The organism is Streptomyces sp. NPDC056738, assembly GCF_042790435.1.
In the GTDB taxonomy this organism is placed as follows: domain Bacteria; phylum Actinomycetota; class Actinomycetes; order Streptomycetales; family Streptomycetaceae; genus Streptomyces.
Window position 1 is genome coordinate 273,577 of the sequence record NZ_JBHTZF010000003.1, and the last position, 53,893, is coordinate 327,469.

A 53,893-nucleotide genomic window follows, 5' to 3' on the forward strand; every position below is an offset into this window, starting at 1 on the left:
CCCACGGCGGTCCAGGTTGCGATGGCCCGCGCCCGTGCGGGGCCCTCGGGGACGGCGGACGTCAGGATCGTCAGGGTCGAGGGCGCGAGCACCGCCGCCCCCAGGCCCTGCGCGGCGCGCGCGACGAGCAGTTGGGTGCCCTCCTGGGCGAGGCCTCCGGCGGCCGAGGCCAGCGTGAACAGCGCCAGACCCACCAGGAACATCCGCTTGCGCCCGTACAGGTCACCGGCCCGCCCGCCCAGGAGCATGAATCCGGCGAAGGCGATGGAGTAGGCGTTCACCACCCACTGGAGTCCGGGGGCGCTCAGCCCCAGGTCGGCGCGCATGGAGGGCAGGGCCACGTTGACGACGGACACGTCCAGGACGACCAGGAACTGTCCGGCGCACGCGAGCGCGATCACCACCCAGGTGGGCGGGGCGGTACGGGCGGTCGTCCTGGTGTCTTCAGCGGCTCGGAGCATGACTGTCATGCTCTCAACCCGCTGACGCTCCTTGCATCGGTATTTCGGCGCAGCCGGACGTGGGACACCGGACCTAGGCCCTGTCCGCGAGGTCGCCCCCGTGACTCCCCCTGTGACTCCCGGTGCCCTAGGACCTGCGCAGCAGGGTGACCACCGCAGCGCCGCCCAGTCCGATGTTGTGCGCGAGCCCGACGCGTGCGCCCTGGACCTGCCGGGCCTCGGCCTGTCCCCGCAACTGCCAGACCAGTTCGGCCACTTGCGCGATCCCGGTGGCCCCCAGGGGGTGCCCCTTGGAGATGAGCCCGCCGGAGGGGTTGACCACCCAGCGTCCGCCGTACGTCGTCGCCCCGGACTCCACGAGTGCGCCCGACTCTCCTTCCGCGCACATGCCGAGGGCCTCGTAGGTCAGCAGTTCGTTGACGGAGAAGCAGTCGTGGAGCTCCACGACGTCCACGTCCTCGATGCCGAGCCCGGAGCGCTCGTACACCCGGCGCGCGGCATCCCGCGACATCGGCCGGCCGACGACGTCGATGCAGGAGCCGGAGGCGAAGGACTCCTCGGTGTCGGTGGCCATCGCCTGCGCGACGATCTCGACCGCCCTGTCCTCCAGCGCGTGCCGCTCGGCGAACCGTTCGGACACGACGACGGCCGCGGCGGCTCCGTCGGAGGTGGGCGAGCACTGGAGTCGGGTGAGCGGCCGGTGCACGGCCTTGGCGGCGAGGATCTCGTCGACGGAGTACACGTCCTGGAACTGGGCGTAGGGGTTGTGCGCCGAGTGGCGGTGGTTCTTGGCGCCGACGGCGGCGAGCTGGGCCTCGGTCGTGCCGTACCGCTCCATGTGCTCACGGGCCGCGTCGCCGAAGATCTGCGCGGTGGGCGGTGACATCTCGAAACCGTGCCGGGCGGCCATGATCCCGTAGTGGCGGGCGACCGGTGACGTGGCGAAGTCCCCGCCGTCGGCTCCCGACCCGAGCGATCCCCGCTTCATCTTCTCGAAGCCCAGCGCGAGGACGCAGTCGCTGACGCCGCCCTCCACGAACTGCCGGGCCAGCATCAACGCGCTCGCCCCGGTGGCGCAGTTGTTGTTCACGTTGTAGACGGGCACGCCGGTCAGGCCCAGTTCGTAGGCGGCGCGCTGACCGGCGGTGGACGGCTGGAAGCAGTGGCCGACGGGGACCTGTTCCACGTCCGTGTAGGAGATCCCCGCGTCGGCCAGGGCGTTGGTGCCGGCCTCGCGGACCATGTCCCAGTACTGCCACTCCCGGGTCTCGGGCTTCTCGAACCTGGTCATGCCGACACCGACGACGTACGTCCTCATGGCGCGCTCCTAGTCCCGTGGCAGGCCGAGCAGGCGCTCGGCGACGACGTTGAGCTGGACCTGGGTGGTGCCGCCCGCGATGGTCAGGCACCGGGAGAGCAGGAATCCGTGCACCGCCCGTTTGCCGGGGCCCTCGCACGACGCGCCTTCGGGGCCGAGGAGTTCGAGCGCGAGTTCGGCGACCTTCTGCTGGTGCGCGGTCTGCACCAGTTTGCGGACGGAGGCGCCCGCGCCGGGCTCCACGCCGGAGACCCGGCGCAGGGTGGTGCGCAGCGTGACGCAGGCCAGGGCGTGGGCCTCGGCCAGCAGCGCCCCCAGCCGTGGGGCGTCGACGTCGGCCGGTATCAGCGCCTCCAGGCCGGTGTCGAAGGTCAACTGGTCGGCCATGTGGACGCGTTCGTTGCCGAGCGTGTTGCGGGCGACCCGCCAGCCGTCGTCGACCTCGCCGACGACCGCGTCCGCGGGCAGCAGCACGTCGTCGAACCAGACCTCGTTGAAGAGGGAGTCCCCGGTGATCTCCTTCAGGGGGCGGATGTCGATGCCGTCCGTGGTCTTCATGTCGACGACGAAATAGGTGAGCCCCTTGTGCTTGGGCGCGGCCGGGTTCGTCCGGGCGAGGAGGATCCCGTGGTCGGCCCACTGCGCCGCGCTCGTCCACACCTTCTGGCCGTTGATCCGCCAGCGTCCGTCGGCGGTGCGCTCGGCGCTGGTGCGCAGCGAGGCGAGGTCGGATCCGGCGCCGGGCTCGGAGAAGAGCTGGCACCACAGGACGTCGCCGCGCAGGGTGGGCAGCAGATAGCGCTCCTGCTGCCGCGGGGTCCCGTGCGCGATGAGGGACGGCACGACCCAGGTCGCGATCCCCAGGTCGCTGATCCGCACTCCGGCCGCGGTCAGCTCCTGCTGCACGGCGAGCTGCTGGACCGGGCCCGCGCCGAGGCCGTGGGGCGGGGGCAGGTGCGGGGCGGCGTAGCCGGTGGGCGCCAGCGTCCGGCGGGCCTCCGCGGGGCCGAGCCCGCGCACCCGGTCGGCCACCGCACGGGCCTCGGCCCGGTACGCGGACGCCTCCGGGGGCAGCTCCAGGCGCAGTTCCCGCCGTACGCCGGCGCGCGCGAGCCGTACGGCCCGCCGCAGGTGTCCGCTCCCGGCGCCGAGCAACTGCCGTGCCACCAGGGCCCGGCGCAGATACAGATGGGCGTCGTGCTCCCAGGTGAACCCGATGCCGCCGAGGATCTGGACGCAGTCCTTGGCGCAGGAGGCGGCGGCGTCGAGGGCGGTGCCGGCGGCGAGCGCGGCCACCAGCCCCCGCACACCGGGCGGCTCCTGGGCCGCGCGGGCCGCGTCCCAGGTGAGCGCTCTCGCCTGTTCCAGCCGCAGGAGCATGTCGGCGCACAGGTGCTTGACGCCCTGGAAGTGCCCGATGGGGCGGCCGAACTGCTCGCGGACCCTGGCGTGCGCGGCGGCCGTCTCCAGCGACCAGGCCGCGGTGCCGCAGGCGTCGGCGGCGAGGACGACGGCGGCGAGGTCCGTGACCAGCGACGGGTCGACCGCGAGGACGCGGCCGGCGGGGACCCGTACCCGTTCGGCCCGGACCTCGGCGGTCCCCCGGGTCGGATCGGCGCTCTCGTGCGGCCGGACGACCAGGTCGGCGGCGTCCACCACCAGCCGGATCACGCCGTCGGCCGCGGCGCCCGTCCCGGCGGCGGCATCCGTGCCGGAGCCGCGTTCGGGCCCGGCGAGTGTCGCCGCCAGCACGAGCACGTCCGCGTCGGCGCCCGACAGCACGGGCGGCGCCGTCCCGTCCAGCACGTATCCGCCGTCCACCGCCAGAGCCGTCAGGGAGCCGGCGCCGAACGCGACGGCACCGATGCGCTCCCCGCACCCCAGGGCCCGTACGAGATCGGCGCGCCCCGAAGCCCGTACGGAATCATCCGATAAGCCCGGTTCACCCGCGAGTTCCGCCGCCAGCACCGCCGACGCCAGGACGTTCGCGACGAAGGGCCCCGGCAGTGCCGCCCGAGCGGCCTCCTCCACGACGACGGCCAGGTCGGCCAGGTCACCGCCGCCACCCCCGTACGCCTCGGGCAGGTGCACGGCGAGCAGCCCCTGCCCGGCCAGCGCGTCCCAGAACGAGGGCCTGCCGCCACCGGGCGCGTCCAGGAGTTTGCGGACCTCCTCGGGCGGCACGGCGCGGGCGATCCAGCCGCGCACGGCCTCGGCCAGCTCCCCCTGCTCCGGCGTCACCGCGATGCCCATGCATGCCTCCCCGAAGGCCCAAGGTGCGTGGATCCGCGCCAGACTAGAACACGTTTCATTCTGACGATAGGTCAGATACCCATGGATCGGTCAAGAATTCGTTAGTACGCCGAAGCATCGGAATAGTTGCCCGGGCACACCGGGTTCCCCCTGCACGTACCTCGCGTGGACCACCCGACCGACGCCCCCGCATCCCCCTGGATCACCCGGCCGACCGTCTCCCCGGCATCCGCACGGAACCCCTCGCTCCGCTCCCGAGAGCTCCCTTCGCTATGGCCTGGAGGCCCCCCTCAATGACGCACACGACGACCGACCGACCCGCGCGGAGGCCCGGCGGCGCGACCGTGCCGGTGCTCGCCTTCGCGGGCATCGTTGTCGCGGTGATGCAGACCCTGCTCGTCCCGGTCATCAAGGACCTGCCGACGCTGCTGGACACCGCGCCCAGCAACGCCACCTGGGTCCTGACCTCGACCCTGCTCGCGGGTGCCGTGGCCACCCCGATCATGGGCCGCCTCGGCGACCTCTTCGGCAAGCGGCGCATGCTGCTGACCAGCCTGTCCATCATGGTGATCGGCGCCCTGATCAGCGCGCTGACCAGCACCCTGCTGCCGATGATCGTGGGCCGCTCGCTCCAGGGCTTCGCGATGGGCGCGATCCCGCTCGGCATCGGCCTGATGCGCGACCTGCTCCCCCGCGAGAAGCTCGGCTCCGCCATGGCCCTGATGAGCTCCTCGATCGGCGTCGGCGGCGGACTCGCGCTGCCCGCCGCGGCCCTCGTCGCCCAGCACGCCGACTGGCACGCCCTCTTCTACGGCGCCGCCGGACTCGGCGTCGTCTCGATCGTCCTCACCCTCCTCGTCGTGCCGGAGTCCCCGATGCGGGCCAAGGGCACCTTCGACGTGCTCGGCGCGATCGGCCTGTCCATCGGACTCGTTCTCTTCCTGCTGCCGATCACCAAGGGCAGCGACTGGGGCTGGACCGCGCCCACCACGCTCGGCCTGTTCGGCGCGTCCGTCGCCGTCCTGCTGCTGTGGGGCGTCATGGAGCTGCGCCTGAAGGCCCCCCTGGTCGACCTGCGCACCACGGCCCGCCCCGCGGTCCTCTTCACCAACCTCGCCTCGATCATGGTCGGCGTCTCCTTCTACGTCGTCTCCCTCGTCCTGCCGCAACTGCTCCAGCTCCCGAAGTCCACCGGCTACGGCCTCGGCCAGTCGATGGTGAGCGCGGGCCTGCTCGTCATGCCGCTGGGCCTGACGATGATGGTCACGGCGCCCGTGTACGCGCGGCTGTCGGCGAAGTACGGCCCCAAGGTCACCCTGATCATCGGCATGGTGATCATCGGCATCGGCTACGGCGCCGGCCTCGGCCTGATGAGCGCCGCCTGGCAGTCCCTGGTCATCGCCGTGATCCTCGGCGCGGGCATCGGCCTCGCCTACTCCTCGCTCCCCGCCCTGATCATCGGTTCCGTCCCGGCCTCGGAGACCGGCGCGGCCAACGGTCTGAACACCCTCATGCGTTCCATCGGCACGTCGGTGTCGAGCGCCGTCATCGGCATGGTGCTCGCCAACACCGCGCACCACGTCGGCGGGGTCGCGATCCCCACCATGCACGGCTTCCGCGTGTCCTTCCTGATCGCGACGGGCGCGGTCGCGGTCGGCCTGCTGATGGCCCTGTTCCTGCCCGGCCGACGCCCGGCGACCAAGCCCTCGCTGCTGGCGAGCAGCGAGGAGGAGGCGGCCCTGGAGCGGGCGCACGAGATCCTCGGCGGCTTCCGCGGCCGGGTGCTGGACGCCGAGGGCGGCCCCGTCGCCCGCGCCAAGGTCACCCTGATCGACCGGCGCGGCCGCCAGGCGGGCGCCACCCTCTCCGCCGAGGACGGCAGCTACGCGCTCGCCGTGCCGGCCCAGGGCGCGTACGTGCTCGCCGCGCGGGCGGCCGGCCACGGCCCGCTCGCCTCCTCGGCCACCCACGCGGGCGACGACTCCCCGGTCGCCCTCGACCTCTCGCTGCCGGGCGAGAACGCCGACGTCACGGCCTGACGCACCGGCCCTCGCGAGTGATCATCGCCACCCCCGCCGCCCACGCGGCGGGGGTGTGGTGCACGATGCTGCGCGTACCCGTTGTCCGCACCGCTGGAGTTCGCACCGATGGAGGAAAACCCCATGTCCTCGGCACCCAAGCCCGAGATCCTCGCCGCCTTCGAGGCCGCGAAGGGGTTCATGCCGCGCGGTGAGGGACTCGCGCTCCACGCCGCCGCGGTCGAGGCCGGACGGCTCGGGCTGCCGCTCCTGGAGGTCGGCACCTACTGCGGCCGTTCCACGATCCTGCTCGCGGACGCGGCCCGCGAGGCCGGGGTGACCGCCATCACGGTCGACCACCACCGGGGCAGCGAGGAGCAGCAGCCGGGCTGGGAGTACCACGACCCGACCACGGTCGACCCTGAGCTCGGCCTGATGGACACGCTCCCCACCTTCCGCCGCACCCTGCACCGGGCGGGCCTGGAGGAGCACGTGGTCGCGCTGGTCGGCCGCTCGCCGCAGATCGCCGCGTTCTGGGGCACGCCCCTCGGTCTCGTCTTCATCGACGGCGGCCACACCGACGAGCACGCGAGCGGCGACTACGAGGGCTGGGCGCCGCACGTCGCCGAGGGCGGCCTCCTCGTCATCCACGACGTGTTCCCCGACCCCGTCGACGAGTTCACCGGCCAGGCCCCCTACCGCGTCTACCTCAGGGCCCTGGAATCGGGCGCGTTCACCGAGACCGCGGTGAGCGGCTCCCTGCGCGTACTGCGGCGAACCGGAGCGGGGATCTGAGCACCCGGTTAGAGTCGCTGACGTGCTCTACCGATGCCTATTCCCCTGCTGGTCAGAGGCAGTTTCGGGCGCTGCCGGATCACGGGTATCTCACTTTCTCTCACATCGCGGGCTCTGACGGGCCCTCGGAGATGCCGAGAAGGTCGTTCAGGTGAGTTACGGCCGCGCCCATGTCTGCGGCCGTCGGGTGGACGTACTTCCGCTTGGTGAAGGCGGCGTTCGTGTGGCCGGCCCACGCGGCGAGGACGACGTCCGGGACGCCGTTCACTGCGAGGAACGTCAGGCAGGAGTGCCGAGCGTCGTAGAGGCGGACGCGCCGTAGGTCGAGGTCCGCCATGAGTCGGTACGCGGCCTCGCGCAGGTGCCTGGTCGTGAGCGGCTGACCGATCTCGTCCACGAACACGTAGCCCGAGTCGACGTAGTCCTCGCCCATCGTGGCGCGCTCCGCCTCCTGGAGGACTCGGAAGTTCATCAGGGCGAGACGCACCGGTTCGGGAAGCGGGAGTGTCCGCTCCCCCGCCTCGCTCTTGGTGTCCTTCTCGATGACCTTGGCGTTCCGCAGCATGGTCCGCGTGTTGGCGACGTCCAGCGTGGCCGCGTCGAAGTCGACGTCCTCGGCCCACCGGAGGCCAGCCACCTCGGCGGGGCGCATGCCCATGAGGCTGAGCAGGTGCGGAGCGAAGAGCCTGTCCTCGCGGGCGCCCACGACGAACTCCTTGACCTCCACGACGTTCCACGGGTCGGCGCGCCGGTTGTCCCTGCGGTCTGCCTTGCGAGCCTTGCGGGGGACGTCGATGTATTCGGCGACGTTCCGGGCCACGTACCGCTTGCGCACGGCATAACGCAGGGCCGCCCGAAAGCGACCGAGCACGCCGTCCACGGTCGGCGTCCGCAGGCCTGTCCCTTTCGGTCCGCCGCGGCGCCGTGCGGACACCAGGAGCCACGCGACCCACCGTTCGACGTCGTCCTCGGTGAGCGCCTGGAGGCGGACCTCGCCGAGGTAGTCGCGGGCATGCAGGAGGCGGTTGCGGTAGCCGTCGAGCGTGGTCTCCTCGAGGTCCTCAACCTTGCTCGCGAGGTACGCCTCGATCAGTTCGGCCACGGTCATCTTGCTGGGCAGGATGAGCTGGCCGGTGCGGCGTTCGTTGCGGAGGCGGGCGTACTCGTCGCCCGCCTCCTTCTTGGTGTCGCACGTGACGGTGAGCTGCTTTCGCTTCCCGTCGGCATCGCGGCCGGCGTCGATGACGAAACGCCATCGGGTCTTACCGTTGGCCAGCGTGATCTTCTTGATCTCGGCCATGTCCTCCCCTATTCAAATCGCGCAGCAGTTTCGGGAGCCCTGGCGGCGTGAGCGCGGCATGGCTTGCACTGCTTCACTCCTGTCCGTCTCCCTTTCCGTCCGCATCGTCACCGGTCGAACCCTCCGCATCCCCGTCGGACGTCTCTTCCTGCTGCCTGCGCTCCCATTCGAGAGACGCGCGGTTGTGCTCGATCTGCCGCTCGCGCGTGAACCACGCGGCCGAGGCTGCCTTCTGACGTTCCGGCGACATTGAGCTGAAGCCTGCCGCGAGTTCGGCAAGGTTTCCTGGGGGGCTGTCGTATCCCTCGGTGAAGATCCGGCCGAACTCCTCCGGAGTCAGGTCACGCAGCAACGGGCCGGGTTCGGCGCCGGCACGACCCTTGACGCTCGGGCCGAGCCATCCCGCCTTCCTGGCGCGCGAAATCCATGAGCGCACGGTCTCTTCTGGCCGATCGAACTCCTGGGCCATCCGCTTCACGGCACCCGATGGGCGTCCGGGCGCGGTCTCGGCCAGGTAGGAGACAGCCACGCTGCGCAGGAGTTCGTCGCTCAGGGCGCCACGCCCGCCAGGACGTGGCCGGTTCGGTGGGTAGCCGATCAACTTCGACGGCTCGGAAGACTGCGCGGCGCGGGCTGTAGTGGCGCGGGCCAGGTGCAGGATGTCGCCGACTTGGATGCGCCGCAGGAGACTGCCCGTGATGCCGCTGCCTGTCGGGTCAACGGCCTGCAGCTCCACCCGGGAGATCACCAGGCCCTGAGAGCCTCGGGTGATGTCGCCCTTGGCGAGCCACTCGCCCGAGGCGGGGCGTGCCTCGAACGTGGCCACGACCTTCCCTTCGGCCTGGTCGGCGGCGGCTTCACGGTCGGCGATGGCGCTGATGTAGACCTCGTCGGGCCCATCGGCGGTGGGGGGCGTGGGTGTAGTCACCTCACGAGCATGGCAAGAAACGCAACGATAGGTCAACACACCAGCCCGGCAGACGTGGCTCACCATGTCGGCAGACATGGTTGACCTGAAGCCACCAGGTCTGCCAAGCTGGCCACATGACAGCCACAGCGCTACGCGTTAGGGCTCGCCTGCTCCTGCACCAGGACCTTCCGGCCCCGGAGGAGCGGCGGGCGATCCGCCTGGCAGCGGGACTCTCGCAGGGGGAACTGGCCGAGGCCATCGGCGTAACCCGGCAGGCCATCAGCAACTGGGAGAGCGGGATCCGCACGCCGAAGGGCGGGCACCTCGAGCGGTACGTCACCGCGATCCGCACGCTCCGGAGCGCCGCCTGATGGCCGCTACAAAGGCCGAGTCGCCGACGCTCGCCGAGGTGAAGAAGTGGCCCGCGACGGTCAACGTCCCGCGTGCTGCGCTCGCTCTCGGCTGTAGCCGGTCGCAGCTCTACGAACTGATCAAGCGTGGCGAGGCACCTGTCCGAACCCTCTCGTTCGGTAGCCGCCACGTGGTGATCACCAATTCTCTGGTGGCCCTTCTCGAAGCCACCTGAGACGCAAGACGGCCCGACCGTCGGTGTCATCACCACCAACGACCGGGCCTCAGCAACAGACCCACACAGCGAAGCCCCGGGCTCATTGCTTGGACAGCCGGGCCAGGGGCTACGCGGAACAGAACGGATCCATCGCCATGGACCAGCTTACGACCAGCCCGGCCGCACCCGCCATCAACACGGAGCCGCGCGTCAGCCTCATTGCTGCCGGCCTCTACGTCGCCGCCGCCGCATACGACGAGGCGCTCCGGATGCCGAACCCGGTAACCACGCTCGACCGGATGCTCGCCACCCTCGACGAGATCATGCCGAGCCTGGCCGCAGTCATCACCAGCACGGAAGCGGCCGACTTCGCCGAAGCCCTCCGCGACGCCACGGCCGGTCCCCTCCAGGCGTTCGCCGCCATCGAGCACGCCCGCGCGGAGATCGAGCCCGACTACTACTACCTCCTCGACTACCTCGTCGAGAACCTGCGCGCAGGGGGCGACCCGGACGCCGTCCGACAGGCGGCCGAGGACGCGCCCCAGCGGCTCCGCGACCAGCGGGCTGCCGCGCTGGCCTACGAGCAGGCGCAGGCATGACCACCCGCACCGGCTACGGCCGTCCTCGCCTGGTCGCTTCGGCGGCCGGGCGGGGCCCCGCCGTAAGCGCGCGCTTCCGGGTCCGGCCCCGCGTTGAGAAGGACGGACGCGTCCTGGCCCGAGACCTCAACGGCTACGGGCTGCCCACCTACCCGGCAGGCAGCGAAGTCGAGATCGATCTCCGCCACGGCACATGGCTCATCGACTACGACGCGGCGCTCATCGCCGAGTCCGTGCGTGCCTGTTCCGTCGTGCTCTTGGTCAGCGACAAGGCGGACGGCAGTAGCGCGCGCTGCGAGCAGGGGACCGCTTACAACGCGGACGGCGTGCTCGTGGTGCTGAGAGCCGCCATCGAACGGTGCGCCGCCCGAGCGAGTGCGGCTACGTGCTGAGCAACTTCCCTCGCCGCAGCGCCCGCCATCGCGCGGGCGCCACGGCATGCACCATGGAGAGCAGCGAGTGAACGACGAGCAGCAGCCGCTCACCGCAGACCCTCAGGTCGTGCGGGACTGGCTGACGCACCTGTACGGCGGATGCCCCGGGTTCATCAGCATCTGCTCGGACAAGGACGGGTGGGTCGGCCGACGCTTCACCACCGACGACACCGGCATCGAGGCGGCGGTCCAGTACGCCCTGGAGCTGGACCGGCGGAAAGCGAAGGGCGTGTACGCGCAGAGCACCACCCTGCGCGAGCGCCCCGCAGAAGGGCGCGGCGGCGAGGAACTCGCCTACGGCCTCACCCATCTGTGGGCAGACGGGGACTACGGCACCTTCGGCCACAGCCCCAGCCCCGACGATCTCCCCGCTCCGCCCGACCCGGACGCCGTCGCGAAGGTCGTCACCGAGTCGGGACTGCCCACGCCTTCAGGCTGGGCGTACTCCGGCGGCGGCTACAACCCCGTGTGGCTGCTCGCCGACAACCACCTGATCGAGGACGCCGACGGCCACGCCCGCGTGAAGGAGATCACCACCGGAGTTCAGGCGATCCTCGCAGCCCAGGCCTACCGGCACGGCTGGTCATGGGACGTCGGGGTCGGCAACCTCGACCGGCTCATGAAGATCCCCGGAACGGTCAACAGAAAGAAGGGCCTTGACCGGCCGACATCGATCGGCCCCGGTACGGGCGAAGTGTTCGAGCTGGCCGGTCTCGCCACGCTCGTGGCCGGCCTCGCCCCTGCAGCGAGGGAGCTTCTCGAGCAGGCTGCCGTGGAGAGGCAGGCGCGCAAGGCTCAGCGCACGGGCGCGGCCGTCCCGCCCCCGCGGCGTGAGCGCCCCACCGGGCTGGCAAGTGGCAACGGGCCGCTCGACGTCCTTGCTGACGTGCTGACGTTCCGGGATCTCCTCGAACCTGAGGGCTGGAAGTACGTTGGGCAGGCCGGAGGACGCGAGAAGTGGCTGCGCCCCACCGCCGGGGGCGAGGGACCGAGCAGCGAGCACAGCCTCGTCTGCGACGACCACGTCGCCGTCAACTGGTCCGAGCGCTCAGACCTCCCCGTCGGTGCGCTCCCGGCCGGGCAGAAGCTCACCATCGGCACCCTGTACGCGCACCTGCACTACGCGGGGGACACGTCCGGCGCGGCCTCGGACATCATGCGCGCGGCGGCCGGGCGGCCAACTCGCGGTGCCGCGGGCCGACTGCCCGCACCGGTCCTGGCCGAGGTGATGCGGCGATGCATGCCGGACGGTCCGCTCGGCCGCGACGACGAGACGAGCCTCCGCGCGCTGATCGCTGATGATCCGTGGGACGGGCCGCAGGACGAACCTCCCGAGCCTCCTGAGGACGACAGCGCGCCCGCCAGGATCCCGGGCCTGATCCCCGAAGCATTCTGGGCGGCCCGGCCTGAGCTGCGGCACATCCGTCAGGCTGGCCACTCCCGCAGCCGCTCCGGCGATGTCGCCCTGCTCGCGGTACTCACCCGGCTTTCGGCCCTGGTCTCACACCGGATCCGGGCGGACACCGGCATCGCAGACCTCGCTTCCCTGAACCTGTTCGGTGCCATCGTCGGCCCGTCCGGCGTCGGCAAGTCGTCCGGAGTCGGCGTGGCCAGCCGGCTCCTGGTTGCCCCGCCCGGGCTGGACATCCGTGACGGCCTTCCGATCGGCTCCGGCGAGGGCCTGGCCGAGGTGTTCATGGGCATGGTCGAAGAGGCCACCGGAGAGATCCGCAAGGGGCGCGGCGGAACCGAGACACCCGTCACGATCCAGGTTCGTAAGCAAGTCAGGCACCATGCGTTCTTCTACGTCGACGAGGGCGCATCGCTCACGCGCCTGATGAAGGAACGGTCGGGCTCCACTCTCGGAGAGACCCTCCGCAGCGCGGCCGTTGGCCAGACTCTCGGGCAGACCAACGCCAGCAAGGACACCAGCCGGTACATCCCCAGTGGTTCGTACAGCATGGGCATGCTCGTCGGGTTCCAGCCGGAGACCGCGGCTCCACTGTTCGAGGAGGTCGCGGAAGGGACTCCGCAGCGGTTCGTGTGGTTCCAGGTCCTCGACCCGGCCGTGCCAGACATCCAGCCCGGGTGGCCTGGAGAACTGGGGTTGTGGCGGAACGCGGCGATCGTGGCGCCCGGCGACGAGGCGAGCGGATCCGTCCTGATCACGTTCGACGAGGCGATCAAAGCCGAGATGCGCGCGGCAGACCTGGCGAAGCAGCGCGGCCAGGTGAGCCCTGCTCTTGAGAATCCTTACGACTCTCAGGCGCCCGTGATGAAGGTGAAGCTGGCCTCTCTCCTGGCGATTCTCGCCGGGCGGCGGCACGTGACCGCGGATGACTGGCGGCTCGCCAACACGCTCTGGACTGCCTCTTGCGAGACCCGAGACGCGGTCATTGCCTCCGCCGAAGCCAAGAGGCGCGCCGAGCAGGAGAAGCGCACGATCGCCCGCATCGAGGAAGAGGTGCGCGTCGACGGCGCGAAGCAGGCCGCGGAGCAGGCGCGGGCCGAACGGGCCGTAGAGCGGCTCGCGAGGCGGCTCGCTCTGCTGACGCGGGAGAACGGACCCCAGACCCGCAAGGAAGTGCGGGGCCACACGGCCGGCCGGGACAAGCGGCATCTGCCCGATGCCTTCGCCTACGCGGTGCTTCGCCAGTGGGTCGTAGAGGAGGACGGCAAGTTCGCCCCCGGTCCTGTCCCCCCGTCATGAGGGGGGACACCAGGGGGGGGACAGGGGGGACGGGGGGACAGCGTTTGTCCCCCTCCTCTCCCTCTCGGAGACAAAAACAAGTTCCGAACCGAAACTATTGCATGCGCAACCAAGCCCCTGACCTGCATAAATAAAAATCAAGATCAAAAACTATTCGACTCGCGTACCGCGCGAGGGAAGGGGGGACAACCGGCGTCCCCCCTGTCCCCCCCAGTCCCCCCGAACGGAGTGTCATGACCCGCAAGCAACGACTGTCCCCTCGGCAGCACACCGACATGGGCCGCTCCCTCGCTGCCATCCGCGACGAACTCGCCCACCGCTTCACCCAACTCGCCAACGCCTACCCCCAGGCCGGCGCCGAGGCGCTTCCCGCCCGAAAGCTCCGCATCGCGGCTCGCGCGGTTGACGACGCCCGCAGCGCCCTCGACAGCACCCTGTTCCGCGAGCACCCGGACCAGGCCGAGACCGCGACCTACTACCCGTACCCCGAAGACCGCGAAGCCTCGGCCATCGCGTTCCACCCCCGCGGCAGCATGCGGGCGACCGTGGCCGCGACCGTGCCGTGCCCGGTCTGCTCGGGGGACTCCTCGTACTTCCGTGAGCTGGACCGGTACGTGCACCGCGACGGCAGCGGCAACTCCCGGTGCTGGCTGGTCATCGGGCGGGGGGAGCCCTCGTGACCGAGTCCCACGTCGAGCAGCAGGTACAGGCCCGCATTGCCGCGGCCCGCGTCCGCATCCAGGCAGCGAAGGAACGCCGTGACTCCCTCGCCCAAGCCCGTCAGCGCGGCCTCGCCCACCGGCACGCCCGCAAGCTCCGCAACCTCGCCGAAGCCGAGCAGCGCCGCCAGGCCGCCGAGGTCGACGACCAGTAGCACGAGAGGAGTTCGGCCCCATGTCCCAGCAGTCGTCGCCGCCGGAGTCTGGCGATTCACGTTTCACCTTCTCCGTGTGTCGGGTGCCTGGCCCACGTGGTCCTCGGCGGGGTGGTCCGTATCCGCGGCTTCGGCTGGATTTCGGGGTGAAGGCGAGAGAGGGGTTGGCGGTGGCGGAGCTGGTGTTGGGGCGGGGGTTCACGTTCCGGGCGGCGGGGGCGGAGTTGGGGTTGTCGGCGACGACGGCGTGGCGCCGGTACTGGTGGCTGATGGATTACACGCTGCCGGAGCGGTGGGGGGTGACGGCGGGGCGGTTGCCGCCGATGCGGGGGACGCGGGCGTGTCCGCGGGGGCGGCCGTTCATCAAGGAGCTGGATGGCCCGAGTGGGCCGCTGCATCGAGGAGGCGACGTATGACGAGGCGTGATCCGCGGAAGAGGGTGGCGGCGCTGTGGCCGTTGGCTGCGGGTAAGTCGCAGCGGGCGGCGGCGGATGAGGTGGGTGTGCATCCGGGCACGGTGCGTTCGTGGTTGAGGGATCCGGTGTTCGTGGCGGAGTTGGAGCGGGTGCGTGCTGCGGTGGCGGTGAAGCCGCTGGATGTCGAGCGGGTGATGGCGGCGGTGGATGAGGCGGAGGCTCGGCTGGGTGGTCGGGGTCCGGTGACGGTGGTGATTCCGGTGGGTGCGTCTGCTCGGCAGCGTCGGCGGTTGCTGGCGGATGGGATTGCTCGGGTGCTGGAGCGGAGCGAGGAGGGCCGGCGGTGACGGGCGAGGGTGAGGCGGCGTCGTGGGCGCGCGAGGAGATCGCTGGGCTGTTGACGGTTCCGGAGTACGGGTCGGAGGCGTGGCATGGGTTGGAGCCCGGGGATCCGCGGCGGCAGGCGGCGTTGGTGTTGGCGGCTGAGCGGTGGCGGGAGGCGCAGCGGTGAGCGGGCGTGTGGAGCGGCTGGTGCGGTCGGTGCGGGCGGCTCGGTCGGTTCTGTTGGACGCGGTGGGGCTCGGGCTGCTGTCGGCGTCGGCGTTCTTGTGGTCGTCGATCGCGGGGTTCGCGGCGGCCGGGCTCGCCACGCTGGCACTGAACTGGCACATCGAGAGCCGCGGGTGAGTGGGGCGCCAGGGGCCCGTCCGGCTGTGCGGCTGGGGGTGCCGGAGTTCGTGGCGGCGGGCGGGCCGGAGGCCCCGTGTCGGGTGGATCCGGAGGCGTACTTCGCGGATGGGGTGCGGCCGGTGGGGGCGCGTGCTCTGTGTGCGGGGTGCGGCTACCTCGAGGCCTGCCGCTCATACGCGCTCGACCGGCCGGCGTTGTGGGGGGTGTGGGGCGGTACGACGCGGTTGGAGCGGGCGTCGTTGCGGCGCCGAGCTGCTGCCGCAGCGCCCGGGTAGCGGCGGGCCCCCGGGTGGTGGAGGACTTCCGGGCGGACGTATGTCCACCCGGTTACTGGTAGATCGAGGCAGAAGGTAACGGAGGCGTCATGAAGATCACGGCACGGCAGGTGGAGAAGGCGGAGGAGCGGGCGGCCGAGCAGGAGCAGGCGCGTGAGGCAGCGGCGACCCGGTTGGAGTCGGCGCCCTACAGCGAGGTGGCGGCGCTGGAGTTGACGGAGGCTTCCCAGCTAGCGGCCCGGCTGCGGGCCAGCGCACGGGAGCTGCGCGAGAAGTACGAGGAGCAGGTCGCGGCGGATAAGGCGGCGGCGACGCGGGAGGAGCGGGAGAAGGCGGCGGCGAAGGAGATCACGGCGGCGGGGAAGGAGATGGCCGCAGCCCGGAAGGAGTTGGAGCAGTCGGCCGAGGTGGCACAGCGGGCGCTCGTGGCTCTGATGACGGCCGCGGAGGCGTATGACGGGCTCGTTGGCCGGCACGCGGACGCGCTGGCGGCGGCCGGGCTCGGGTTGGACGGAACGACGGGCGGGGGCCGCGGGCTGTTCACCACCGCGGTCCGGGTGCGGGGCACGTCGTATGAGGGTCTCGCGCCGGCGGGGGCTTTGCTGTGGGTGGCGGACCGGGTGGCGGAGGCGAGGCTGCCGCATACGAGTCCGGTGCGGGCGTCGCTGGCGGGTCTGCTCGGCTATCGGGCGTGGGAGCAGCGGGGGGACGGCCTGATGTCGGGGGTGCCCGCGGTGCCGGTCGTGAAGCACCCCGAGCTGCCGCGTGTGGTCAACGCGTATCAGGCACTGCAGGCGTCGAAGTGACCAGTCGGGCAGACGAACTGATGAGGAGGAGCGCCGTGATCGCGGTGACGACGGAGCAGTTGGAGCAGGCCGAGCGGGATGCCTTGCAGCCGCGGCATCCGCTGGCCCGGTTCTCTGCGCCTCCCTGCGGGGGTGTGACGGCGGCGCGGGGCCGGGATGAGGTGCTCGCGCTGGTGCGGGCGGAGAGGGGCCGCTGAGCGGCTTCGCGCGGGTGCGGCGCCCGGTCTTCCTGAAGGGGAGGGCCGGGCGCCGCCGTTTTGTGAGAACCCGCCAATGTCGAGCGCTGACTTACGCATGAAGAGATGCATTCAGCCGTACTCTCCTTGTAGGAGGTGGACAACAATGGACGCTGTTGGACAGATGGAGTTGCCCCCGCGGCTGCGGGCGGCGGTGCTGCTGGCGATGGGCCGGCCGACGGAGGAGATCGGGCCGGAGATCGGGGTGTCCGGGCGGACGGTGCGCCGTTGGAGCGCGCGGCCGGAGATGCGGGCGGACGTAACCCGGGTGCGGATGCGGCTCCTTGACGGTGCGACGGACGTGCTCACGAGCGGGGGACGTTCGTGAGCCGGCGGAAGGCGAGGCGGCAGAAGCGGCCTCGGGGTGCCGCTCCCGTGGAGGCGACGCCGAGCACGATCATCGAGGTCAACGGGCTGCCCGACGTTCACATGACCCTGGAGATCCTCGGCATGACCGACGAGGACGTGGCCGAGGCGCGGCGGCAGGCCGCGGTGTGCAACGTCGAGCATCCGCTGGTGATGCGGATGTTCTCCGCCTTCACTGAGGGGTTCGGGCTGGAGCCGGACGGGCCGGAGTGGTCAGTGGGCGAGGTGGCCACGCTGCTGCAGGCGTTGCGCCTGCTCCCCTCGTGGGCGGCGCCTGACGACATCGAGCTGGCCCACCTGCTGATGTCGGCCCCCGAGTCGCAAGGGGGTGGAGGTCGTGTCGGATGACGTGACGATCACAGTCCGGGTCAACAACCAGACGGCGCAGGGCTTCCGGGATGTGAACGGGAACCTGCGGGATATGCAGGGCCGGTTCGCGTCGGCGAGCAACGACGTGCAGCGGTCGGGCTCGCTGATGTCGAAGTCGATGGTGGACATCCGGGCGTCCATGCTGAGCCTGGCTCCGGCCGCGGTCCCGGTCGCGGCGTCGCTCGCCCCGATTGCCGTGCAGGCGGGTGCGGCGGGGCTGGCGGTGGCCGCGTTCGGGGCGGCGTTGAAGCCGCAGATCGGCAACCTGTCCGACGCGGCGAAGGCGCAGGACACGTACAGCAGCGCAGTCCAGAAGGCTGGGCGAGGGTCGAAGCAGGCGGCGGATGCGCAGCTTGAAGTAGCGAGGACGCTGGCCGGGATGCCGGCGGCGACGCAGCGGGCCTCGATGGCGTGGCAAGGGCTGCGCGAGCAGACCTCGGCCTGGTCGGACTCGATGGCGAAGTTCACGATGGCACCGGTAGAGAAGAGCTTCGCCGTTCTCGGGCAGGTGCTCCCGAAGCTCTCGCCTATGGTCAAGGGCGCTTCCACCCAGTTGGATCGGCTCGTCACCGTGGCAGGTGGCGCGGTCAACACGGCCGCGTTCGACGGGTTGTCGAAGCGGGTCAACGACTTCGCGAATCAGACGCTCAAGGGTGCGACCGACCGGGCGATCCACTTCATGCGGGTCCTCTCCGAGGGCGACGCGTCGGGGCCGATGGCGAGCTTCTTCGAGTACGCGCGGGCGCAGGGCCCGGCGGTGAAGGAACTCCTCTCCAATGTCAGCCAGGCAGTGGCGACGCTCGCGGAGGGCGCGGCGCAGGCCGGGCCGGGAATGCTGACGCTCGTCAACGCTCTGGCCAAGATCGCTGCTGCGGTCCCCCCGGAATTGGTCGGCACGCTGATGTCGGTGTACGCCGCGTTCAAGCTGATCAAGCTGGGCGGGGCGGGGATCGCGGCAGTGAGCGGCGGCGTGCAGACGCTGGCCACCCGGATCGGCACGCTGTCGGCTGTGTCGACCGCTGCGGGTGGCGGGCTGGCCGGGTTGCGTGCTGCGTTCATGTCCCTGGGCACGGCGGCGAAGGCGTCCATTGTCGTGGCGGGTATCGCTGCGCTGGCTGTCGTCTTGACGAAGCTGTCGAACATTGGCAGGGAGGCCCCGCCGGACGTCGACAAGATGTCCACAGCGATCGGGCGGCTCGGCCAGTCCGGCAAGGTATCCGGTGAGGCGCTGCGCGTCTACGGCAAGGATCTTGGCGGTCTCAGCGACGCAATCCACAACCTGTCCCACATGGGCAACGTCGACAAGGTCCAGAACTTCCTGACCAATCTGATCGGCATGGATTCCACGCCGGTCAAGAAATGGAAGGAAGACCTCGACGCCGCCGACAAGGGGCTGGCGGATCTGGTCAAGGGCGGGAATTCCGAGCTGGCTGCGGCTGCGCTCAAGAAGATTTCGGCTGAGTACAAGGCGCAGGGCCACGATGTCTCGGACATCAAGCCGAAGCTCGACGACTACAGGAAGGCGCTCGCGGATCAGAAGTTCGAGCAGGAACTTGCGGCAGCGGCCATGGGTTCCTTCGGTCAGGCTGCGCAGCTTGCCCAGGCGAAACTCGACGCTCAGAAGGGTGCGGCAGACGGTCTCCGCGCCAGCCTCATCGCTCTCAACGACGTCAACCGCAGTGCCTACGATTCCGAGATCGCATTCGAGGTGGGGATCGACAACCTGTCGGAGTCGTTCAAGAAGAACGGCGCCACCCTCGACATTCACACCAAGGCCGGCCAACAGAACGGTCAGGCCATGTCGGCGGCGGCGAAAGCCAACGACGAGATGATCGCGTCGGGCGTCGCTGCGAACGAATCCCTGGCGTCGATGACGGAGAAGTCATCCACTCTGCGCACGGAAATGATGAAGCTCGCAACGGAGGGGTTCGACGGGAACAAGAAGAAGGCCACCGAGTACGTCAACACGCTGCTGGGGACGCCGGAGAGCATCACGACGCTGATCAAGGCAGAGAAGGCCGAAGCCGTGGCGGGCCTCAAGGAGGTGGAGTCGGAGATCCGGAAGACGCCGGGCGCGAAGCAGGTCACGGTGTCGACTCTCAACGCGGCCGCGATCAAGGCGCTGGAGGCAGTCGGGTACAAGACGAAGACGCTGAAGGATGGCCGGACCCAGGTGTTCACCGCGAACGGAAAGGCGCTCGGCAATATCGCTGCGGTGAACCGGGCGATGAACGCGATCAACGGAAAACGGGCCAACACCTGGGTCACCAACACGATCACCACGCGGTACTCGGTCGCGGGCAGCATCCCGAAGGGGCAGTCGCTGCACGACGTCGTCGGCGCGACCGGCGGCCTGTTCACCGGGTCCTCGTTCAAGCACGGGTACGCGGACGGCGGGAAGGTCACCGGCCCAGGGACTGGCACCTCGGACGACGTGTTCGCGCCGTGGCTGTCCAATGGCGAGTTCGTCATGAAGAAGGCCGCGGTCGACCGGTACGGCGAGCGGTTCATGCACCTGCTCAACGAGGGCCGCCTGGCCATGCCGCGGTTCGCAAAGGGCGGCAAGGTCTCCGCCCGGACGAAGGCCGAGCAGGAGGCACGCAAGGACGCGCGCGGTGACCTGACGATCTCCCACTTCGGGCAGGCGGCCGGCTACCAGCGGAGCGAGTTCGGGTCGGCGCTGGCGAAGCCGGACAGTGTGTCGTCGCTGGTGAACGCGTTGAACCAGTGGCGCGGCATCATCCTCAAGGCCACTCACGGGGGCACGGAGTCGAAGCTGCTGAAGCAGCTCGATGCCACGGGCCGGGCCCTGTTGAAGCAGGAGAAGCAGCTCAACCAGGTGACGGCGAGTCTGGGGAAGGCGAAGGACAAGCTCAACGACCTCAAGAGCAGTGCCTCCTCGCTGTCGTCCTCGGTGAAGGGCGGCGTCCTCTCGTCGGCGAACATCACCAAGGGTGCGACGAGCGGCACGCCGATGACGGTCGCGTCGATCATGGGGAACGCCACTCAGTCCCGCGACAAGGCGAAGGCGTTCGCGGAGGCCTTGAAGACGCTGAAGGCGAAGGGCGTCGACAAGGGGCTGATCGAGGACATCGCGAACGCCGGGATCGAGGGCGGCGGCCTGGAGACTGCGGGCGCGCTGATGGGCGCCTCGGCGTCGGAGATCAGCTCGCTGAACACGCTGCGCTCGCAGACCGTGACGTACGCCAAGAGCGCTGGCGGCACGGCCGCTGACGCCGTGTACGGGGATGCGATCAAGGCGCAGACCGCGGTGGTCAAGATGCTGACCAAGAGCCAGGACAGCCTGAAGAAGTCCATGGACAAGCTGGCCAAGTCCATGGAGAAGGCGATCGAGGCCGCGTTCGGGAAGAAGGCCGCGGGCGGCATCGTCGGCATGGCCGCGTCGGGCGGTATCCGGTCGGGGCTGACGTGGGTGGGCGAGCACGGGCCCGAGCTCGCGGACCTGCCGGTCGGATCCAGGGTGTGGTCGAACCCGGACAGCCGGCGCAAGGCGGCCGCCCCGTGGACGTCGATGCTCAACACCCCCCACCGGGCGCCTGCTCCTGGAGCTGCGGTCGGCGGCGTCCAGCGGGAGGTGAAGGTGGTGCTGGAGATTCAGGGAACCACCAATTCTCGGTACGAGGAGTTCCTCCTGACCGAGCTCCGCCGGATGGTCCGTGCTCGTGGAGGCAACGTCCAGCAGGTCCTAAACCCGCCGCGAGGACGGTAGCCGCGCGTCCGCCGGCCTGAAGCCCGCCCGCCCTCGTATCGCCTGGGGTGCTGAGGGCGGGCGGACAGCCGTCACCGGCCCGCCCTGTGCCCAGGGGGCGGGTCGGCCCCTACTCGCCTCCGACCGCGGGGCCGGCCGCGAGAGTTCAGATGCGGGTGCCCACGGCGAGCGTGTCGTTGCCCGCGAGGCGGGCGACCGCTCGCAGCATCACTGCCAGGCGCCGCTCGCCGAGATCGGACACCGCGGCCAGGGTGACGTGCCCGATGCCCACCATCGACAGGACGAGGCCGAGGAACGCCCGCTGCTCCTCGTCCAGGCCGAGGCCATACACGCGGCCCATCAGCCCCTCCCATCGGACGTGCGCCTCGCTGGGCACGTCCAGGAGACCGAGCGCGCGCAGCACGTTCTCGCGGGCGAGGATGGTCTCTTCCTCGATGAGGGCCTGCGCGGCGGCCCGCTCCCGGTCGGACGTCGCCGACTCGATCAGCCTCTGCCGTCGTCGTTCGAGCAGGGCGCCGTCGGTGGTCTCGGCTGAGGTGAGGGTCATACGAATGCCTCCGCGGGGAGTCGGGGCCCGCCGCCGGGACCGAGCGCAGCGCCGAGCAGGAGAGGGTCGGTGAGTCGTCCGGTTCCGTCCGGGCGCTCGAGCCAGACGCGGCCGCGCACCGGGTAGAGCACGGGCGGGCAGCGCAGTACCCAGCCGCGCGGGCGGACGGTGAGGGTGCAGACGTCGTCCAGCTCCTCGCCGAGCGTGGGCGGCAGGAGCCACCAGCCGAGGCCCGTGGTGACGTCGCCCAGGACCGGGCCGCGGCGCGGCTGGTCGACGCGCCTGAGGGCGTCCATCGTCCGCGCGAGGCTGGTCTCGGCGACCATCCAGTGGCCACCGGTGGGGAACGGGCCGAGTTCGTCGGCATCCCACAGGGACCGTATTTCGGCGGGGATGTCGGCGCAGGCGAGGAGCCAGTCCTGTCCCGCCTGCCGTTCATAGGGGGCAGGTTGTAAGGCCATGACCAGCAAGTTAGGGAGCGGCGAGAATCAGGGCCCGCTCTGATTCGCGAATATTCGACCGCGCCCCTCGGCGATTCGCCGTGATGCTTACGGCCGGTCCGCGAACTGGCTGCGCGCCCGTGCGATCAGCCTCCGGGCATGGGTCCCGTACACCGCGGCCTGGTCGAGTGTGTCCCACACGCGGCGGTACAGGGCGCAGCTCTCGGTGTCGTTGAGCCACAGCTCGGCGTGCCAGTCCTCGACGATGGCGAGGCGCTGGTCGTACAGCCAGAAGGCGTTGGCCGGCGGGACGCCGACCTGCGCGCTGAAGGGCACGATCCCGAGCCGGACGGTGTCGAGGCCGATCACGCTGCCGAGGCGGTCCAACTGCGCTGCGAGGACGTCTGGCGGTGCGACGCCCGCGTGCAGCGCTGCTTCCCAGAGCAGGAGGTGGAAGGTGCGGCCCGGCTGGTACAGCAGCTCTTGCCGGCGCACCCGGGCGCGGACGGCGTCCTCGACGTCGCGGGGCGACTGGTGCAGCTCCGCGTACTGGGTGAACACGGCGCGCGCGTAGTCCGGGGTCTGCAGCAGGCCGACGACCATGGCGCCCTGCCACGCCCGCAGCTCTGTGGAGCGCTCGTACTCGATGGTGAGGACGTCCTGCACCGGGCGGTGCCCGGCCCGCAGTTGGCGTCTCCAGGACCGCGTGCGCGTCTCCAGGCCCTGGAGTCGGGCAGTGAGTTCTCCGGCCGTCTCCGGGGCGCCTGTGGCTTCGGCCCATGCGGTGACGTCTTCCGTGGTGGCGGTCTGTCGGCCGGTCTCCAGTTTGGAGACCTTGGCCTGCGGCCAGTCCAGCAGGGCAGCCAGGGCCCGTTGGGTGCGCTGGCCGCGCAGCTCACGGAGCCGGCGGCCGAGCGCCTCGCGGGCTTGCTGGAAGTCCGTTGCCACGCTTGGGAAGCTACCCGCTGAACTGGTCGTAGGGCACCGCAAAGTGCCAGGCAGCCTCGCGGGCTTGGGCGTAGCGGAGCACCTCGATGGGGTTGGTGATCAGCTCGACGTCGGTCAGGTTGTCAGCGTCGTCGTGGTGGAGCAGGGCAACCACTCGCGCGTCGAAGAGCCAGAAGTCCTCACGCGGGAGGCCCAGTTCGTCAGCACGGGCGCGGGCCAGGATGCGGATGTCCTCGCCCACCGCGGTGTTCCGGCGGGCGTTGTCGAGGAGGTACCGCTGCCCGACGGTGGGCGGCTCGTCGAGGATCCGCACCCGCTCGAACCTCTTGCCGAGGGCGGACTGTTCGCGGCGGCCGGCGCACCACGGGTCGTCGAGGTCCCAGTCGACGCGGCCCTCGGCGAGGAACTGCGCGTAGGTGTCGGTGGCCTCGTCGGAGGCGTAGCGGCGGCGGGTCTCCAGGCGCCAGGCGGAGTGCTGCAGCTTGGCGAACATGCCGCTGAAGTCCTCGAAGCTGATGAGCTGGGGCACGTGCACGGGTCCCCTCGGGCCGAAGTTGGCGAGCAGCTCGCGGGGCACGGTGACCGCGGCCTCGCCGTCCGCGAGGTCGAGCTGCGCCACCTCGGCGTCGTCGGTGACGGGGTTGCCCTGCACGACGTACGTGTCCGTGCCGGGCTCGGTGTAGAGCGTCGGGCATCCGTCGTTGCCGGAGTTCGTGCCGACTTTCCACAGCTTGCGAGTCATGAGGTCCCCCTCGGGTAGACGGTGGCGCGCACCGTAGCCCGCCACGCAGCGAATCCGACAGGGCGCCCGTGGGACGTCCAGCGGGCGCGCATCGGCTACCTCTTGGGAGTGACCCCGTTGACGGTCTGCTCAGGGGCGCGCGGAGGAATCGAGCGCATGCCAGGCATCTTTCCGGTACGCGCGTTCCACCCTGCGCGGAACATGTCGTCGCGCAGCACGGCTACCTCGTCCGCGAGATCCTCCATCTGTTCGACGGAGATGGAGGACACGCGGTACCCGAGCTTCTTACCCATCGGGTTCATCGCCTCGATGCCGTTGCCAGACTCGTCCGGCGCGTAGATGGCGTGCACGATGGTGTTGCGGCGGTCACGGCACTTCTCGGCCCGGCCGAGGCATGCTGAGATCTCAGCGATGTCCTCCTCTGCCAAATGCCCGACCTTCAGAGCCAACTTGCAGAATTCGATGAGCTTGCTGGTGTTCTGGCTGTTCGCGTACATGATCAGTGTGGGCTCAAGCGCGATCGCACCGAGCAGGCTCTTCAAGCTGATGTCGAGTTCCGCGCCCGCGATGGTCACGCGGCCAACGGCTTCGAGGAATGGGTTCCGCTCTCGGGCGGTGGCATCCGCTGTCATGCCGGGATGCTACGACTCAAACTGCGGACAAGGCGGGCGAATTATCCGGAGCCCGCTCGCCTACGCCTTCGGCACGGACCACTCAACCGGGTCGCGACCCTCGGGGCTGTAAATGATCTGGTTGGGGCGGCTGCCGCGCTCCATGGAGAACAGGATCTTCCCTCGGAGGCATGAGCCAGCCTTCACGGCAGCGCTCTCGACGGGGTACTCGGGCTTGGGTACGCCCGCGCCACTGATGAACGGGGCCTGAATACGGGTGGCGTCGGAGAAGCCGAGGGCCCAGGGCTTCTGAGACGACATCACTGTGCTGCTGCTGGAGTCGGCGCAGAGCTTGACGTCGAGGAGGGCCCACACGGGGTGGGGGAAGTCCGAGAGGCCAGCGGAGTCGTCCAGCTTGATCGGTTGGGTGTAGCCCATGACGGTCGTGGTTCCGCTGATGTGGCTGCCGTCGGTGTCGGTGTCGGACCAGTGATGGCCGGCGCCGATTTCGAGCGGGCTGATCTTGGCGGCGGCGGATGCTGTCGCCCTGCTCGTGGTCTTGGCGCTGGCGGTACGTGGCTTGTCGTCGGTCGAGCTGCTGCTGCATGCAGTGACTGCGGCGAGCAGCAGGACGGTGGTGACGGCCGTGGTCGTGCGGGTGCGCATGGTCCCCCCTGGACTTCTGATCTGAGGGGTCATCATGCGCAGAGGAGAGTTAGGCGCGTGTCCGGGGTGTCCGAGTTGTGACATTGGTGGAGGGGGAACTCGGCGGTCGGCGCCCCGCCCCAGAAAGTTCGGACCATCTTGCTGTCCGCCGGGGCTGGCCTGACCTATGGGGCGAGAACGCCTCTCACCTAGGAAGGTAGATCATGGCCCAAGACACGCCCGCCGTCGGTATCTGCAATCGATGCGGCCGGGCCATCCGTCCCAGCACTGTCACGCTCTGGGGCCTGACTTCCCCGACCCGTCACATTACTGTGCCGGGCCAACCGGAGGACTGCCCGGAGCAGCCCCGGATGCGTCCTGACCTGCGGCAAGTCACGCTGGCCCTATGACCACGTTGCCGATCATCGTGTACCCGACCGACGAGCAGGGCGGCCGACGCGTGCGGATGGACGGAGAGATCCTTGGCCTGGCGTACAGCCTGCGGGACATCGCCGAGTTCCTGCGGCGGGCCGGGCTCGAGGATCCGGACCCGGCCTGGGTGGAAGCCTCGACGCTGATCGAGTGGCGCGGCGGCGGCCCGGACGTCTGGTAACACTGATCAGCTTGGAGGATTGATGAACGACCGCACCCGTGTCTCGCTTGCTGTCCCCGCCGACCGCTACGACGAAGTCCATGCCGTCCTGCAGAGCCTTGCTCCCGACGTCGGCCCGAGCCGTGTCAATCGCCCCGGCTCCGATGGACCGATCGGGGTATCGGCGGGGTTCCCGGGTGACGTTCGAAAAGAGGTGCGGGCGCGCCTCGACGCGCTCGGCCTTGACTGCCAGGTGGAGCTGGGGACGCTCGACGAACTCTGATCCTCATCGGGACCCGGCTTCCTGAGTTCGGCCCCACGCATTGAGCGACCGTCGGCCGAGGCTCGCCACGAGTCAGTGACCACGAATGCGGAGGCACCCATCAACAGTTGCTCCAGGAGTTGTCGTCGGTCGCGCTATCGACACAGTCCTTGAGGCCCTCGATTGCGTCGTTCTGCGCTCCCTGGTCGATGGTGTCGAGGATTGTCTGCGCGGACGCCCGGTCCTCGCTGCTGAAGCACTCGGGATTCTGCAGGATCACGTGGGCGTAGGTTCGGCCCGCAGTCCGCTTCTGCGCCGCGTCCTGCTCTGCGCGGATGGTGTCGCCATACTCCTGGATCAGCTTCCGGGGCTCTGAGCACTGGGATCCAGAAGCGCTGGTGTCTGGGGCAGTGAGGCGGCCGACGGCGAAGCCACCGCCGGCAAGGGCTATGGCGACGACGGTCACGCCAAGGATGCGAGGAGCGGAGAGCATGAGGCATCTTCGCTGTCACCGGCCACCGGCGTCACGGGTTCGCTGCCAAGCGTTATGCGCTCGCCGCCCGACGCGCAGTCGCAGCTTCCTTCCTCGGCAGCGCAGGCACGTCCGAGGTGTCGTAAATAGTTTCGATCTCCCCCGTTAGCAGATCAGTTGACGTCGCCCTGCGCAGGCCGAGCCATATTCGCAGATCAGAGGGGTCGCGCGGGGGGAGGAGCCCGGCGGGTGAGGTCGCGAACGGGTCTGTACGATCCGGGCACAAAGTGAGAGGGGGGACGTCATGGCGACGTTCAACGTAAGACCAGACATCGACGCTGCCGCTGCGAGACTGAGTGGCACCTTCGGGGCGAAGCGGGAGATTGAGAGACTGCCTTCGGTGCTGTGGGAGGGCGAGACGGTCGAGATGCTCGCTAAAGGGCACTACGCCGGCGGTATCGGTTTGATCGCGATGACCAACCTGCGGCTGATCTTCTACAAGAACGGGATCATGCAGCAGACGGTCGAGGACTTCCCCTACGGGAAGATCTCCTCGGTGCAGTGGCAGGGCGGCATGCTCACGGGCACGCTCACGGTGTACACCTCGGGCAACCGGGCGGACATCCAGAACGTGTTGAAGAACGATGGCAAGATCCTGGCGGACGAACTGCGCCGCCACATTGCCCAGGGAACGGTCCCGGGCGCGCCGCCTGCGGGCCCCGCGGTTGTGGCCGCACCGGCGGCTGGGCCTGACGTCGCAAGCCGCCTGGCCACACTCGACCAGCTGCGTGGCCAGGGCCTCATCTCGGATGAGGAGTACACCCAGCGGCGCACGCAGATCCTGGACAGCCTGTAGGCCTGCTGACAGGACGAAGCCCCGGCCGGGGGAATCGGGCCGGGGCTTCGTCAGTGAGTCAGCGGGTGCCGGCGTCGTAGGTGCGACGGCACGCGTTGTGGAGTCGTCGGCCGAGGCGCAGCCTGAGCTTGCGGCCGCGACAGCGCGGGCACGTCCGCGGCTTCCCGAACCGCAGGGTCTCGCCCGTTCCGTGGCAGCGGCTGGAACGGGACGCCGGTCACATCTCACCAGCGGAGGGGGCGACCGCACCGCCCGGTGCGGGAAGGGCAGGCTTCACGCGCGGGTGCCGAGGCGAAGACCGCGCGGATGTGCTCGCGGAGTTCGGGGCCAAGGGGCGGGGCTTCAGCGGCCCTTCGCCGTGCCTCTTCGATGGCCGCGGGGCCGAGCAGGCGAACGGCCGCTTCGTAGGAGAACCTCGAATCGCTATTCATTCGGACGGCCCTGGGGTGTGGGGGGTTGCCACGACGGCGGCCTGCGGCTCCGGGACGGGCGAGCTGTTGAAGATCCGGCGGAGGGCGTCGACCCAGGCGCCGGGCTCCGGCTCGGGGGACGCGTCCACGCAGGCGTTGATGTGGTCGATGACCTCGTCGCCGAGGAGTGCCCGCCGGCGTGCTTGCGCCGGGGACTCGGCGGTCATGCGACGGCCTCGGGTGTGGACTCCGCGCGGCGGCGCACGATCTCCGCTTCGATCGCGTCGACCGTCACCAGCGGGTGGCCCGGGTACCAGGCGGCGACGGCCGCCTCCCGAGGTGTGCGGCCGGCGCGCTCGCGGACCGCGTCAATCAGGGCCTCGGCCGCTTGGCGGATGGCCACGTCTCGGGCGATGTAGACGCCGGTCATGCCCTGCCCCCCTTGCTGTGCCGCTGCGGGGCTACTGTCGGCCGGGTCTTGGGGACTGTGCCGCCGGGGTTGGTCCAGATCCGGCGGGCGTGCTCGACGTACTCGTCGGGCGGTTCCGGGGCGAGTGCGACGCGGGCCTTGATGGCGGCGACGGTCTCGGGGCCGAGGATCGCGAGCCGTTCAGCGCGGGTCACGCGGGCGTGCTTGGCGAGTCGGGATTGCAGCAGCGAGCTGCCTTCTGCGCCAGCGGACCGCCACCGGGGTTGGTCATGCTTCGGCGGAGTTCCTCGAGCAGCTCGGGCGGCGGCGCTGGGGCGGCGTCGACGCACTCTTGGATGTGGGCGACCATCTCGTCGCCGAGGATGAGACGGCGCCGCTCAGCAGGGGCGACGGAAGGACAGTCTTCGCACGGGATCTTCTTCACGTGATCATGCTTCTGGCCACCACTTGAGTCGTCCTGGAGTCGACGAGTCCTCTCCGAGAAACGTCTAGCATCTCGAACACTCGTTCGCTAGCCTGTGCGATTCTGCGGCTCGCTTGCCAAGCGGCTCCCGTCGTTCCCTTCTGCTCGCCGGTGTCGAACGGTGCAACGGATCCCCTCTTGCGGCATCCGTATCTTCAGTGTGCGTGAGCAGCAGTTTTCACTCTGCGTTAGATCGTTTTCGCAGGTGAGAGGCGTGGAACGTGTTTCGATTTTCGAAAAAATCGGCTACTCTGGACACATGCCGAACGAGGAAGAAGCCCTCCAGAACCGCGTCCGGTCACTCATGCAAGACGCGGGGATGACCCAGACCCAGCTGGCCGAGGCCATCGGAATCACCACGACGAAGCTGTCTCTGTCCCTCAGCGGGAGTCGCCGCTTCTCCACCTTCGAGCTGGCCGCCATCGCCGAGAAGTTCCACACGACCGTGGACTTCCTTGTCAGCGGGAAGTCGCTGCTGAGGCCAGCTCTCGCCGCTCGCGATGACTCAGACAAGTCACCGGGGTGGGAGGTGGCAGTGAAGCGCGCCGAGTCTCTCGACGAGACCGAAGCCGCGTTGAACGATCTAGACATCCCTCCGGCTCTTGCACCGCTCGCTAACTGGCAGCGCCCCACTCTCAGCGGACTCGCGATCGCCGACGGTCCCGCGCTGGCGGATGCCGCACGGACGCTCCTCACGGATGACTTCCGCGACGACATGCCCGGCGCCATCGAGGACGCCTTCGGTATCCACGTCACCGCCCAGTCGTTCGGCCCCGGTTTCGACGGCCTCTCCTGGCGGAGCGAGGACTGCCGGATCATCGTGATCAATACGGATTCCGCCTGGAGCCGGCAGCGCTTCACGCTGGCTCACGAACTCGAACATCACCTGGCGGGTGATGTCGATACGGACGGTCTCGTCGTCGACAGGGATGTGATGTTGACGCACCACCGCATTCCAGAGATGCGCGCCAACTCATTCGCAGCCGCGCTGCTCATGCCAGAGCAGGAGATCCGGGAGCGCGTCAAAGACACGGTGACGCCCACACTGTTCGCGTCCCTGATTGGTGTGTTCACCGTCTCCTCCGACGCGCTGGCTTGGCGGCTCAAGAACCTGGGGCTCGTCAATAGCGCCGAGCGGAACTCGTTCTCCCGCATGTCCGCAGCCGATGCGGCGCGAGAGGGCGGTTGGGAGGACCGCTACTTCGAGCTGGTCAAGCACCAGAGCAGACAGCGGCCACCGGGGGCGCTCGTGCTCCGGTCACTGCGAGCATTCGCCGCCGGCGACATCAGCGCCGAATGGCCCGCGCGCGTCCTGAACTGCGCTCCGGACCTGCTCCACGAAGCCCTGGACGGCGCGGCAAGCGAGGTGGCCGAGGACAAGGAACCGGTGTTTGTTCCGTGACGATCCTGGTGACCGACGCCTGCTCTCTGATCAACTTCGCGGCGTCAGGCGATATGGGCATGCTCAAGGCCAGCCTTGAGGTACGCACGTCACGTTGCACGCAGGCTGTGGACGGGGAACTTCGCAAATGGGTCCACAACTATCCGGCACTGAGGCCGTTGCTCGATGAGGGCTGGCTCGGCGAACCAATCGAACTCAACCGGGCGGGCGACCAGACAGCCGTCGGTCGTCTGAGAACCGCACTCGGTGGTACCCGTGCCCTGCCATTCCTCCACCTGGGAGAGGCCGAGTCCATTCACGCGATGCTTACGCGTGACGAGCTTTCCGGGGCGGTCCTGCTGACCGACGACCGGGACGCAACCCGCCTTGCGAATCGCCGCAGCCTCACGACGTGGGACACCACTCGATTGCTCGCAGACCTCCACTTCAACGGCGACGTGGAGTGGGAGCAGGCCCAACAGGTCCTTCAGCGGATGGAACAAGCGGATCGCGGGGTTCGCATACCTGCGAGCTACCACGAATTCACGCAGGGCTGACCACGCCCTTCAAGGCTCTGTACGGAAGCGGGGAGGGAGGCGAGCCTGGGGAGGCTGAACAGCCTGTCTCCCGCTTCCTCGCCTCCCAGGGATGAGCCTCCCTGGCCTCCCTGAACCCGCATAACCGCAGGTCGCCGCAGGGGAGGCTGACCAGGGAGGTATCAGGGAGAACTCCCCAAGATCCCAGAGCGTCCCTACTCGTCGTCGAAGTCGTCGACGTCCTCCGCGAGACGCTCCAAGACAGCGTCCTGGACCCGGTCCCGGGCGACGACCATCACTCCGTTGCTCTTGTACTGCTCGGCCCCGTAGGGCTCCAGCGCCCGCTTGAGATCCGTCGGCCCCCACGTTCCGTAGGCGTCCGGGTTGCGGGCCGCGAGCCGGTGCAGCACCTCCTGCGCGAGGACGCGCGCCTCGTCGCCGAGGACGGCCGACACGTCGGCGAGCGGGTCGGCCGGCTGGAACGTCGGCTCCTCGATCGTCGTCCCGCCCTCGTACAGGCCCATGGCGCGCTCGACGACCGGCGTCACCTCGTCGACGCCCTTGTCGGGGTCACGGGCCACGTAGTGGGCGCGGACAACCTCGAACGGCTTGCTGCTGAATCCGACAGTCACGGCCGTGCCGACGTCCTCGCCGGGAATCAGCGTGGTCGCGGTGATGCCAGCCTTGTGCCGGCCGGAGCCGAGCAGCCCGTCGTTCGCCACGTGGTCGCCGACCGCGAACGCCACACGGTGGCTGGTGTTACGGGTGACGTCGCGCGGCAGGCTGTCCGCAGTCGGGGAGACCGTGACCCAGATCAGGGTGATGGCCGTCTTCCTGGCCTTCTTCATCACCTTGATGGCCAGCTCAGCGGCCTCCTTGCCGTACTCCTTGTGCATGAACAGCTCGTGGCACTCGTCGAAGACGACGACCTTCGGCCGCATCCGCGGGTCCTTCAGGGCCAGTTCACGCGTCACCTTCGTGGCGCCCTCGCCAAGTTCCTCCAGCAACTTGCCGCGGAGGGTCACCTCGTCGCGCAGATTCCGCAGCGCCCTCAGCGCGGCCTCGATGTCCTCGTCGTCGTCGCCCTTGACCAGCTTGCGCAGGCGCGGCTTCAGCGGGTCGTAGTCCGTGTTGTACGCCATGACGTACGCCTCGACGATGACCAGCGGGTCGAGGATCGCACCGAGCAGCAGGGCGATGACCAGGGACGACTTACCCGAGCCCATGATCCCGCCGACCATGTAGTTCGCCGCCATCAGCTTCCCGATGATCGGCTCGCCGCGCTGCGACACCGCGACCGGCACGCCCTTGAAGTAGTCGGTGGTGCCCTCGGTGAGCAGCGGCCACGGCGGCACCGGTCCGGACAGGGAGCCCTGGTCGGCAACCCACAGGTCGAGGGTGCCAGGCTGCTTGGGCGGCTCGGTCGGCCAGACCTCGACGGGCTTGCGCAGCAGGTTGTGGGCCAAGACGCTCTTCTTCCCGAGGACCATCTCGACGGTGACGCCGAGGGGGAGCTGCAACTGGGTGTGCCAGCCGTTCCCCGAGCGGGTGGTGGGCTGCACCCAACGGGGCTGCCAGCCGTCCTTGATGGCCTTGTTGAGCGGGGCGATGCCGAGGTTGCCGAGCGCCCGCAGGATGGCGCCCTCGTCGGGCACGACGTCCCGCTGCTCGGGGTCGCCGGGCAACGCCCAGGCCGGGGCTGCCTGCCGGTGCCGTCCGACCGCCCACGCCCCGGCGAGCGCGAGGAACGGCAGCGCCGTCAGGAGGGGATCCCAGATGACGCCGGCGAGGAACGCGACCCAGCCGACCAGGCCGATCACGGCCTTCAACGGGACGAGGACGTCGTGGGCGTCGTGGTTGGCCCACGCGAGCATGATGCCGAGCATCAGCAGGACGCCCGCCCCGCCGGCGGTGGCCATGGCGATGGCCTTCGGGGCGTTGATGGCCAGCTGCAGCAGTTCCATCCGCCTGCGGTGCCGGGACTGCCGGTAGATGTAGGCGCGCTGCTCCCAGTCGCGGGCCACGTCCTCTTGCCCGGCGGCCTCGGCGGCGCGCATGAACCGCTCGTGCCGGGCGGTGGTGCGGGAGTCCCAGGCGCGGCGGGTGAGGATGCGGGTCCCGCCGACGAGGTAGGCGCCGTGGCGGACAGTGAAGCGGTAGGCGGGGTTCGTGCGGGTCTCGACGACGACGCGGCGCAGGTGGTCGATGCGGACCCGGTGGCGAGGTCCGTCCTTGGCGATCGGCTGCACCGTGGCCGAGGGCGCGCTCGGCTTCTCGGTGGCAGCGGGTGCGGGGGTGCTCGGTGGGGTGTCTGTCGGTCGGGTGGTGGTGTCCGTCATGCTGGGCGTTCCTTGTCTCTCACGTGGGACGGGAGCCCGGGGACGGCGGTCTGCTTGCCGGCGTGACGCCGTCCCCGGGGCGTGGCTACTTCTTGCGGCTCTTGCCGCGCTGGTCCTCCCGCTTCTGCGCGGTCTCGCGGATGCGCTCGGCCCGGTTCTCCAGCGCCTTCACGGGCTTGCCGCGGGCCTTGCGGCGCTCGATGCGGATGCCGAGGGCGACGACGCGGAGGATCTCGCCCGCGGAGTGCGGGTCCTTGTCGGTGAACGCCATCGGTCAGGCCTCCGGGGTGGTGTCGGCGGCGGTCGTGGCCTCGGCGATGAGCAGGTGGGTGCGGGCGATCGAGTCCCACAGGGTGCCGGCGGCGGCGTAGGGGGCAGCCTTGTGCGGGCCGTCGCCGCGGGCCGCGTTCTCGGCCCATCCGGCGAGCGTCTCAGCCTGGGCGAGCGCGTCGACCGCCTGCTTCAGGTGCTGCTCTCGGTTCACGGGTTCCTCCTGGTCGTGGGCTGGGTTGTCCGGCCCCACCGCGCCCCCGCAACCGTGGCCGTCTGAGCCACGGTTGGCGGAGGACGGAAGGGTCAGCGGCCCTTGGCGAAGTCGCGCCACATCGAGCGCAGGACAAGCAGGCAGGCGGTCGCGCAGCACGCGCCGATGGCGATGGCGATCGAGGCCAGCGCGAAGGCGAGCGAGCAGACGCACGCGGTGCCGCCGATGACCAGCCACTTCTTCGCGTTGAACTGCGAGGCAGGGGCGCCATGGTGCTGGCAGGCCGGCGCCTGCTGCTGGGCCTGCGACAGCTTGGCCAGCTCGACGGCGGCGAGCGCGACCTGCACGGCGGCCGTGTTCACCGCAGCCTCCGCGGCGGCGGCCTCTGCCTTGGCGAGCGGGTTGGGCTCGGTCATCGCGCCCACCTCCGAACACGGGGCACGGACAGGCGGGTCGCGAGGCCGAGGCCGAACGCCACCACGACGGGCTTGGACAGGACGGCGGCGACGACCGCGAGGACCAGGGCGAGGAGCTGCGGGTAGGCGAGCAGCAGGCCCGCGAGGGCGCCGAGGAGAAGCCAGCGCATGACCATCACCGTCCTTCCGGGGTGACCACTTGGCGGCGCAGCTCGGTCGCCTCGCGGCGGCTGAGTCCGAACTCGTCCTGCAACTGGGAGATGGTCACGCGGCGGCCGGTGGCAGATGACCGGTCGCGGTCGAGGCGCTGCGCCCTTTTCAGCAGCTCGCTCGCGGTGATCGTGACCACCTCGGTGACCACCTGGCGGCCGGGCTGCGCGGCCACGGCAGTGGTCATCTTCGAAGCGTCGCCGCGCTCCAGCCCGGTGCCGCCGCTCGTGTCCTTCCAGTGCCAGGGCAGCGACTCGGGGATGACCACTCGCGGGCCCGGGCGGGAGACGAGCGGCAGCAGGCGGACACAGGGCGGGACGACCGGCGGCCGCGCGGGAGGCAGCTCCTTCCGCTCCTCGGGGACCTGCTCGACGGTCACCTCGACGGCGTCCTGCCACGGCGAGGCGAGGTCCATCGTCGCGAGGGACGCGGCGTGGCGGCGGGCGGCAAGCAGGTCGAGGAGCTTCGCCCGCTGCTCTGCGCTCGCGCCGGCCTGCGCCTTGCCCACGGCCACGGACAGGCGCCGGGACAGGCGGGCACGGCCGCGACCGCCGGGCGAGGTGTCGGCGAGCTTCGCGGCCAGGCCCACCGCCTTCACCGTCCACCGGTCCCGGGAGATCTGCTCCGCGGTGCGGTCACGGACGGCGAGGCCGAGCCGAGACAGCAGCCGCTCGCGCAGCTCCCGGGCGAGCAGCGCGGGCAGGCTGCCCGAATCGGCGCCGGGCTTCGCGTGCCGCAACTCGATGCCCATGGCCAGGTGCCACAGCAGCGCGGCCATGACCGGGCCGACGACGGCGCGGACCGTGCCGCCGACGATGCCGGACTCGGCGTAGGCCGGGATGACCTGCACTCCGGTGATGAACCAGACCAGCATCCCCGGGGTGCCCGGCGCGCCCTGGGTGCGGAGGTTCTGCCGGGCCATCAGTGCGCAGGAGAAGAGAGCCAGTTCGGCGGCGAGGAACATCACGGACCGTTCCTCGACGGCGGTCATGCCGAGGCGGTCGCGGGCGAACCCCCACGAGGTGTCGCCGGAGTATGCGGTGCAGACGAGGGCGCCGAGCGCGGCGACGAGGACGGCGGCCGGCGGGCGAGTGGTGGTCTTGCGGACGGTGCGGGCGGCGAGCGTGACGGCGATGAGGAGGGTCACCGTGGCGCCGACGAGGGCTGTCGGGTGGGCATGCGCCCACGTCTGTAGGGAGGTCACTGCTTCCCGTCCTCTCGGAATCCGGCGTAGTCGCCGGGCGGGTAGACGTAGTTGCTGAGCGCGCCTTCAGCGGCGACGGCCGCGGCGCCGAGGGTGGCGATGACGGCGGCAGTGCCGGCGTGTCCGTGGTGGGCGGCCGCGTGGGCGGTCACGGAGGCGACCTGGGTAGCGCGGCGGGCGGAGGCAGGCGTGCCGTCGTCCGTGTTCATGGCCCCGTAAAGGGCGTCGCGCGCCCGGTCTCGGAGACTCACTGGCCACCGTCGCGGATGGTGTCGAGGCGGTCGGCGAGGTCGCGTAGGACGTCGGCGTACCGGTCGAGGTCTGCGGCCAGGGTGTACAGCTCGATGGGGTTGAGGGTCTCGCCGAGCGGGTGGACGGAGACGCCGGGCGTCCGGCCACCGAGATGCGGGTCGGAGGAGTCGGCGTATGGGGACTGGACGATCTCGACCGACAGCAGCGTCTGGCCGCGGTGGACGAGGTCGCGGGTGGGGCCGGCGTGGATGAGGTCAGCACGCAGGGACAGGGGGTCGTGGTGGCTGTGTCCTGAACACCACCAGGGCTCCGGCAGGGAGACGTCGCCGTGGTCGGAGGTGGTGAGGGTGATGGCGCGGGGCTCGGTCATCGGCCCGCCCTCCGGCGAATGGCGCCCGTGACGCCGGCCTCGGTAACGCGGACGTCGACCCGGCGGGAGATGAGCCCGGCGGCGATGAGACGCCGGCCGGGGACGGCCCGCGCGGGGCGGGCCGTCTCGGTCTGGTTCGTCACTGGGTGCCGCCGTTCTGTCCGGCGAGCGGCCGGAGCTGGTCGAGGCGGGCGACGATGTCGGCGGCGATCTGGTCGGCCAGCTCGGGCGTGTACCTGCCGGGCATGGCCTTGCGCAGCGCCTGGTGGACGGCGGCGGGTGTGGCGGGGATGGCCTTGTCGAGGTCGAGGAGTGCGCTCACCGGGCACCGCCGCAGGAGTGGACGTGGGCGGTGAGGAGGTCGGCGACCTCGCCGACGAGGGCGCTCGGGTCCGGGACTTCGGTGACCAGCTCGACGAGGAGGCTGTGGAAAGCGTCCATCTCGGGGCCGCCGAGCCCGGCCGCGGTGTTCGCGGCGTGGTTGGCGTCGAGCTGCCCGAGGATCCGGGCAGCGTCGGCGGTGAGGGTGGCCATCAGGCAGCCACCCCAGCCAGGGTCTCGACGTCAGCCGGGGCGACCTCGATGCGCTCGACCTTGAGGCTCGGCGCGCAGTCCTTCATCGGGACGGGGCCGAGGTTGTTGGCCTTGAAGATCGCGGTGATGGCGGCGAGGTCAGGGGTCTGCCGGGAGGACGGGGTGCGGAAGACGCGCCACGTGCCGTAGATGCCAGCCGGGAGGCGGTCGAGGATCTTCTTCGCGGCGCGCTTGCCGCGGTCAGCGCGGCGGGCCTGGTCGGCGGCGCGCTCGTACTCGCGGGCGGCGGTCTCGATGGCCTCGACGGCGGGGATCTCGTCGGCCTCGTACAGGCCGGCCGGGTCCGGGGCCTCGGCGACTGCGGGCGCCTCGGGCTGGGCCTGCTCGGTGACGAGGGAGGCCGGGGCGATGACGGAGCGGATGGCGTCGGCGGCGGTTCCGACGACGGCGCCGATCAGGCCGCGCACCGTCCGAGCGGTGCGGGGGGTCATGAGAAGCTGAAGCACGCGGTTCTCCTGGTTGAGTCAGGTTGATCCGTGAGGCCCTCGTTCGGTGCTCCAACACCGGCGGGGGCCGCTTGCGTTGTCGGGGTTGGTCTCCCTTGCCGACACCTCCACTTTAGGGAACATCATGTTCCATCGTCAAGGCTCACAGCCATGGACTTTTTCGCGCATCTAGGTAACCTCATGTTCCATGGAAGCCAATGGAACACTATGTGTCATGGATAAGCGATCACTAGCGCAGTTCGCGCAGCGCTTCAGGGAAGCCGAACAGCGGACAGAAGTCCTGCGGCAGGAACTCGCGGTAGCGATCCAGCAGGCGAACGCGGACGACCTGCCGCAGAAGGACATCTGCGAGGCGACGGGCTACACGCGCCAACAGGTCCGACGCATCGTGCTGGCGGGCGAGAGCACCAGCTCCGACGGGCCGTGACCCCTCGCGGATATCTCACACACATCTCACAGACCTGACGGCCGGAGGCGGTTTAATCGCCTCCGGCCTGTCCGTTCCGCGCTTCACAAGGACGGCCTGGACACCATGGACGCCCGCTAGGGTGGCTGACGTGTCGTACGTAGGCCCAGACTTCGATCCGCCCCAGCCGCGCCGCTCCCGGCGCGGACCGCTCACCGTCGCGCTCGCCGCGCTCGTACCCGGCGCACTGGCCGGGTACCTCGTGTGGCAGGCCGTGGGAGACGGCTCGGGAGGCGGGTCCGACCGGGCCGTCTCCCCGGCGTCGTCCTCCGCGCCCGGCTCCGGCTCCCCTTCCGCACCGGCGTCCGCCTCGACGAAGGACGACGGCCGGCCGGGCTCGTCCTCCGCACCGGCGCCCTCACGCTCCTCCTCGTCCTCCCCGTCCTCGAAGCCGGCCGCGTCCGGCTCCCTCAAGGGCAAGGTCATCGTCATCGACCCGGGGCACAATGCCGCCAACTTCCGGCACGCCTCCGAGATCAACCGCAAGGTGAACATCGGAACGAACTGGAAGGAGTGCGACACCACCGGCACGTCGACCAACGCGGGTTACACGGAAGCCCGGTTCACCCTCGACGTCGCGCACCGCATGCGGGCCATCCTCGAAAAGCAGGGCGCCACGGTGAAGTTGACCCAGGACGGCGACCGTTCCTTCGGTCCCTGCGTCGACGAGCGCGCCCGCATCGGCAACGCGGCGCACGCGGACGCGGTCGTCTCCCTGCACGCCGACGGATCGGCGGCGGGCAACCGCGGCTTCCACGTGATCCTTCCGGCGTCCGTGCACGCGGGGGCCGCCGACACCCGCCCGATCGTCGCCGCCTCCCGCGACCTCGGCGAGCACATCGCCGGTCTGTTCGTCCGCGAGACGGGCAGCGCGCCCTCCAACTACGTCGGTGACGGAACCGGACTGGTGGTCCGTAAGGACCTCGGCGGTCTCAATCTGTCAACGGTTCCGAAGGTGTTCATCGAGTGCGGCAACATGCGCGATACGAAGGACGCGGCGCTGCTCACCAGTGGCGCCTGGCGGGAGAAAGCGGCACGGGGGATCTCTGAAGGAATCGTTGGTTTCCTGCACGGGTAGTGATCTACGGATCCAACCCGGCGACACCCTGATCGTCCGGGCGATAGTGTCGTCCGTACGATAAAGGGCCACCCCCGCGCTTCACACCGTGTGCCGACGGCTGCACCATGTCGGCGGCACGGCGTACGGCGATGCCTCACCGACGACGAGACGACTGACGAAGGACCTGAAGTGAATATCCGCTCCCTCACTCGAGGCGACGGCGTGGTGATCGGAGCAGCGGTGTTGCTGTTCATCGCGTCGTTCCTGCACCTCTACTCCGTTTCCGGGTACAACCTGGACACGAACGCCTGGGACAACCTCGGTTACGGCCTCGGCGTCTACATGGGCGGGGTCATCGGCGCCGCCCTGATCGTCGTCAACCGCTGCCTGCCCCAGCCGCGCAAGGTCCTCGGGCTCGACCTGGGCGCGGTCGGCGTGGCGTTCACGGTCCTCGTCGCGTGGACCCTGTTCTGGTCGCTCGTGGACGTCGGCGACGGCGCCAGCGCCGCCGCGGGTCTCATCCTCGGCTTCATCGCGGCCCTCGTCCTGGCCGGCGCGGCCGTCGCGACCCCGCTCGTCCCCGCGCTCCAGGCCGCCCTCATGGGTGCCCCGACCCCGATCGCCCCGGCGCCCTACGGCGGTCAGCCGCAGGGTGGTTACGGCTACCCGGGCGCCTCGCAGCCCGGCCAGCCCGCTCAGCAGCCCTACGGCGCCCAGCCCTCGCAGCCCACGCAGCCGTTCGGCGGACAGCCGAGCCAGCCGTCGGCTCCGCAGACGCAGTCGCCGGCCCAGGACTTCTCGCCGTTCTGGTTCGCCGTCCCGGTCGCCCGGCCGCTCTTCTCGGAGGACGGCGCCTCGACGCCGATCGCCGAACTGGCTCCGGGCACCTGGTACCTGGCCGTCGAGCAGCGTGGCGCGACCCTCGTGGCGCAGACGCAGGACGGTCGTCGTGGTGTGCTTCAGGACACCTCGGGGATCCAGCGCGGCTGATCCGCCCCTCGCTCGCGCGACGGCCCCCCGCCCTTTCCGGCGGGGGGCCGTTGTCGTACAGTCGCAGCACGCACCGGACCTGACGGATCGTCAGAACCTTGTCAGAACTCTGCTTCTGGAGGCGCCATGCGGCTCGGTCTCGCGCTCGGCTACTGGGGGCGCGGTCCCTCGGCGGACCATGTGCCGCTCGCCCAGGAGGCGGAGCGGCTCGGCTACCACTCGGTGTGGACCGCGGAGTCCTGGGGCTCGGACGCGTTCACCCCGCTCACCTGGATCGCGGCGCGGACCACGCGCATCCGGCTGGGCACGGCCGTCGCGCAGATGGCCGCCCGCTCCCCCACCACCACCGCGATGCACGCGCTCACGCTCGACCATCTCTCCGGCGGCCGCATGATGCTCGGCCTCGGCCTGTCGGGACCCCAGGTCGTCGAGGGCTGGTACGGGCGGCCGTTCCCCAAGTCGCCGCTGACCGCGACCCGGGAGTACGTCGACGTCGTACGCCAGGTCCTGCGGCGCGAGGGACCGGTGGAGCTGGACGGCCGCTTCCACTCCCACCCGTACCGGGGCGCCGACGGCACGGGGCTCGGCAAGGCGCTGAAGCCGATCACGCACCCGCTGCGGGCCGGACTGCCGCTCCTGCTCGGCGCCGAGGGGCCGAAGAACATCGCGCAGACGACCCGGATCGCCGACGGCTGGCTGCCGCTGTACTGGTCACCGACCCGCCCTCAGGCGTACGAGGCCTCGCTCACCGACCTGCCCGAGGGCTTCCTCGTCGCACCGATGGCCCGAGCACACGTCTGCGACGACGTCGCCGAAGGGCTGCTGCCGGTCAAGGCGATGCTCGGCTTCTACATCGGCGGGATGGGGCACGCGGCCCGCAACTTCCACGCCGACCTGATGGCCCGGATGGGCTTCGGGGAGGAGGCCCGCAGAATCCAGCGGCTGTTCCAGGAAGGCCGCCGGGAGGAGGCCGTGCTGGCCGTCCCCGACGCCTTCGCCGACGAGATCTCCCTCGTCGGACCGCGTGAACGCATCGCCGAGCGCCTGGAATCGTGGCGCAAGGGCCCGGTGACCGACCTGCTGGTCCTGTCCCCGGACCCCCACACCCTGCGCGTGCTGGCCGAGCTGAACTCCTAGGGCGGGTACGGCCGTTCCCGCCGCTCCCCGGTCGTTGCCGCCGCCCCGGCCCGTACCGGTCCGTTCCGGCTCCGTACCCGTCCGCTCCGGCCCGCACCCGTCCTCGCCGCGTCAGCCGCCGCTGAGCTGGGACGCCGAGGGCACCTTGTCCTTGACCTCGGCGCCCGCGCTCTTCCCGGCCGCCTTCACCTGGTTGATGACGTCGTCGAAGGAGTTCACGACGGAGTCCGTGGAGTCGCCGTTGCGCAGTTTCGCGGGAAGGTCCTTGAGCGCGGCGATGCCCGCGGCGAGCGGGGCGACGGCCTTCGACAGCGCGGGGTCGCCCTCGGCGTTCTTCGAGGCGGCCTTGAGCCGGTTGTAGGCGAAGACACCGGCCAGCCCGGCCTTGACCAGCGCGAGCTTGCGGCCCTTCGCACCCTTCTTGAAGGTGCCCGCCTTCCAGGGTTTGACGATCCACTGGTAGGTGGCGCCGGCCGCGAGCCCGGCGTTCGCCACGAAGCGGGTCTTGGCGAACTTCTGCTTCTCGGCCGACGTGGTGGGCGTCGGCGTGGCGGCCAACTGCGTCGCGGTGGCGCTGTCCTGGCCGGATCCGTCACCACAGGCCGTGGCGCCGCCGATCAGGACGCAGGAGAGGGTCAGCGCCACGAGCAGGCGCCGTATCGGTACGGGCACGGGATCCTCCGGATGAGGGGACGGTTCTCCCTGTCCGCCGGTGCTCGCCTCCCACGGGGGCGGACACGGCTCTCCCCGGCAGCGTCACCCGGCTCCGGCGGCCGTGCCAGCCGGTGGGGGCCGTTCGGGTTTCATCCGGGGCCGACGGGCAATCCGCTCGACATGTCCCCTAGATATCGCAACGGCAATCAGGCGGGGACGATCATCGCGATCGTCGCCGACGTCATGGCCGTCATTCTCGGTCTCTGGATCCTGATGTATCTGCTCGACGCCAATCGTGGCAACGATCTCGTGCAGTTCATCCACAGCACCGCGGCCTGGCTGGCCGGCTGGTCGCGCGACCTGTTCACCTTCGACAAGGAGTGGGCGCGTGTCGTCGCGGGCTACGGCCTCGCCGCCGTCGTCTACCTGTTCATCGGCCACGCGGTGGCGAACCGCATCCACCGCCACTGACCGGCACCGAAAAAGCCGGGCAGCACCCGACGAGTCCCCCCAAGACTTCTACGAGTTCGACGAGTTCGACGAGTTCACCGTGTCCGGAGCGTCCGGACGGTCCGGGAAGCCGGGACCGTCCGGACCTTCAGCGCGTCGGCGTGCAGCAGTCGGGGTCCAGGCCGGACGGCAGACGCTCGCCGCCGAAGACCGCGCAGGTCGGCTCGTCGCCGCCCAGTGCTGCGACCGCCAGGAGCAGGGAGCCCGCCGTCCAGGTGGTGAGCTCCTCGGGCCAGACGGCCCGGTCCTCGAAGACGTAGCCCGTCCAGTACAGACCGGACCGCGGATCGCGCAGGTGCTGGATGGACTGGAGGATCTCCAGCGCACGGTCCGACTCACCCACCGCCCAGAGCGCCAGCGCGAGTTCGGCCGACTCACCGCCGGTCACCCACGGGTTGGGGACCACGCAGCGCACCCCGAGCCCGGGCACCACGAAGCGGTCCCAGCCCTCCTCTATACGGGACTTGGCCTCGGCGCCCGTCAACGCGCCCCCGAGCACCGGGTAGTACCAGTCCATGGAGTAGCGGTCCTTGTCGAGGAACCGCTCCGGGTGCAGCCGGATGGCGTGCCGCAGCGCGCCGACGGCCAGCTCCCAGTCGGGCTGCGGCTCCTCACGCTGCTCGGCGATCGCGAGGGCGCAGCGCAGCGCGTGGTGGACCGACGAACTCCCGGTGAGCAGCGCGTCGTCGACCGGCGTTCCGTCGTCCTCGCGCTTCCAGCCGATCTGTCCGCCGGGCTGCTGGAGCCGCAGCACGAACTCCACGGCCGCGTAGACGGCGGGCCACATGCGGTCCAGGAAGACGTCGTCGCCGGTCGCCAGGTAGTGGTGCCAGACGCCCACCGCGATGTACGCGCAGAAGTTGGTCTCGCGGCCGCGGTCGGTGACGTCCTCGAAGTCCCCGTCGGCGTAGGCCGCGTACCAGGACCCGTCCTCGTTCTGGTGCCGTGCCAGCCACTCGTAGGCGCGCTCGGCGGCCTCGTGCTCGCCGGCCGCGTCGAGGGCCATGGCGGCCTCGGTGTGGTCCCACGGGTCGAGGTGGTGGCCGCGGAACCACGGGATGGCTCCGTCGGGGCGCTGCACCGCGAGGATCCCGCGCACGGTGGCGGCGGCCTCCTCGGCGGTGAGGACCCCGGGCAGGACGAGGTGTTCTGTCCGCCGGGGAGTGGTCACGTGGCGTCCGCCTCGGAAGCGGCCTTCGCGGAGTCGGTCGTGTCCGCGAGCTTCGGCAGGTGCGGCTTGGTGGCGTACGCCACGAAGCTCTTGCCGATCACCGGGTTCAGCGCCTGCTCGACGACCCGGGTGGCCAGCGGCTTCTTCATGATGTCCCAGACCAGCAGCTTGTGGTACGCCCGCACGGGCAGCGCCTTGTCGTTGTCGACGCCGAACGCGCACTTCAGCCACCAGTACGGCGAGTGCAGCGCGTGCGCGTGGTGCGAGCCGTAGGGCCGCAGGCCCGCCTCGCGGATCTTCGCGAGCAGTTCGTCCGCCTTGTAGATGCGGATGTGGCCGCCCTCGACCTCGTGGTAGGCGTCGGACAGCGCCCAGCAGACCTTCTCCGGGCCGTAGCGGGGCACGGTGATGGCGATGCGTCCGCCCGGCTTGAGCACACGGACCATCTCGGCGAGGACGCCCTTGTCGTCGGGGATGTGCTCCATGACCTCGGAGATGATCACGACGTCGAAGGACTCGTCGGGGAAGGGCAGCGCGAGCGCGTCGCCCTCCATGGCCGTCGCGGTGGCCCCGGCGGGCGCCTCCCCGGCCTCCTTCATCGCCGCGAACCACTTCGCGACCTCGCGGATCTCCTCGCCGTTCTGGTCCAGCGCCACGACCTGCGCGCCGCGCCGGTAGCACTCGAACGCGTGCCGGCCGGCACCGCATCCGAGGTCCAGGACGCGGTCGCCGGGGGCGAGCGGGAACCGGGAGAAGTCGACGGTCAGCACGTGGCCCTGCTTTCGCGGTTGGCTACAACTAGTTCTTCGGCGGCGGGGGTGGCTTCCGCGGCCTCGGCGCGGTCGGGTCCCGGGGTCGCCGGGGAGCCGCCGCGCGCGTCGGTGCCCGCGGTGACGGCCGCGCGCGAGCGGAGCCGGGACGCGGGGAGGGCCATCGCCGCACGGTAGTGGGCCACCGTGCCCTCGGCCGCCTTGGCCCAGGTGAAGCGCGCCAGGACGCGCTCGCGCCCGGCGGCACCGAGCCGTGCCCGCAGCGCGGGGTCGCCGAGAAGTCGGCCGAGAGCCGCCGCGAGGGCTCCCGGGTCGCCCGGCGGGACCGCGAGACAGGTCTCGCCGTCGGGGCCCGCGACCTCCGGGATCGCTCCGCCGGTGGTGGCCACCAGGGGCGTGCCGGTGGCCATCGCCTCGGCGGCGGGAAGCGAGAAGCCCTCGTACAGGGAGGGCACGCAGGCGACTTCGGCCGAGCGGACGAGGTCGACGAGCTCGGCGTCGGAGATGCCCTTGACGAACTCGACGGCGCCGTCGAGGCCGTACCGCTCGATGGCCTGGGCCACCGGCCCGTCCTCGGCGCGCTTGCCGACGACGACGAGGTGCGCGCCCGGGTGCTCGGTCCGCAGCTTCGCGAGCGCCTCGACGAGGAACACCAGGCCCTTGAGGGGCACGTCGGCGCTGGAGGTGGTGACGATGCGGCCCGGTACCTGGGGCACGGACGGGTCCGGGGAGAACAGGTCGGTGTCCGCGCCGATGTGGACGACGTGGATGCGGTCCTGCTCGACCCGGAGGTGGTCGACGATCTCCTGGCGGGAGGTGCCGGAGACGGTGAGCACGGACGGCAGGCGGCGCGCGACGCGCTTCTGCATCCGGGTGAAGGCGTACCAGCGGCGCACGGAGGCGCGGCGCTGCCAGCCCTCGGCGGCGTCCAGTTCGAGCTGCCGGTCGACGGTGATGGGGTGGTGGATCGTGGTCACCAGCGGAGCGCCGACGTCCCCGAGGAGGCCGTAGCCGAGGGTCTGGTTGTCGTGGACGACGTCGAACTCGCCGCGCCGGGCCCGCAGATGCCGGCGGGCGCGCAGCGAGAAGGTCAGCGGCTCGGGGAAGCCGCCGGTCCACATCGTGCCGACCTCGAGGGCGTCGATCCAGTCGCGGTACTCGTCACGCGCGGGCGTGCGGAAGGGGTCCGGCTGGCGGTACAGGTCCAGGCTGGGCAGCTCGGTGAGGCTCAGGCCCGGCAGGCCCTCGTCGAGCACGGGGTAGGGCTGGGAGCCGATGACCTCGACGCGGTGGCCGAGGCGGGCGAGTTCGCGCGAGAGATGCCGTACGTAGACACCCTGGCCGCCGCAGAACGGGTTTCCCTTGTACGTGAGGAGCGCGATGCGCAGGGGTCGGTCCCCGTCGGCTGCCGCGCCCTCCCCGGGGTCCGCCTCCATGGCCTCAGCGGTCACTTCCGGTCCCCTTCTCCCTGCACTTTCCCGCGAGATTACGCCGGGACGCTAATCTAGAACAAGTTTCAGACTTGATCGTTCACGGAGCACTGAATCTACCGGCAGGTAGCGCCGCTGTGAGCGGTGGATCAGGTGATTCACGCCACGACCGGGCGGCTGGATCGCCTGGTTCACCCGGTGGTGTCACGCCCTGCCGGGCCGGCTCACCGCTCCCTCTCGCTGATGTCACGGAACGGACCCATGCCTGCGGAAGCCAAGGCGGACTCGAACTACGCGCGACCGGCGCCGGGGGCCAGCACGCCCGCCGCGTCCTCCGGCGCCGCGCACCACCGGCCGCACTCCATCGCGCATCCCGCCTCCCCGCCGCTCACCGAGCGCCAGGAGGCGCGCCGCCGCCGGATCCTGCACGCGAGCGCGCAGCTCGCCAGCCGGGGCGGCTTCGACGCCGTACAGATGCGCGAGGTCGCGGAGTCGTCGCAGGTCGCCCTCGGCACCCTGTACCGCTATTTCCCCTCGAAGGTGCATCTGCTGGTCGCCACGATGCAGGACCAGCTCGAGCACATGCACGGCACGCTGCGCAAGAAGCCGCCGGCCGGGGACACGGCCGCCGAGCGGGTGGCGGAGACCCTGATGCGGGCGTTCCGCGCCCTCCAGCGGGAGCCGCACCTGGCCGACGCGATGGTCCGCGCGCTCACCTTCGCGGACCGCAGTGTCAGCCCCGAGGTCGACCAGGTCTCGCGGCAGACCACGGTGATCATCCTGGACGCGATGGGCCTCGACGACCCGACGCCCGACCAGCTCTCCGCCGTCCGGGTGATCGAGCACACCTGGCACTCCGCCCTGATCACCTGGCTCTCCGGCCGCGCCTCGATCGCCCAGGTCAAGATAGACATCGAGACGGTCTGCCGCCTGATCGACCTGACGGGCCCGGACGACCGGTAGCTCCGGCGGCTCCGGTGCGGGGGGCAGCGCCGCCCGCCCGAACGGGAAGGCCGGTACTCGCAGGAGCGCCGGCCCGAGCGTCAAGGCCGGTACCTGCGGAAGCACCCCTACGACCGGGTGCGCCGCTCCAAGCCCACCCTCTCCTAGCCCACCCGCCCCTGGCCCACCCGTTCCAGGCCGCTCCAGCTCCGCCCGATCGCCGTCTCCCCGGCCCAGCGCTCCAGCAGCCGCCGCGCCTCCGGCTCCGGGGCCGCGAGCGACACCGCCTGGGCGCCCGCCCGGACATCGCGTTCCTGCTGATGGGTGCCCTCGCTGCAGCAGGCGCACAGGACACGTACGGAACTGGCGGGTTCGGCGCCGAAGCCGTGCTCGGTGAACAGGGTGAGCAGGGCGTCCAGGTCGTCGCTCTCGCCGGCCGCGACCGTCACCTCCAGGGTCGGCAGCGGTGAGGGTTCGAAGAGCGTGAGCTCGTCGAACACCGGGTAAGCCGTGCCCTCGTAGACCCGTTCGCCCTTGGGCTCGCCGTCGTGCACGACGATCTCGCCGTACCGGCGCCCGCCCGTGACGGGCACGTTCACGACGCGTCCCCGGGTCGGGCACAACCGCTCGATCCACACGACCTCCCGCTGCCCGTCGGTGTCCAGCCGTACGCAGGCGGCGCCGAAGCGTCCCGCGATCTCGCCCTCACCCTCGGGGATCTCGATGCCGAAGCCGGCCCAGGCGTCGCGGGCCGTCGCCCAGTCCCGCAGGATCGTGGCGGCGATGCCGAGGTTCCAGTACGCGGGATCGCCCTCGCCGCGCGGGGAGCGGGCCGCCGCCGCCCGTCCGAGGTCGAGCGCCTTGTCCCAGTTCCGCAGGAACTTGTGGGCGAGCGCGGCGTCGTACCACCACACCGCGCTCCGCTCCTCGTCGGGGAAATGCGCCAGAACCCGCTCGTAGAGGTCGGCGGAGCGCTGCCACTCCTCGGCGTCCCACGCCGCCTCCGCTTCCCCGATCAGTTTCCTGGCCTCGGACTTCTGCACTGTTCCCGCCCCGGTCGATCCGTCGAAAGCCGGAGGATATCGGGGACGGTGGAGCGTCCCCGTGCCCGGCGGCCTATTCCTCCGGCGGGAACACCGGTTCGCCGCCGGCCAGCAGCGAGATCATGACGGCCTCCACCGGGCAGCCCTCCGCCGCTTCGAGGATCTTCTCGTTGGCGTCGGTCTCCGCCTCGACGGGGTGGGACTGCATGCCGGTGTCGAGGCGGAAGGCGTCCGGGGCGAGGTGGACGCACTGGGCCGAGCCGATGCAGACGGACCGGTCGACCTCGACCTGCCAGCGGTCGCCCATCCTCAGGCCTCCCAGCCGGCCGGCAGGTGGATCATCTTGTGCTCCAGGAACTCCCCGTACCCCTCGGGCCCGAACTCCCGCCCCAGACCGGAGTTCTTGTAGCCGCCGAAGGGGCCCAGCATGTCGAGGCTGAAGGTGTTCACCGAGTAGGTGCCGGTACGGACCTGGCGGGCGATGTCGATGCCGTGGGCGACGTCCGCGGTCCAGACGCTGCCGCTCAGCCCGTAGTCGGAGTCGTTGGCGATCTTCACGGCCTCGGCCTCGTCGCCGTAGGGGAGCAGACAGATGACCGGGCCGAAGATCTCCTCCCGGGCGATGCGCATCGTGTTGTCGACGTCCCCGAACAGGGTGGGTTCGACGTACCAGCCGCGGTCCAGCCCCTGCGGACGCCCGCCGCCGGCCAGGATCTTGGCGCCCTCCTCCTGGCCGATGCGGATGTAGTCGAGGTTGCGCCGCTGCTGCCGCTCGGCGACCAGCGGGCCGACCTGGGTGGCCGGGTCGAGCGGATCTCCGACGACCAGCGCGTTCGCCGCCGTGGCGAAGGCGTCCGCGAACTCGTCGTAGCGCGAGCGGGGCACGAGGATGCGGGTCTGGGCCACGCAGGCCTGGCCGTTGTTCATCCAGGCCGCCGAGACGATCCCGGGGACCGCGGTGGCGAGGTCCGCGTCGGGCAGCACCACGGCCGCCGACTTGCCGCCCAACTCCAGCGTCACGCGGGTGAGATGACGGGAGGCGACCTCCATCACGCGTTTGCCGGCGGCGACCGACCCGGTGAAGGAGACCTTGTCGACGCCGGGGTGTCCGACCAGGTACTCGCTGACCTCGCGGTCGGCCGGGAGGATCGACAGCACCCCTTCGGGCAGCCCGGCCTCCTTCGCGATCTCGCCGAGCAGATAGGCGTCGAGCGGCGATTCGGGCGACGGCTTCAGTACGACGGTGCAGCCGGTCAGCAGCGCGGGCGCGAGCTTGGCCGCCGCGACGAACTGCGGGACGTTCCACGGCACCACGGCCGCCACCACGCCCACCGGCTCGCGGCGGACGAGGAGCTTGCCGAGGACTCCGTCGCGCTTCTCCTCGTACGGGTAGTCGCGCGCGACCGTGATCGCCGCGTCCCACACCATCATCGCGCCGAGGGCCTGCGCGAGGACGCTCCAGGAGTAGGGGGAGCCGTTCTCCGAGGAGATGACGCGGGCGATCTCCTCGTGCCGTACGGCGATGGCGTCCTTGATCCGGGTCACGACGGCGATCCGCTCGTCGAGGCTCGTCCGCGGCCAGGGGCCCTCGTCGAACGCCCGGCGCGCGGCGGCGACGGCACGGTCGACATCGGCCGTCGAGGCGTGCGGCACCCGGCCGATGACCTCCTCGGTGTGCGGCGAGATCACCTCGATGACGTCCTTGCCGAGCGGGTCGGTCAACTCCCCGCCGATGAACAGTTGTCCGTGTTCCACGAGCTCGGTCATGGCCGACTGCCTCCCAAGGACGCTCTCTGCCACTACTTCTGACGCTTCATCAGATACGAGAACTGATACCAGTTCCAGCCGGATGAGTCCACGCCGCGGACACGGCGACGGACCGCGGAACATGCGGACACGACAGTCGACTTGGGCTCCCATTGGAACCCGTTCTAGTTATAGTGGCGGGAGTCGGCGATGGGTGGGAGCGCATGACGCAGGTGACCGATCACGGCGGGGGCGTACGGTCGATCAGGGTCCCCATCCCGGACAATCCGCTCGGCCACACGCTGGTGTATCTCGTCGACACGGACGCGGGTCCCGTGCTCGTCGACACCGGCTGGGACGACCCGGACTCCTGGGACACCCTCACCGAGGGGATCACCGGCTGCGGGACCTCCGTCACGGAGATCCACGGCGTGGTCATCACCCACCACCACCCCGACCACCACGGGCTGTCGGGCCGGGTCCGGGAGGCGTCCGGCGCCTGGATCGCGATGCACGCCGCCGACGCGGCGATCGTCCGGCGCACCCGCGAGACCAGGCCCGAGGGCTGGTTCGCCTACATGGCCGCGAAACTGACGGCCTGCGGCGCCCCGGACGAGCACGTCGCCCCGCTCCGCGAGGCACCCCGCTCCCTGCGCCGCCCCAGCACGCTGCCCGGCTTCTCCCCCGCGCTGCCCGACCGCGAGATCGTCCCCGGCGAACTCCTGCCCCTGCCCGGCCGCCGGCTGCGGGCCGTCTGGACCCCCGGCCACACCCCCGGACACGTGTGCCTCCACCTGGAGGAGGCCCACCCGGACCGACTGCCCGGCAACGGACGCCTGTTCTCCGGCGACCACCTGCTGCCGAGGATCACCCCGCACATCGGCCTCTACGAGGACCCGGACACCCACGGGCGCCCGCCCTACGCGGGCGGCGTCGAGGGCCTGGCGGAGATCGCCGACCCCCTCGGCGACTACCTCGACTCCCTGGAGCGCGTCGGCCGCCTCGGCCCCGCCGAGGTGCTCCCGGCCCACCAGCACGTGTTCACCGACGCCCCCGCGCGGGTCACCGAACTGCTCGCGCACCACGAGGAGCGGCTCACCGGCCTCCTCGCCCTGCTCTCCGTACCGCTCACACCCTGGCAGCTCGCCGAGCGCATGGAGTGGAACCGCCCCTGGGCCGAGATCCCCTACGGATCACGGAACATCGCGGTCTCCGAGGCCGAGGCCCACATCCGCCGCCTGGTGAAACTGGGACGGGCGGAGGCGGTGGCGGGCAGCGACCCGGTGACGTACGCGGCGGTGTGAGACCGCCCGGGCACCCACCGAATCCCCGGCACTGCCGGACCCCGGCCCCACCGAGCCCGCACCCACCCGCACCCGGGGCCGCCCATCGGCGCGCCCCACCGACTTCGCCGGCCCGCGCCCTCCTCAGCCCAACAACTCCCGTATCAACTCGTCCGCCTCGCCGAGGAGTTCGACCTCCCGCGGGCTCATCGTCGGGTTGGCCGCACGGCGCCGGCCCGCCTCCACGAGTCCCGCCTCGGTCACCTGGTCCTCGTTCCCGTCGAGCAGCGCCTCCAGCGTCTCCCCGGCCACGTCCCCGATCGCCTCGCCGCCGACGGCGACCTGGGCGAGGATCACGGCGGACATCGCCCAGTCGAGACCGGGCGGCCCCTCCTCGGCGTTGGACCAGTCGATGACCTTCGGCCCGTCCGGGGTCAGCATCACGTTGTCGGGATGCAGGTCCAGATGGAGAACGCGGACGCCGGGGTCGTCGGAGAGCCGGGCGGGCACGGCGTGCAGCTTCCGCAGCAGCCTGGCCAGGGTCAGCCCCGCCTCCTGGGCGGAGAGCAGCCCCTGCCCGAAGGCCTCCAGCATGGTCGGCCCCGACAGCCGCTCCATCACCAGGTCCCCGCGGGTCGCGGCCCGCACACCCGGCACCGGATAGCCGTGCGAGCGCACGTGCTGCATCACCGCCGCCTCGGCCGTCGCGTCGCCCCAGCCCGCGCGGTCCCGCCGCAGCACCCACGCCTCGTCGATCTCGTAGACGTCCGCCGAACGCCCCGAGCCGAGCAGTCTCCCCGTTCGCATGGGCCCGAACCTAGCGGATGTCGCCCAGGTCACCCCGGGCCAGTGCCGAACGCGACAACCGACGGCCTCGGACCGGCCGGTAGAGTGTGCGCGTCGTCATCACACCCGTACGAGGAGAAGCCGGTGCAAATCCGGCGCTGACCCGCAACCGTGAGCCACCTTCGGTGGTGAGCCGGATCGCCTCGCCCGGGACGTGACCGGCTCGTGCCCTCGGCAGCCCGCCGACGGCCGGCATCGTCGAGGGATACGGAGCCGGAGCCGCCCGGAAGCCTCAGTGTGCCCGGTGCTGCCCGTCTCCCCGCAGGGAGAGTCATGTCTGTTCGCCGCACCGCAGCGGTACTGGCCACCACCGCCGTCATCGGGGCGGTGATCGCCCCGGCCGCCTCCGCCGCCGACTCGTCCCCGTCCCCGTCGCCCTCGGCGGCCCTCCCCTCGGGCCTGTTCGGCTCCGCCGACCCGACCTACGACGGCGTCTGGCGGCAGTCGCTCGCACTGCTCGCCCAGCACACCGCCGGCCAGAGCCCGGCCTCCTCGGCCGTGGGCTGGCTGACCGACCAGCAGTGCGCGAACGGCGCCTTCGCCGCCTACCGCGCCGACGCGAGCGCCGCGTGCGACGCGAAGACCCAGGTCGACACCAACAGCACGGCGGCGGCCGTCCAGGCGCTCGGCGGGCTCGGCGGGCACGACGACGCCACCGGCAAGGCCGTGACCTGGCTGAAGTCCGTGCAGAACAAGGACGGCGGCTGGGGCTACATGGCCGGCGGCCCCAGCGACACCAACTCGACGTCCGTCGTGATCGGCGCGCTGAAGGCGGTCGGCACGAAGCCCGCGAGCGTCACCAAGGACGGCAAGTCCCCCTACGACGCCCTGGTGAAGCTGTCGACGGCCTGCGACTCCGATGGTGAGGGCGCCTTCGCCTACCAGCCCGACAAGAAGGGCAAGCTGGCGGCGAACGCGGACGCGACCGCCGCGGGCGTGACCGCCGGCATGGGCCAGGGTTTCGTGGCGGAGACCGGCAACGCGTTCGACCTCACGGGCTGCCACGTCGGCGACAAGCCCAACCTCGCGGACGCCGCGGGGAACGGCGCCAACTATCTCGGCAAGGCGCTGGCGAAGTCCTCGTACCTGAAGTCCGCGCTCCCCGGCGCCGAGGACCAGCCCGACTACGGCAACACGGCGGACGCGGTCGTGGCCCTCGCGGCCATCGGCGCGACGAAGGACGCGCAGAAGCCGCTCGCCTGGCTGGAGAAGAACTCCGCCGACTGGGCGGCCAAGTCCGGCCCCGCCGCGTACGCGCAGCTCATCTTCGCGGCACACGCCACCGGCACCGACCCGCGCGCCTTCGGCGGCAAGGACCTCGTCGCACAGCTCGCCGCCACGGGCCCGGGCCCGGTCGCGGCCGGCGCCTCGGCGAGCCCGAGCGAGAAGAAGAACGACGAGAAGAAGGACGACGGCAACGGGCTCGGCGTCTGGTGGATCGTCGGCGTCGGCCTGGTCGCGGGCATCGGCATCGGCTTCCTGATCAGCGGCCGCAACAAGAAGAAGCAGCCGTGACCCGCCGTCGGACGGCCGCGCTCGCCCTGGCGCTCGTGCCCGCCCTCCTGCTCCTCGTCCTCGGCGGCGCGGGGCAGGCGGGCGCGGTCGGCTACCGCTACTGGTCCTTCTGGGACCTGACCGGCGGAAAGTGGACCTACGCCACCCAGGGTCCGTCGACCGCGCGACCGTCCGACGGAGACGTCCAGGGCTTCCGCTTCGCCGTGAGCGAGGACTCCCGGCACGCCGTACAGCCGCGCGGGGAGCGGGAGTTCACCGCGATATGCGCCAAGACGCCCGCCCGGCCCGGCACGAAGCGGGTCGCCCTGGTCATCGACCCGGGCACGGCCGCCGACGCCCCGTCCGGCGAACGTCCGCCGGCCGCGCGCACCGCCTGCGCCCAGGTCGCGCCCGACGCGAGCACGGCCGAAGCCCTGGCCGAGGTCGCCGCCCCCCTGCGCTACGACACCAACGCCCTCCTCTGCGCCATCACCGGCTATCCGCGTACGGGCTGCGGCGAACCCGTGGCGGCCGGCGGCCCGACCGCGTCCGCCCGCCCGGGCGCCTCCGCGCCGGCCCACCAGGGCCCCTCGGTGGGCCTGCTGGCGGGAGCGGCCGCGGTGGCCGTGCTGGGCGCGGCGGCCGTATGGCAGGCCCGCCGGCGCAGGGGCTAGGCACAACTCATGACCGAGGCCGACCACCCCACCGCCCCGAATCGGCGGACCTCCCGCCGACCCGAACGACACCGGGAACCCGGCATGCCGGTCCCTCGACGCCCGGAACCGGACGCGAGCGAGTCGAAGGCACCGCGGAGCACGAGCACGGCGGGATCACCGCCGGACACCGACCGGGCGGAGCCATCGCCGAGCGACGCCCCGGCGGGTTCGCAGCCCCCCGCCGCGCCCGCCGCGCCTACCACCCCCGGCGTCCCGTCACGGGGCACCCGCCCCCTCCCTGACCCCCGCCCTCGCCCCCATACCCTCGGTCCCGCTGCGGTGGCCCGGGCCGACGCGCTGCATCCCGGGGCCTGGTGGGTCTGGGCGCTGGGGCTCGGCACGGCCGCCTCGCGCACCACCAACCCGCTGCTGCTGGCGCTGCTCATGGCGGTGGCGGGCTTCGTGGTGGCCACCCACCGCAGCGACGCCCCGTGGGCCCGTTCCTACGCCGCGTTCGTGAAGCTGGCCGCGGCCGTCCTCGTCATCCGTCTGGCCTTCGCCGTCTTCCTCGGCTCCCCGATCCCCGGCACGCACGTGATCGTCACGCTCCCCGAGATCCCCCTCCCGCACTGGGCGCAGGGGGTGCGCGTCGGCGGCCGGGTCACCGCCGAGGGCCTGCTCTTCGCGCTCTACGACGGCCTGAAGCTGGCCGCCCTCCTCGTCTGCGTCGGCGCCGCCAACGCCCTGGCGAACCCGGCACGACTGCTCAAGTCGCTGCCGGGAGCGCTGTACGAGGCGGGCGTCGCGGTGGTCGTCGCGCTGACCTTCGCTCCCCACCTGATCGCCGACGTCCAGCGGCTGCGCGCCGCGCGCCGGCTCCGTGGCCGCCCCGACCGGGGGCTGCGCGGCCTGCTGCA

General features: G+C 70.9%; 66 protein-coding genes and 1 riboswitch (2 of these 67 running past the window's edge). Of the genes, 31 read left to right on the forward strand and 35 right to left on the reverse strand.

Annotation, left to right across the window (positions count from 1 at the left end):
* The 3 genes from ACFRIC_RS08585 to ACFRIC_RS08595 all read right to left on the reverse strand — a co-directional run.
* Positions 1-461, reverse strand: partial view of an MFS transporter gene (locus ACFRIC_RS08585; RefSeq protein ID WP_382781467.1) — the 5' portion only. It extends 958 nt beyond the left edge of the window; the window shows 461 of its 1,419 coding nt (coding positions 1-461); it begins with the start codon at positions 459-461; the stop codon falls past the left edge of the window.
* 127 nt (positions 462-588) lie between these two features.
* On the reverse strand, positions 589-1,779 hold the full coding sequence (locus tag ACFRIC_RS08590) for a lipid-transfer protein (RefSeq protein ID WP_382781469.1): 1,191 nt from the start codon (positions 1,777-1,779) through the stop codon (positions 589-591).
* A gap of 9 nt (positions 1,780-1,788) precedes the next feature.
* Complete coding sequence (locus tag ACFRIC_RS08595; protein WP_382781471.1) at positions 1,789-4,032, reverse strand: acyl-CoA dehydrogenase; 2,244 nt, start codon at positions 4,030-4,032, stop codon at positions 1,789-1,791.
* 293 nt (positions 4,033-4,325) lie between these two features.
* On the opposite strand from ACFRIC_RS08595, the gene ACFRIC_RS08600 reads away from it, so the two are divergent.
* Entirely contained in the window at positions 4,326-6,071 is a 1,746-nt protein-coding gene (locus ACFRIC_RS08600) for an MFS transporter (protein WP_382781474.1), read from the forward strand.
* A gap of 123 nt (positions 6,072-6,194) precedes the next feature.
* The gene (locus ACFRIC_RS08605) at positions 6,195-6,845 is read left to right on the forward strand and encodes a class I SAM-dependent methyltransferase (RefSeq protein WP_382781476.1); all 651 of its coding nucleotides are present in this window, start codon (positions 6,195-6,197) and stop codon (positions 6,843-6,845) included.
* A 100-nt stretch (positions 6,846-6,945) separates the two neighbouring features.
* Here ACFRIC_RS08605 and xerC read toward each other — a convergent pair whose 3' ends face one another.
* Both xerC and ACFRIC_RS08615 read right to left on the reverse strand, forming a co-directional pair.
* Positions 6,946-8,145, reverse strand: coding sequence for a tyrosine recombinase XerC (gene xerC, locus ACFRIC_RS08610; protein WP_382781479.1), 1,200 nt, complete (start codon positions 8,143-8,145; stop codon positions 6,946-6,948).
* 73 nt (positions 8,146-8,218) lie between these two features.
* Entirely contained in the window at positions 8,219-9,073 is an 855-nt protein-coding gene (locus tag ACFRIC_RS08615) for a hypothetical protein (RefSeq protein WP_382781482.1), read from the reverse strand.
* Positions 9,074-9,189: 116 nt separating this feature from the next.
* Between ACFRIC_RS08615 and ACFRIC_RS08620 the strand changes: the two genes are divergently transcribed.
* The 14 genes from ACFRIC_RS08620 to ACFRIC_RS08685 all read left to right on the forward strand — a co-directional run bounded on the left by ACFRIC_RS08620 (position 9,190) and on the right by ACFRIC_RS08685 (position 21,128).
* Entirely contained in the window at positions 9,190-9,426 is a 237-nt protein-coding gene (locus tag ACFRIC_RS08620; RefSeq protein WP_382781485.1) for a helix-turn-helix transcriptional regulator, read from the forward strand.
* Entirely contained in the window at positions 9,426-9,641 is a 216-nt protein-coding gene (locus ACFRIC_RS08625) for a DNA-binding protein (protein ID WP_382781487.1), read from the forward strand. The genes ACFRIC_RS08620 and ACFRIC_RS08625 overlap by 1 nt, the downstream gene beginning before the upstream one ends.
* A gap of 137 nt (positions 9,642-9,778) precedes the next feature.
* Positions 9,779-10,222: a hypothetical protein gene (locus ACFRIC_RS08630; RefSeq protein WP_382781490.1), complete on the forward strand. Its 444-nt coding sequence runs from the start codon at positions 9,779-9,781 to the stop codon at positions 10,220-10,222.
* Entirely contained in the window at positions 10,219-10,614 is a 396-nt protein-coding gene (locus tag ACFRIC_RS08635; protein WP_382781493.1) for a hypothetical protein, read from the forward strand. The genes ACFRIC_RS08630 and ACFRIC_RS08635 overlap by 4 nt, the downstream gene beginning before the upstream one ends.
* A gap of 67 nt (positions 10,615-10,681) precedes the next feature.
* Complete coding sequence (locus ACFRIC_RS08640; RefSeq protein ID WP_382781496.1) at positions 10,682-13,366, forward strand: hypothetical protein; 2,685 nt, start codon at positions 10,682-10,684, stop codon at positions 13,364-13,366.
* A gap of 233 nt (positions 13,367-13,599) precedes the next feature.
* A complete protein-coding gene (locus ACFRIC_RS08645) occupies positions 13,600-14,046 on the forward strand; it encodes a hypothetical protein (RefSeq protein ID WP_382781499.1) in 447 nt (148 codons plus the stop codon).
* A complete protein-coding gene (locus ACFRIC_RS08650) occupies positions 14,043-14,240 on the forward strand; it encodes a hypothetical protein (RefSeq protein ID WP_382781502.1) in 198 nt (65 codons plus the stop codon). The genes ACFRIC_RS08645 and ACFRIC_RS08650 overlap by 4 nt, the downstream gene beginning before the upstream one ends.
* Positions 14,241-14,652: 412 nt before the next feature.
* On the forward strand, positions 14,653-15,003 hold the full coding sequence (locus ACFRIC_RS08655) for a helix-turn-helix domain-containing protein (protein WP_382781504.1): 351 nt from the start codon (positions 14,653-14,655) through the stop codon (positions 15,001-15,003).
* 160 nt (positions 15,004-15,163) lie between these two features.
* Positions 15,164-15,343, forward strand: a complete 180-nt coding sequence (locus tag ACFRIC_RS08660) for a hypothetical protein (RefSeq protein ID WP_382781507.1) — start codon at positions 15,164-15,166, stop codon at positions 15,341-15,343.
* An 83-nt stretch (positions 15,344-15,426) separates the two neighbouring features.
* Positions 15,427-15,621 carry a WhiB family transcriptional regulator gene (locus tag ACFRIC_RS08665; protein ID WP_382781509.1) on the forward strand — a complete coding sequence of 65 codons (195 nt, stop codon included), beginning with the start codon at positions 15,427-15,429 and terminating at the stop codon, positions 15,619-15,621.
* Positions 15,622-15,710: 89 nt separating this feature from the next.
* A complete protein-coding gene (locus ACFRIC_RS08670; RefSeq protein ID WP_382781512.1) occupies positions 15,711-16,427 on the forward strand; it encodes a hypothetical protein in 717 nt (238 codons plus the stop codon).
* 342 nt (positions 16,428-16,769) lie between these two features.
* On the forward strand, positions 16,770-16,991 hold the full coding sequence (locus ACFRIC_RS08675) for a hypothetical protein (RefSeq protein WP_382781515.1): 222 nt from the start codon (positions 16,770-16,772) through the stop codon (positions 16,989-16,991).
* Positions 16,992-17,038: 47 nt separating this feature from the next.
* Positions 17,039-17,377, forward strand: a complete 339-nt coding sequence (locus ACFRIC_RS08680; RefSeq protein WP_382781518.1) for a hypothetical protein — start codon at positions 17,039-17,041, stop codon at positions 17,375-17,377.
* On the forward strand, positions 17,367-21,128 hold the full coding sequence (locus tag ACFRIC_RS08685; protein ID WP_382781521.1) for a phage tail protein: 3,762 nt from the start codon (positions 17,367-17,369) through the stop codon (positions 21,126-21,128). The genes ACFRIC_RS08680 and ACFRIC_RS08685 overlap by 11 nt, the downstream gene beginning before the upstream one ends.
* Before the next feature lie 145 nt (positions 21,129-21,273).
* Here the strand turns inward: ACFRIC_RS08685 and ACFRIC_RS08690 are convergent, their stop codons facing one another.
* The 6 genes from ACFRIC_RS08690 to ACFRIC_RS08715 form a co-directional block, all read right to left on the reverse strand.
* Positions 21,274-21,675, reverse strand: coding sequence for a hypothetical protein (locus ACFRIC_RS08690; RefSeq protein WP_382781524.1), 402 nt, complete (start codon positions 21,673-21,675; stop codon positions 21,274-21,276).
* A complete protein-coding gene (locus ACFRIC_RS08695) occupies positions 21,672-22,136 on the reverse strand; it encodes a hypothetical protein (protein WP_382781527.1) in 465 nt (154 codons plus the stop codon). Before ACFRIC_RS08695 ends, ACFRIC_RS08690 begins: the two co-directional genes overlap by 4 nt.
* A gap of 87 nt (positions 22,137-22,223) precedes the next feature.
* Positions 22,224-23,063 (reverse strand): helix-turn-helix domain-containing protein, encoded by an 840-nt coding sequence (locus ACFRIC_RS08700; RefSeq protein ID WP_382781529.1) that lies wholly within the window; start codon positions 23,061-23,063, stop codon positions 22,224-22,226.
* A 10-nt stretch (positions 23,064-23,073) separates the two neighbouring features.
* A complete protein-coding gene (locus ACFRIC_RS08705) occupies positions 23,074-23,805 on the reverse strand; it encodes a DUF6879 family protein (RefSeq protein ID WP_382781532.1) in 732 nt (243 codons plus the stop codon).
* 95 nt (positions 23,806-23,900) lie between these two features.
* Complete coding sequence (locus ACFRIC_RS08710; protein WP_382781535.1) at positions 23,901-24,437, reverse strand: hypothetical protein; 537 nt, start codon at positions 24,435-24,437, stop codon at positions 23,901-23,903.
* 60 nt (positions 24,438-24,497) lie between these two features.
* Entirely contained in the window at positions 24,498-25,082 is a 585-nt protein-coding gene (locus ACFRIC_RS08715; protein WP_382781538.1) for a hypothetical protein, read from the reverse strand.
* 385 nt (positions 25,083-25,467) lie between these two features.
* Between ACFRIC_RS08715 and ACFRIC_RS08720 the strand changes: the two genes are divergently transcribed.
* Both ACFRIC_RS08720 and ACFRIC_RS08725 read left to right on the forward strand, forming a co-directional pair.
* Positions 25,468-25,674 (forward strand): hypothetical protein, encoded by a 207-nt coding sequence (locus ACFRIC_RS08720; protein WP_382781540.1) that lies wholly within the window; start codon positions 25,468-25,470, stop codon positions 25,672-25,674.
* A 22-nt stretch (positions 25,675-25,696) separates the two neighbouring features.
* Positions 25,697-25,936, forward strand: a complete 240-nt coding sequence (locus tag ACFRIC_RS08725) for a hypothetical protein (RefSeq protein WP_382781541.1) — start codon at positions 25,697-25,699, stop codon at positions 25,934-25,936.
* A 100-nt stretch (positions 25,937-26,036) separates the two neighbouring features.
* Here ACFRIC_RS08725 and ACFRIC_RS08730 read toward each other — a convergent pair whose 3' ends face one another.
* Positions 26,037-26,381: a hypothetical protein gene (locus tag ACFRIC_RS08730; RefSeq protein WP_382781544.1), complete on the reverse strand. Its 345-nt coding sequence runs from the start codon at positions 26,379-26,381 to the stop codon at positions 26,037-26,039.
* 310 nt (positions 26,382-26,691) lie between these two features.
* On the opposite strand from ACFRIC_RS08730, the gene ACFRIC_RS08735 reads away from it, so the two are divergent.
* Complete coding sequence (locus tag ACFRIC_RS08735; protein ID WP_382781546.1) at positions 26,692-27,243, forward strand: PH domain-containing protein; 552 nt, start codon at positions 26,692-26,694, stop codon at positions 27,241-27,243.
* Between the two features lie 427 nt (positions 27,244-27,670).
* On the opposite strand, the gene ACFRIC_RS08740 is transcribed toward ACFRIC_RS08735, so the two are convergent.
* The 4 genes from ACFRIC_RS08740 to ACFRIC_RS08755 are packed head-to-tail and all read right to left on the reverse strand — an operon-like array spanning position 27,671 to position 28,507.
* Entirely contained in the window at positions 27,671-27,880 is a 210-nt protein-coding gene (locus ACFRIC_RS08740) for a hypothetical protein (protein ID WP_382781549.1), read from the reverse strand.
* Positions 27,877-28,083 (reverse strand): hypothetical protein, encoded by a 207-nt coding sequence (locus ACFRIC_RS08745; protein WP_382781551.1) that lies wholly within the window; start codon positions 28,081-28,083, stop codon positions 27,877-27,879. The genes ACFRIC_RS08740 and ACFRIC_RS08745 overlap by 4 nt, the downstream gene beginning before the upstream one ends.
* Positions 28,080-28,277 (reverse strand): hypothetical protein, encoded by a 198-nt coding sequence (locus tag ACFRIC_RS08750; protein ID WP_382781552.1) that lies wholly within the window; start codon positions 28,275-28,277, stop codon positions 28,080-28,082. Before ACFRIC_RS08750 ends, ACFRIC_RS08745 begins: the two co-directional genes overlap by 4 nt.
* Positions 28,274-28,507 (reverse strand): hypothetical protein, encoded by a 234-nt coding sequence (locus ACFRIC_RS08755; protein WP_382781554.1) that lies wholly within the window; start codon positions 28,505-28,507, stop codon positions 28,274-28,276. The genes ACFRIC_RS08750 and ACFRIC_RS08755 overlap by 4 nt, the downstream gene beginning before the upstream one ends.
* A 298-nt stretch (positions 28,508-28,805) precedes the next feature.
* On the opposite strand from ACFRIC_RS08755, the gene ACFRIC_RS08760 reads away from it, so the two are divergent.
* Entirely contained in the window at positions 28,806-29,948 is a 1,143-nt protein-coding gene (locus ACFRIC_RS08760) for a helix-turn-helix domain-containing protein (protein WP_382781557.1), read from the forward strand.
* A complete protein-coding gene (locus ACFRIC_RS08765) occupies positions 29,945-30,484 on the forward strand; it encodes a hypothetical protein (protein WP_382781560.1) in 540 nt (179 codons plus the stop codon). The genes ACFRIC_RS08760 and ACFRIC_RS08765 overlap by 4 nt, the downstream gene beginning before the upstream one ends.
* A gap of 194 nt (positions 30,485-30,678) precedes the next feature.
* On the opposite strand, the gene ACFRIC_RS08770 is transcribed toward ACFRIC_RS08765, so the two are convergent.
* The 11 genes from ACFRIC_RS08770 to ACFRIC_RS08820 all read right to left on the reverse strand — a co-directional run bounded on the left by ACFRIC_RS08770 (position 30,679) and on the right by ACFRIC_RS08820 (position 36,778).
* Positions 30,679-32,802, reverse strand: coding sequence for a cell division protein FtsK (locus ACFRIC_RS08770; protein ID WP_382781563.1), 2,124 nt, complete (start codon positions 32,800-32,802; stop codon positions 30,679-30,681).
* Positions 32,803-32,887: 85 nt separating this feature from the next.
* Entirely contained in the window at positions 32,888-33,073 is a 186-nt protein-coding gene (locus ACFRIC_RS08775) for a hypothetical protein (protein WP_382781566.1), read from the reverse strand.
* A 3-nt stretch (positions 33,074-33,076) separates the two neighbouring features.
* The gene (locus tag ACFRIC_RS08780; RefSeq protein WP_382781569.1) at positions 33,077-33,286 is read right to left on the reverse strand and encodes a hypothetical protein; all 210 of its coding nucleotides are present in this window, start codon (positions 33,284-33,286) and stop codon (positions 33,077-33,079) included.
* A gap of 92 nt (positions 33,287-33,378) precedes the next feature.
* Positions 33,379-33,702 carry a hypothetical protein gene (locus tag ACFRIC_RS08785; protein WP_382781572.1) on the reverse strand — a complete coding sequence of 108 codons (324 nt, stop codon included), beginning with the start codon at positions 33,700-33,702 and terminating at the stop codon, positions 33,379-33,381.
* A complete protein-coding gene (locus ACFRIC_RS08790; RefSeq protein ID WP_382781575.1) occupies positions 33,699-33,872 on the reverse strand; it encodes a hypothetical protein in 174 nt (57 codons plus the stop codon). Before ACFRIC_RS08790 ends, ACFRIC_RS08785 begins: the two co-directional genes overlap by 4 nt.
* Before the next feature lie 5 nt (positions 33,873-33,877).
* The gene (locus ACFRIC_RS08795) at positions 33,878-35,116 is read right to left on the reverse strand and encodes a hypothetical protein (RefSeq protein ID WP_382781577.1); all 1,239 of its coding nucleotides are present in this window, start codon (positions 35,114-35,116) and stop codon (positions 33,878-33,880) included.
* A complete protein-coding gene (locus ACFRIC_RS08800; RefSeq protein ID WP_382781579.1) occupies positions 35,113-35,325 on the reverse strand; it encodes a hypothetical protein in 213 nt (70 codons plus the stop codon). Before ACFRIC_RS08800 ends, ACFRIC_RS08795 begins: the two co-directional genes overlap by 4 nt.
* 38 nt (positions 35,326-35,363) lie before the next feature.
* Positions 35,364-35,738 (reverse strand): DUF6907 domain-containing protein, encoded by a 375-nt coding sequence (locus ACFRIC_RS08805; RefSeq protein WP_382781582.1) that lies wholly within the window; start codon positions 35,736-35,738, stop codon positions 35,364-35,366.
* Positions 35,739-35,877: 139 nt separating this feature from the next.
* On the reverse strand, positions 35,878-36,060 hold the full coding sequence (locus ACFRIC_RS08810) for a hypothetical protein (RefSeq protein WP_382781585.1): 183 nt from the start codon (positions 36,058-36,060) through the stop codon (positions 35,878-35,880).
* Positions 36,057-36,272 carry a hypothetical protein gene (locus ACFRIC_RS08815; protein ID WP_382781587.1) on the reverse strand — a complete coding sequence of 72 codons (216 nt, stop codon included), beginning with the start codon at positions 36,270-36,272 and terminating at the stop codon, positions 36,057-36,059. The genes ACFRIC_RS08810 and ACFRIC_RS08815 overlap by 4 nt, the downstream gene beginning before the upstream one ends.
* Positions 36,272-36,778: a hypothetical protein gene (locus tag ACFRIC_RS08820; protein WP_382781590.1), complete on the reverse strand. Its 507-nt coding sequence runs from the start codon at positions 36,776-36,778 to the stop codon at positions 36,272-36,274. The genes ACFRIC_RS08815 and ACFRIC_RS08820 overlap by 1 nt, the downstream gene beginning before the upstream one ends.
* A gap of 214 nt (positions 36,779-36,992) precedes the next feature.
* Here ACFRIC_RS08820 and ACFRIC_RS08825 point away from each other — a divergent pair, with 214 nt between their 5' ends.
* The 4 genes from ACFRIC_RS08825 (at position 36,993) to ACFRIC_RS08840 (ending at position 40,431) form a co-directional block, all read left to right on the forward strand.
* Positions 36,993-37,205, forward strand: a complete 213-nt coding sequence (locus ACFRIC_RS08825; protein ID WP_382781593.1) for a hypothetical protein — start codon at positions 36,993-36,995, stop codon at positions 37,203-37,205.
* Between the two features lie 130 nt (positions 37,206-37,335).
* On the forward strand, positions 37,336-38,322 hold the full coding sequence (locus ACFRIC_RS08830) for an N-acetylmuramoyl-L-alanine amidase (protein WP_382781596.1): 987 nt from the start codon (positions 37,336-37,338) through the stop codon (positions 38,320-38,322).
* 204 nt (positions 38,323-38,526) lie between these two features.
* Positions 38,527-39,294 (forward strand): hypothetical protein, encoded by a 768-nt coding sequence (locus tag ACFRIC_RS08835; RefSeq protein ID WP_382781599.1) that lies wholly within the window; start codon positions 38,527-38,529, stop codon positions 39,292-39,294.
* A 126-nt stretch (positions 39,295-39,420) separates the two neighbouring features.
* A complete protein-coding gene (locus ACFRIC_RS08840) occupies positions 39,421-40,431 on the forward strand; it encodes an LLM class F420-dependent oxidoreductase (protein ID WP_382781603.1) in 1,011 nt (336 codons plus the stop codon).
* A gap of 111 nt (positions 40,432-40,542) precedes the next feature.
* Here ACFRIC_RS08840 and ACFRIC_RS08845 read toward each other — a convergent pair whose 3' ends face one another.
* The gene (locus ACFRIC_RS08845) at positions 40,543-41,103 is read right to left on the reverse strand and encodes a hypothetical protein (RefSeq protein WP_382781606.1); all 561 of its coding nucleotides are present in this window, start codon (positions 41,101-41,103) and stop codon (positions 40,543-40,545) included.
* Between the two features lie 162 nt (positions 41,104-41,265).
* Between ACFRIC_RS08845 and ACFRIC_RS08850 the strand changes: the two genes are divergently transcribed.
* The gene (locus tag ACFRIC_RS08850; RefSeq protein ID WP_382781609.1) at positions 41,266-41,556 is read left to right on the forward strand and encodes a hypothetical protein; all 291 of its coding nucleotides are present in this window, start codon (positions 41,266-41,268) and stop codon (positions 41,554-41,556) included.
* A gap of 127 nt (positions 41,557-41,683) precedes the next feature.
* Here ACFRIC_RS08850 and ACFRIC_RS08855 read toward each other — a convergent pair whose 3' ends face one another.
* From ACFRIC_RS08855 to ACFRIC_RS08865, 3 genes are read right to left on the reverse strand one after another with little or no spacing between them, the layout of a single operon-like run.
* Complete coding sequence (locus tag ACFRIC_RS08855; RefSeq protein ID WP_382781612.1) at positions 41,684-42,766, reverse strand: prenyltransferase/squalene oxidase repeat-containing protein; 1,083 nt, start codon at positions 42,764-42,766, stop codon at positions 41,684-41,686.
* Positions 42,763-43,536: a class I SAM-dependent methyltransferase gene (locus ACFRIC_RS08860; RefSeq protein ID WP_382781615.1), complete on the reverse strand. Its 774-nt coding sequence runs from the start codon at positions 43,534-43,536 to the stop codon at positions 42,763-42,765. The genes ACFRIC_RS08855 and ACFRIC_RS08860 overlap by 4 nt, the downstream gene beginning before the upstream one ends.
* Complete coding sequence (locus ACFRIC_RS08865) at positions 43,530-44,987, reverse strand: glycosyltransferase family 4 protein (RefSeq protein ID WP_382781618.1); 1,458 nt, start codon at positions 44,985-44,987, stop codon at positions 43,530-43,532. Before ACFRIC_RS08865 ends, ACFRIC_RS08860 begins: the two co-directional genes overlap by 7 nt.
* 240 nt (positions 44,988-45,227) lie before the next feature.
* On the opposite strand from ACFRIC_RS08865, the gene ACFRIC_RS08870 reads away from it, so the two are divergent.
* The gene (locus tag ACFRIC_RS08870) at positions 45,228-45,929 is read left to right on the forward strand and encodes a TetR family transcriptional regulator (protein WP_382781621.1); all 702 of its coding nucleotides are present in this window, start codon (positions 45,228-45,230) and stop codon (positions 45,927-45,929) included.
* A gap of 143 nt (positions 45,930-46,072) precedes the next feature.
* On the opposite strand, the gene ACFRIC_RS08875 is transcribed toward ACFRIC_RS08870, so the two are convergent.
* The 3 genes from ACFRIC_RS08875 to ACFRIC_RS08885 form a co-directional block, all read right to left on the reverse strand.
* A complete protein-coding gene (locus ACFRIC_RS08875) occupies positions 46,073-46,951 on the reverse strand; it encodes a tol-pal system YbgF family protein (protein ID WP_382781624.1) in 879 nt (292 codons plus the stop codon).
* A 73-nt stretch (positions 46,952-47,024) separates the two neighbouring features.
* Positions 47,025-47,258, reverse strand: a complete 234-nt coding sequence (locus ACFRIC_RS08880; protein WP_382781626.1) for a ferredoxin — start codon at positions 47,256-47,258, stop codon at positions 47,025-47,027.
* A gap of 2 nt (positions 47,259-47,260) precedes the next feature.
* Positions 47,261-48,718 (reverse strand): aldehyde dehydrogenase, encoded by a 1,458-nt coding sequence (locus ACFRIC_RS08885; protein WP_382781630.1) that lies wholly within the window; start codon positions 48,716-48,718, stop codon positions 47,261-47,263.
* 203 nt (positions 48,719-48,921) lie between these two features.
* Between ACFRIC_RS08885 and ACFRIC_RS08890 the strand changes: the two genes are divergently transcribed.
* Positions 48,922-50,001, forward strand: a complete 1,080-nt coding sequence (locus ACFRIC_RS08890) for an MBL fold metallo-hydrolase (RefSeq protein WP_382781634.1) — start codon at positions 48,922-48,924, stop codon at positions 49,999-50,001.
* 123 nt (positions 50,002-50,124) lie between these two features.
* On the opposite strand, the gene ACFRIC_RS08895 is transcribed toward ACFRIC_RS08890, so the two are convergent.
* Complete coding sequence (locus tag ACFRIC_RS08895; RefSeq protein WP_382781637.1) at positions 50,125-50,787, reverse strand: phosphotransferase; 663 nt, start codon at positions 50,785-50,787, stop codon at positions 50,125-50,127.
* A 114-nt stretch (positions 50,788-50,901) separates the two neighbouring features.
* Positions 50,902-50,966: riboswitch (cobalamin riboswitch) on the forward strand.
* A gap of 133 nt (positions 50,967-51,099) precedes the next feature.
* Here ACFRIC_RS08895 and ACFRIC_RS08900 point away from each other — a divergent pair.
* The 3 genes from ACFRIC_RS08900 to ACFRIC_RS08910 all read left to right on the forward strand — a co-directional run.
* A complete protein-coding gene (locus ACFRIC_RS08900; protein ID WP_382781641.1) occupies positions 51,100-52,341 on the forward strand; it encodes a prenyltransferase/squalene oxidase repeat-containing protein in 1,242 nt (413 codons plus the stop codon).
* Positions 52,338-52,994 (forward strand): SCO2322 family protein, encoded by a 657-nt coding sequence (locus tag ACFRIC_RS08905; RefSeq protein ID WP_382781644.1) that lies wholly within the window; start codon positions 52,338-52,340, stop codon positions 52,992-52,994. The genes ACFRIC_RS08900 and ACFRIC_RS08905 overlap by 4 nt, the downstream gene beginning before the upstream one ends.
* A gap of 84 nt (positions 52,995-53,078) precedes the next feature.
* Positions 53,079-53,893, forward strand: partial view of an energy-coupling factor transporter transmembrane component T gene (locus ACFRIC_RS08910; RefSeq protein WP_382781647.1) — the 5' portion only. Its footprint extends 514 nt past the window's final position; the window shows 815 of its 1,329 coding nt (coding positions 1-815); it begins with the start codon at positions 53,079-53,081; the stop codon falls past the right edge of the window.

Coding starts and splice junctions, on each gene's coding strand:
- ACFRIC_RS08690 (WP_382781524.1), bottom strand. CDS start 21,675: ATGACCCTCACCTCAGCCGAGACCACCGACGGCGCCCTGCTCGAACGA.
- ACFRIC_RS08710 (WP_382781535.1), bottom strand. CDS start 24,437: ATGACAGCGGATGCCACCGCCCGAGAGCGGAACCCATTCCTCGAAGCC.
- ACFRIC_RS08670 (WP_382781512.1), top strand. CDS start 15,711: ATGAAGATCACGGCACGGCAGGTGGAGAAGGCGGAGGAGCGGGCGGCC.
- ACFRIC_RS08800 (WP_382781579.1), bottom strand. CDS start 35,325: ATGAACACGGACGACGGCACGCCTGCCTCCGCCCGCCGCGCTACCCAG.
- ACFRIC_RS08645 (WP_382781499.1), top strand. CDS start 13,600: ATGACCCGCAAGCAACGACTGTCCCCTCGGCAGCACACCGACATGGGC.
- ACFRIC_RS08635 (WP_382781493.1), top strand. CDS start 10,219: ATGACCACCCGCACCGGCTACGGCCGTCCTCGCCTGGTCGCTTCGGCG.
- xerC (WP_382781479.1), bottom strand. CDS start 8,145: ATGGCCGAGATCAAGAAGATCACGCTGGCCAACGGTAAGACCCGATGG.
- ACFRIC_RS08805 (WP_382781582.1), bottom strand. CDS start 35,738: ATGACCGAGCCCCGCGCCATCACCCTCACCACCTCCGACCACGGCGAC.
- ACFRIC_RS08605 (WP_382781476.1), top strand. CDS start 6,195: ATGTCCTCGGCACCCAAGCCCGAGATCCTCGCCGCCTTCGAGGCCGCG.
- ACFRIC_RS08760 (WP_382781557.1), top strand. CDS start 28,806: ATGCCGAACGAGGAAGAAGCCCTCCAGAACCGCGTCCGGTCACTCATG.
- ACFRIC_RS08790 (WP_382781575.1), bottom strand. CDS start 33,872: ATGCGCTGGCTTCTCCTCGGCGCCCTCGCGGGCCTGCTGCTCGCCTAC.
- ACFRIC_RS08630 (WP_382781490.1), top strand. CDS start 9,779: ATGGACCAGCTTACGACCAGCCCGGCCGCACCCGCCATCAACACGGAG.
- ACFRIC_RS08770 (WP_382781563.1), bottom strand. CDS start 32,802: ATGACGGACACCACCACCCGACCGACAGACACCCCACCGAGCACCCCC.
- ACFRIC_RS08725 (WP_382781541.1), top strand. CDS start 25,697: ATGAACGACCGCACCCGTGTCTCGCTTGCTGTCCCCGCCGACCGCTAC.
- ACFRIC_RS08815 (WP_382781587.1), bottom strand. CDS start 36,272: ATGGCCACCCTCACCGCCGACGCTGCCCGGATCCTCGGGCAGCTCGAC.
- ACFRIC_RS08895 (WP_382781637.1), bottom strand. CDS start 50,787: ATGCGAACGGGGAGACTGCTCGGCTCGGGGCGTTCGGCGGACGTCTAC.
- ACFRIC_RS08600 (WP_382781474.1), top strand. CDS start 4,326: ATGACGCACACGACGACCGACCGACCCGCGCGGAGGCCCGGCGGCGCG.
- ACFRIC_RS08595 (WP_382781471.1), bottom strand. CDS start 4,032: ATGGGCATCGCGGTGACGCCGGAGCAGGGGGAGCTGGCCGAGGCCGTG.
- ACFRIC_RS08885 (WP_382781630.1), bottom strand. CDS start 48,718: ATGACCGAGCTCGTGGAACACGGACAACTGTTCATCGGCGGGGAGTTG.
- ACFRIC_RS08850 (WP_382781609.1), top strand. CDS start 41,266: ATGTCCCCTAGATATCGCAACGGCAATCAGGCGGGGACGATCATCGCG.
- ACFRIC_RS08900 (WP_382781641.1), top strand. CDS start 51,100: ATGTCTGTTCGCCGCACCGCAGCGGTACTGGCCACCACCGCCGTCATC.
- ACFRIC_RS08655 (WP_382781504.1), top strand. CDS start 14,653: ATGACGAGGCGTGATCCGCGGAAGAGGGTGGCGGCGCTGTGGCCGTTG.
- ACFRIC_RS08825 (WP_382781593.1), top strand. CDS start 36,993: ATGGATAAGCGATCACTAGCGCAGTTCGCGCAGCGCTTCAGGGAAGCC.
- ACFRIC_RS08590 (WP_382781469.1), bottom strand. CDS start 1,779: ATGAGGACGTACGTCGTCGGTGTCGGCATGACCAGGTTCGAGAAGCCC.
- ACFRIC_RS08880 (WP_382781626.1), bottom strand. CDS start 47,258: ATGGGCGACCGCTGGCAGGTCGAGGTCGACCGGTCCGTCTGCATCGGC.
- ACFRIC_RS08745 (WP_382781551.1), bottom strand. CDS start 28,083: ATGACCGGCGTCTACATCGCCCGAGACGTGGCCATCCGCCAAGCGGCC.
- ACFRIC_RS08620 (WP_382781485.1), top strand. CDS start 9,190: ATGACAGCCACAGCGCTACGCGTTAGGGCTCGCCTGCTCCTGCACCAG.
- ACFRIC_RS08720 (WP_382781540.1), top strand. CDS start 25,468: ATGACCACGTTGCCGATCATCGTGTACCCGACCGACGAGCAGGGCGGC.
- ACFRIC_RS08740 (WP_382781549.1), bottom strand. CDS start 27,880: ATGACCGCCGAGTCCCCGGCGCAAGCACGCCGGCGGGCACTCCTCGGC.
- ACFRIC_RS08840 (WP_382781603.1), top strand. CDS start 39,421: ATGCGGCTCGGTCTCGCGCTCGGCTACTGGGGGCGCGGTCCCTCGGCG.
- ACFRIC_RS08785 (WP_382781572.1), bottom strand. CDS start 33,702: ATGACCGAGCCCAACCCGCTCGCCAAGGCAGAGGCCGCCGCCGCGGAG.
- ACFRIC_RS08625 (WP_382781487.1), top strand. CDS start 9,426: ATGGCCGCTACAAAGGCCGAGTCGCCGACGCTCGCCGAGGTGAAGAAG.
- ACFRIC_RS08870 (WP_382781621.1), top strand. CDS start 45,228: ATGCCTGCGGAAGCCAAGGCGGACTCGAACTACGCGCGACCGGCGCCG.
- ACFRIC_RS08735 (WP_382781546.1), top strand. CDS start 26,692: ATGGCGACGTTCAACGTAAGACCAGACATCGACGCTGCCGCTGCGAGA.
- ACFRIC_RS08775 (WP_382781566.1), bottom strand. CDS start 33,073: ATGGCGTTCACCGACAAGGACCCGCACTCCGCGGGCGAGATCCTCCGC.
- ACFRIC_RS08695 (WP_382781527.1), bottom strand. CDS start 22,136: ATGGCCTTACAACCTGCCCCCTATGAACGGCAGGCGGGACAGGACTGG.
- ACFRIC_RS08890 (WP_382781634.1), top strand. CDS start 48,922: ATGACGCAGGTGACCGATCACGGCGGGGGCGTACGGTCGATCAGGGTC.
- ACFRIC_RS08715 (WP_382781538.1), bottom strand. CDS start 25,082: ATGCGCACCCGCACGACCACGGCCGTCACCACCGTCCTGCTGCTCGCC.
- ACFRIC_RS08675 (WP_382781515.1), top strand. CDS start 16,770: ATGGACGCTGTTGGACAGATGGAGTTGCCCCCGCGGCTGCGGGCGGCG.
- ACFRIC_RS08705 (WP_382781532.1), bottom strand. CDS start 23,805: ATGACTCGCAAGCTGTGGAAAGTCGGCACGAACTCCGGCAACGACGGA.